The organism is Lutibaculum baratangense AMV1, assembly GCF_000496075.1.
Taxonomy (GTDB): domain Bacteria; phylum Pseudomonadota; class Alphaproteobacteria; order Rhizobiales; family Tepidamorphaceae; genus Lutibaculum; species Lutibaculum baratangense.
This window is the reverse complement of the sequence record NZ_AWXZ01000015.1, coordinates 56,580-113,285: the sequence shown is the minus strand read 5'-3', so window position 1 is coordinate 113,285 and position 56,706 is coordinate 56,580. Positions and strand designations below refer to the sequence as shown.

General features: G+C 69.3%; 51 protein-coding genes (2 of these 51 running past the window's edge). 19 read left to right on the top strand and 32 right to left on the bottom strand.

What is annotated here, in order from left to right; translation table 11 throughout:
* Positions 1-447 carry the 5' portion of an ABC transporter ATP-binding protein gene (locus N177_RS04660; protein WP_023431092.1) on the bottom strand. The gene continues 1,299 nt to the left of window position 1, outside the view, so only the first 447 of its 1,746 coding nucleotides appear in the window; the start codon lies at positions 445-447; the stop codon falls past the left edge of the window.
* Between the two features lie 313 nt (positions 448-760).
* Between N177_RS04660 and N177_RS04655 the strand changes: the two genes are divergently transcribed.
* Positions 761-1,333, top strand: a complete 573-nt coding sequence (locus N177_RS04655; protein ID WP_152527839.1) for a hypothetical protein — start codon at positions 761-763, stop codon at positions 1,331-1,333.
* 13 nt (positions 1,334-1,346) lie between these two features.
* On the opposite strand, the gene ccoS is transcribed toward N177_RS04655, so the two are convergent.
* The 9 genes from ccoS to N177_RS04615 all read right to left on the bottom strand — a co-directional run bounded on the left by ccoS (position 1,347) and on the right by N177_RS04615 (position 10,424).
* Positions 1,347-1,517: a cbb3-type cytochrome oxidase assembly protein CcoS gene (gene ccoS / locus N177_RS20915; protein ID WP_023431089.1), complete on the bottom strand. Its 171-nt coding sequence runs from the start codon at positions 1,515-1,517 to the stop codon at positions 1,347-1,349.
* Positions 1,518-1,520: 3 nt separating this feature from the next.
* A complete protein-coding gene (locus tag N177_RS04650; RefSeq protein ID WP_023431088.1) occupies positions 1,521-3,710 on the bottom strand; it encodes a heavy metal translocating P-type ATPase in 2,190 nt (729 codons plus the stop codon).
* Between the two features lie 3 nt (positions 3,711-3,713).
* Positions 3,714-4,232, bottom strand: coding sequence for a FixH family protein (locus N177_RS04645; RefSeq protein WP_051402242.1), 519 nt, complete (start codon positions 4,230-4,232; stop codon positions 3,714-3,716).
* On the bottom strand, positions 4,198-5,664 hold the full coding sequence (ccoG, locus tag N177_RS04640; protein ID WP_051402241.1) for a cytochrome c oxidase accessory protein CcoG: 1,467 nt from the start codon (positions 5,662-5,664) through the stop codon (positions 4,198-4,200). Before ccoG ends, N177_RS04645 begins: the two co-directional genes overlap by 35 nt.
* 176 nt (positions 5,665-5,840) lie before the next feature.
* Positions 5,841-6,713, bottom strand: coding sequence for a cytochrome-c oxidase, cbb3-type subunit III (ccoP, locus tag N177_RS04635; protein ID WP_023431085.1), 873 nt, complete (start codon positions 6,711-6,713; stop codon positions 5,841-5,843).
* 5 nt (positions 6,714-6,718) lie between these two features.
* Entirely contained in the window at positions 6,719-6,865 is a 147-nt protein-coding gene (locus tag N177_RS04630) for a cbb3-type cytochrome c oxidase subunit 3 (RefSeq protein WP_023431084.1), read from the bottom strand.
* A gap of 4 nt (positions 6,866-6,869) precedes the next feature.
* Positions 6,870-7,610 carry a cytochrome-c oxidase, cbb3-type subunit II gene (gene ccoO, locus N177_RS04625; protein ID WP_023431083.1) on the bottom strand — a complete coding sequence of 247 codons (741 nt, stop codon included), beginning with the start codon at positions 7,608-7,610 and terminating at the stop codon, positions 6,870-6,872.
* Between the two features lie 13 nt (positions 7,611-7,623).
* Positions 7,624-9,276, bottom strand: a complete 1,653-nt coding sequence (gene ccoN, locus N177_RS04620; protein WP_023431082.1) for a cytochrome-c oxidase, cbb3-type subunit I — start codon at positions 9,274-9,276, stop codon at positions 7,624-7,626.
* Between the two features lie 110 nt (positions 9,277-9,386).
* On the bottom strand, positions 9,387-10,424 hold the full coding sequence (locus tag N177_RS04615; RefSeq protein ID WP_023431081.1) for an AbrB family transcriptional regulator: 1,038 nt from the start codon (positions 10,422-10,424) through the stop codon (positions 9,387-9,389).
* 60 nt (positions 10,425-10,484) lie between these two features.
* Here N177_RS04615 and hemN point away from each other — a divergent pair, with 60 nt between their 5' ends.
* Positions 10,485-11,834, top strand: coding sequence for an oxygen-independent coproporphyrinogen III oxidase (gene hemN, locus N177_RS04610; protein ID WP_040485168.1), 1,350 nt, complete (start codon positions 10,485-10,487; stop codon positions 11,832-11,834).
* Positions 11,835-11,875: 41 nt separating this feature from the next.
* On the opposite strand, the gene N177_RS22350 is transcribed toward hemN, so the two are convergent.
* From N177_RS22350 to mscL, 6 genes are all read right to left on the bottom strand, one after another.
* A complete protein-coding gene (locus N177_RS22350) occupies positions 11,876-12,184 on the bottom strand; it encodes a BA14K family protein (RefSeq protein ID WP_425280790.1) in 309 nt (102 codons plus the stop codon).
* A 274-nt stretch (positions 12,185-12,458) separates the two neighbouring features.
* Complete coding sequence (locus N177_RS04600; protein ID WP_023431079.1) at positions 12,459-13,112, bottom strand: helix-turn-helix domain-containing protein; 654 nt, start codon at positions 13,110-13,112, stop codon at positions 12,459-12,461.
* 182 nt (positions 13,113-13,294) lie between these two features.
* On the bottom strand, positions 13,295-13,636 hold the full coding sequence (locus tag N177_RS04595) for a response regulator (protein ID WP_023431078.1): 342 nt from the start codon (positions 13,634-13,636) through the stop codon (positions 13,295-13,297).
* Between the two features lie 76 nt (positions 13,637-13,712).
* Positions 13,713-14,324, bottom strand: coding sequence for a response regulator transcription factor (locus N177_RS04590; protein WP_023431077.1), 612 nt, complete (start codon positions 14,322-14,324; stop codon positions 13,713-13,715).
* The gene (locus N177_RS04585; protein WP_023431076.1) at positions 14,321-15,517 is read right to left on the bottom strand and encodes a two-component system sensor histidine kinase NtrB; all 1,197 of its coding nucleotides are present in this window, start codon (positions 15,515-15,517) and stop codon (positions 14,321-14,323) included. The genes N177_RS04590 and N177_RS04585 overlap by 4 nt, the downstream gene beginning before the upstream one ends.
* Positions 15,518-15,702: 185 nt before the next feature.
* The gene (gene mscL / locus N177_RS04580) at positions 15,703-16,122 is read right to left on the bottom strand and encodes a large conductance mechanosensitive channel protein MscL (protein ID WP_152527840.1); all 420 of its coding nucleotides are present in this window, start codon (positions 16,120-16,122) and stop codon (positions 15,703-15,705) included.
* 175 nt (positions 16,123-16,297) lie between these two features.
* Here mscL and N177_RS04575 point away from each other — a divergent pair, with 175 nt between their 5' ends.
* Together N177_RS04575 and N177_RS04570 are read left to right on the top strand one after the other, a co-directional pair.
* Positions 16,298-19,810 carry a PAS domain-containing hybrid sensor histidine kinase/response regulator gene (locus tag N177_RS04575; RefSeq protein WP_023431073.1) on the top strand — a complete coding sequence of 1,171 codons (3,513 nt, stop codon included), beginning with the start codon at positions 16,298-16,300 and terminating at the stop codon, positions 19,808-19,810.
* Between the two features lie 247 nt (positions 19,811-20,057).
* Positions 20,058-20,894, top strand: a complete 837-nt coding sequence (locus tag N177_RS04570; RefSeq protein ID WP_023431072.1) for a universal stress protein — start codon at positions 20,058-20,060, stop codon at positions 20,892-20,894.
* Positions 20,895-20,917: 23 nt separating this feature from the next.
* On the opposite strand, the gene N177_RS04565 is transcribed toward N177_RS04570, so the two are convergent.
* The gene (locus N177_RS04565; protein WP_023431071.1) at positions 20,918-21,586 is read right to left on the bottom strand and encodes a response regulator transcription factor; all 669 of its coding nucleotides are present in this window, start codon (positions 21,584-21,586) and stop codon (positions 20,918-20,920) included.
* 73 nt (positions 21,587-21,659) lie between these two features.
* Entirely contained in the window at positions 21,660-22,088 is a 429-nt protein-coding gene (locus N177_RS04560) for a secondary thiamine-phosphate synthase enzyme YjbQ (protein WP_023431070.1), read from the bottom strand.
* A gap of 187 nt (positions 22,089-22,275) precedes the next feature.
* Here N177_RS04560 and N177_RS04555 point away from each other — a divergent pair, with 187 nt between their 5' ends.
* A complete protein-coding gene (locus N177_RS04555) occupies positions 22,276-23,133 on the top strand; it encodes an acyl-CoA thioesterase (protein ID WP_023431069.1) in 858 nt (285 codons plus the stop codon).
* A 77-nt stretch (positions 23,134-23,210) separates the two neighbouring features.
* On the opposite strand, the gene N177_RS20470 is transcribed toward N177_RS04555, so the two are convergent.
* Positions 23,211-23,690: an FtsB family cell division protein gene (locus N177_RS20470; protein ID WP_023431068.1), complete on the bottom strand. Its 480-nt coding sequence runs from the start codon at positions 23,688-23,690 to the stop codon at positions 23,211-23,213.
* Between the two features lie 110 nt (positions 23,691-23,800).
* Entirely contained in the window at positions 23,801-26,017 is a 2,217-nt protein-coding gene (locus N177_RS04545) for a 3-hydroxyacyl-CoA dehydrogenase NAD-binding domain-containing protein (RefSeq protein WP_023431067.1), read from the bottom strand.
* A gap of 110 nt (positions 26,018-26,127) precedes the next feature.
* On the opposite strand from N177_RS04545, the gene N177_RS04540 reads away from it, so the two are divergent.
* Positions 26,128-26,934, top strand: coding sequence for an EAL domain-containing protein (locus tag N177_RS04540; RefSeq protein WP_023431066.1), 807 nt, complete (start codon positions 26,128-26,130; stop codon positions 26,932-26,934).
* Positions 26,935-26,941: 7 nt separating this feature from the next.
* On the opposite strand, the gene N177_RS04535 is transcribed toward N177_RS04540, so the two are convergent.
* On the bottom strand, positions 26,942-28,150 hold the full coding sequence (locus tag N177_RS04535) for an acetyl-CoA C-acetyltransferase (protein WP_023431065.1): 1,209 nt from the start codon (positions 28,148-28,150) through the stop codon (positions 26,942-26,944).
* Between the two features lie 83 nt (positions 28,151-28,233).
* Entirely contained in the window at positions 28,234-28,698 is a 465-nt protein-coding gene (locus tag N177_RS04530) for a MerR family transcriptional regulator (RefSeq protein ID WP_023431064.1), read from the bottom strand.
* A 314-nt stretch (positions 28,699-29,012) separates the two neighbouring features.
* On the opposite strand from N177_RS04530, the gene N177_RS04525 reads away from it, so the two are divergent.
* The 3 genes from N177_RS04525 (at position 29,013) to N177_RS04515 (ending at position 34,667) form a co-directional block, all read left to right on the top strand.
* Positions 29,013-32,870, top strand: coding sequence for a peptidoglycan-binding protein (locus N177_RS04525; RefSeq protein ID WP_023431063.1), 3,858 nt, complete (start codon positions 29,013-29,015; stop codon positions 32,868-32,870).
* Between the two features lie 109 nt (positions 32,871-32,979).
* Entirely contained in the window at positions 32,980-33,903 is a 924-nt protein-coding gene (locus N177_RS04520) for a sulfite exporter TauE/SafE family protein (RefSeq protein ID WP_023431062.1), read from the top strand.
* Positions 33,903-34,667, top strand: a complete 765-nt coding sequence (locus N177_RS04515) for a TIGR02186 family protein (protein ID WP_040485142.1) — start codon at positions 33,903-33,905, stop codon at positions 34,665-34,667. The genes N177_RS04520 and N177_RS04515 overlap by 1 nt, the downstream gene beginning before the upstream one ends.
* A gap of 3 nt (positions 34,668-34,670) precedes the next feature.
* Here the strand turns inward: N177_RS04515 and pdeM are convergent, their stop codons facing one another.
* The gene (gene pdeM / locus N177_RS04510) at positions 34,671-35,402 is read right to left on the bottom strand and encodes a ligase-associated DNA damage response endonuclease PdeM (RefSeq protein ID WP_023431060.1); all 732 of its coding nucleotides are present in this window, start codon (positions 35,400-35,402) and stop codon (positions 34,671-34,673) included.
* Entirely contained in the window at positions 35,359-37,896 is a 2,538-nt protein-coding gene (locus N177_RS04505) for a ligase-associated DNA damage response DEXH box helicase (protein WP_023431059.1), read from the bottom strand. Before N177_RS04505 ends, pdeM begins: the two co-directional genes overlap by 44 nt.
* 252 nt (positions 37,897-38,148) lie before the next feature.
* Between N177_RS04505 and N177_RS04500 the strand changes: the two genes are divergently transcribed.
* The 6 genes from N177_RS04500 (at position 38,149) to N177_RS04475 (ending at position 42,674) form a co-directional block, all read left to right on the top strand.
* On the top strand, positions 38,149-38,502 hold the full coding sequence (locus tag N177_RS04500; protein ID WP_040485141.1) for a nucleotidyltransferase family protein: 354 nt from the start codon (positions 38,149-38,151) through the stop codon (positions 38,500-38,502).
* Positions 38,499-39,026 (top strand): ribonuclease toxin HepT-like protein, encoded by a 528-nt coding sequence (locus tag N177_RS04495; protein ID WP_040485140.1) that lies wholly within the window; start codon positions 38,499-38,501, stop codon positions 39,024-39,026. Before N177_RS04500 ends, N177_RS04495 begins: the two co-directional genes overlap by 4 nt.
* 193 nt (positions 39,027-39,219) lie before the next feature.
* The gene (locus tag N177_RS04490; protein ID WP_023431057.1) at positions 39,220-40,236 is read left to right on the top strand and encodes a ligase-associated DNA damage response exonuclease; all 1,017 of its coding nucleotides are present in this window, start codon (positions 39,220-39,222) and stop codon (positions 40,234-40,236) included.
* 10 nt (positions 40,237-40,246) lie between these two features.
* The gene (locus N177_RS04485) at positions 40,247-40,651 is read left to right on the top strand and encodes a DUF4440 domain-containing protein (RefSeq protein WP_023431056.1); all 405 of its coding nucleotides are present in this window, start codon (positions 40,247-40,249) and stop codon (positions 40,649-40,651) included.
* Positions 40,652-40,667: 16 nt separating this feature from the next.
* Positions 40,668-42,314, top strand: a complete 1,647-nt coding sequence (locus tag N177_RS04480) for a cisplatin damage response ATP-dependent DNA ligase (RefSeq protein WP_023431055.1) — start codon at positions 40,668-40,670, stop codon at positions 42,312-42,314.
* An 87-nt stretch (positions 42,315-42,401) separates the two neighbouring features.
* Complete coding sequence (locus tag N177_RS04475; RefSeq protein ID WP_023431054.1) at positions 42,402-42,674, top strand: DUF6460 domain-containing protein; 273 nt, start codon at positions 42,402-42,404, stop codon at positions 42,672-42,674.
* Between the two features lie 10 nt (positions 42,675-42,684).
* Here the strand turns inward: N177_RS04475 and N177_RS04470 are convergent, their stop codons facing one another.
* Together N177_RS04470 and N177_RS04465 are read right to left on the bottom strand one after the other, a co-directional pair.
* Positions 42,685-44,052: an MFS transporter gene (locus N177_RS04470; protein WP_040485139.1), complete on the bottom strand. Its 1,368-nt coding sequence runs from the start codon at positions 44,050-44,052 to the stop codon at positions 42,685-42,687.
* On the bottom strand, positions 44,045-48,901 hold the full coding sequence (locus N177_RS04465; protein ID WP_023431052.1) for an NAD-glutamate dehydrogenase: 4,857 nt from the start codon (positions 48,899-48,901) through the stop codon (positions 44,045-44,047). Before N177_RS04465 ends, N177_RS04470 begins: the two co-directional genes overlap by 8 nt.
* A gap of 272 nt (positions 48,902-49,173) precedes the next feature.
* On the opposite strand from N177_RS04465, the gene N177_RS04460 reads away from it, so the two are divergent.
* A complete protein-coding gene (locus N177_RS04460; protein ID WP_023431051.1) occupies positions 49,174-49,542 on the top strand; it encodes a hypothetical protein in 369 nt (122 codons plus the stop codon).
* Positions 49,543-49,552: 10 nt separating this feature from the next.
* Here the strand turns inward: N177_RS04460 and N177_RS04455 are convergent, their stop codons facing one another.
* Positions 49,553-50,074, bottom strand: coding sequence for a gamma-glutamylcyclotransferase (locus N177_RS04455; protein ID WP_040485159.1), 522 nt, complete (start codon positions 50,072-50,074; stop codon positions 49,553-49,555).
* A gap of 113 nt (positions 50,075-50,187) precedes the next feature.
* Here N177_RS04455 and N177_RS04450 point away from each other — a divergent pair, with 113 nt between their 5' ends.
* Entirely contained in the window at positions 50,188-51,258 is a 1,071-nt protein-coding gene (locus N177_RS04450; protein ID WP_040485138.1) for a DUF2125 domain-containing protein, read from the top strand.
* A 20-nt stretch (positions 51,259-51,278) separates the two neighbouring features.
* On the opposite strand, the gene N177_RS04445 is transcribed toward N177_RS04450, so the two are convergent.
* Positions 51,279-51,467, bottom strand: coding sequence for a hypothetical protein (locus tag N177_RS04445; protein WP_023431048.1), 189 nt, complete (start codon positions 51,465-51,467; stop codon positions 51,279-51,281).
* Positions 51,468-51,534: 67 nt separating this feature from the next.
* Entirely contained in the window at positions 51,535-52,926 is a 1,392-nt protein-coding gene (locus N177_RS04440; RefSeq protein WP_040485137.1) for a hypothetical protein, read from the bottom strand.
* A gap of 236 nt (positions 52,927-53,162) precedes the next feature.
* Between N177_RS04440 and N177_RS04435 the strand changes: the two genes are divergently transcribed.
* Entirely contained in the window at positions 53,163-53,669 is a 507-nt protein-coding gene (locus N177_RS04435; protein ID WP_023431046.1) for a hypothetical protein, read from the top strand.
* 65 nt (positions 53,670-53,734) lie between these two features.
* On the top strand, positions 53,735-54,127 hold the full coding sequence (gene csgH, locus N177_RS20465; protein WP_023431045.1) for a curli-like amyloid fiber formation chaperone CsgH: 393 nt from the start codon (positions 53,735-53,737) through the stop codon (positions 54,125-54,127).
* Between the two features lie 123 nt (positions 54,128-54,250).
* Here the strand turns inward: csgH and N177_RS04425 are convergent, their stop codons facing one another.
* From N177_RS04425 to N177_RS04415, 3 genes are all read right to left on the bottom strand, one after another.
* On the bottom strand, positions 54,251-55,192 hold the full coding sequence (locus tag N177_RS04425) for a prephenate/arogenate dehydrogenase family protein (RefSeq protein ID WP_023431044.1): 942 nt from the start codon (positions 55,190-55,192) through the stop codon (positions 54,251-54,253).
* The gene (gene hisC / locus N177_RS04420) at positions 55,185-56,297 is read right to left on the bottom strand and encodes a histidinol-phosphate transaminase (RefSeq protein ID WP_023431043.1); all 1,113 of its coding nucleotides are present in this window, start codon (positions 56,295-56,297) and stop codon (positions 55,185-55,187) included. The genes N177_RS04425 and hisC overlap by 8 nt, the downstream gene beginning before the upstream one ends.
* 81 nt (positions 56,298-56,378) lie before the next feature.
* A protein-coding gene (locus N177_RS04415; RefSeq protein WP_023431042.1) for a chorismate mutase crosses the window boundary here: on the bottom strand, positions 56,379-56,706 show its final stretch. Its footprint extends 476 nt past the window's final position; the window shows 328 of its 804 coding nt (coding positions 477-804); its start codon lies off the right edge, out of view; its stop codon occupies positions 56,379-56,381.

The window sequence follows — 56,706 nt, the reverse complement described above, 5'->3', positions numbered from 1 at the left end:
CATGAGCGCGAGCGCGCCGAGGAACGTCATGATCGCGACGAACGCGTCCTCCGGCCCGTGATGCGCGACCTCGCCGATCTCCTCGAGGTCCTTCGTGACGCGGGCCACGAGATGGCCCGTCTTCTGCTCGTCGTAGAAACGGAAGGAGAGCTTCTGCAGGTGGTCGAAGGCGCGCCGGCGCATCTCCGTCTCGATCGAGATGCCGAGGACGTGCCCCCAGTAGGTCACGACGGCAATCAGGCCCGTGTTCAGGACGTAGACGAGGAAGAGCCCGAGCGAGGCGAGCAGGATCAGCGACCAGTTCGCCTGCGGGAGGAGGTGGTCGACGAAGCCCGTCACGGCGAGCGGAAAGCCGAGCGACAGGATGCCCGACAGGACGGCGCAGCCGAAGTCGAGGACGAACAGCCGGCGATGAGGCCGGTAGTAGGAGAAGAAGTCGCGGAGCATCGGATGGACCTGCGGCGGGCGCGGATGGCGTCGCCCATCCTGCGCCTCAAAGTCGAGTTTCCCCTACTTCCCCCAGATCCCCACGTCGGCACAAGAGGGAATCTTCGGCTTGCGGCGCAAATCGACCCGCGAGACCGGCTGTGCCATCTCATTGCCGCCAGATCCGGAGGTTAGGAGCAAGGTGGACATGGAAACATGACGGCTCGCCGCCGTTATGCTGCAGTGCAAACGGAAGCTCCCGGTCGGCACGCAAACCGGCGCTCATGCGCACCTGCCGGTCGAGACGTCGTTCGAGATTTCGGAGAACGACCCCATGAAGGTGCGAATTCGCGAGAAACGGGCACTTGCGGCCATAGGCTGCCTCGTCGCGACCGGCGTCGTCGGCGGCTGCGCCGTGCCGCAGCGATTCTCCATGGTCGACGACGCCAAGACGATGCTCCTCGGCCTCAGCGAGCAGGACGTCACCCTGTGCGCAGGCTTCCCCGACCAGAAGCAGGCGAACGAAGGATCGGAGATCTGGAGCTACAGGTTCAAGACCACCGGCAACAATCTCGCCGTGTCGACGCCCGTGCTCTACGGGATCGCCAACACGTCGATGAACTACTCGTCGGGCGGCACCTGCAGCGTGCAGTTCCTGTTCGTCGACGGCCGCGTCAGCCGGATCGCCTATGCCGGCAACAACGACACCGCCAGCGGTCGCGACACACTGTGCGAGCCGGTCATCGACGACTGCGTGCGGTATGTCGCCGACTATCCCAGGGGCAACCGTGTCGCCGCGCTGACTGCCTCAGCCACGGCCTCGCCGAATGCGCCTCCTCAGCCTCCGCCAGCGGCAGAGGCCGGAGGAAAGCGCCCGAGCCGGGCGAACGCCTCCCCTCACCCCTGACGGATCGAGGAGCTCATCCGCCGTGGCGGCGGTGCGGCGGAGCGACGTCGTCGTCCATGATCGCCCGCCAGGCCGCACCGTCGAGGTCGTCGAACTGACGCGACTTGAGCGACCACAGGAATGCGGCGAGACCGGCGAGGCCGAGCCCCAGCGCAACCGGGATGAGGAAGAACAGGGCTTCCATGTCTCAGACCTTCCTGGCTGCGTAGCGCAGCCGCAGCGCGTTGAGCGTCACGGTGATCGACGACAGCGACATGGCCACCGCCGCCAGCAGCGGGGTCACGAAGCCGGCCACCGCCACCGGAATGGCGAACACGTTGTAGAGCGCCGAGAAGGCGAGGTTCTGGCTCATCGCGCGGCGCGCGATGCCGCTGATCCTCAGCGCGCGCAACACGGGCACGAGCCTGTCCCCGAGGAAGATCGCGTCCGCCGCGGCCTGCGACAGATGCACGGCCGAGACGGGCGACATAGACACGTGCGCCGCGGCTAGCGCCGGCGCGTCGTTCAACCCGTCACCGACCATCAGCACGTGCTGGCCCGAACGCTTCATGTCGTCGAGGAGGCCCACCTTCTCGGTCGGCGTGAGGCCCGCGAAATAGGTGTCGATCTCGAGCTCGTCCGCCACCGCCGAGACGGCCGCGTGACGGTCACCCGAAAGCACGACCACCCGCAGCCCCCGATCCTTCAGAGCCTCGATCGTCTCGACGGCGTCGGGCCGGAGCGTCTGCCCGATCCGAATCGGCCATGCCGGGCCGTCGCCCTCACGGTACCAGACGATCGAGTGCCCGCCGTCGGCCACATGCTCCACTTCGGGCTGGGGCACCCCGCAGAACGTCGCGCTGCCGAGCCGCATCGTCACGTCGGCGAGGGTCGCCTCGACGCCCTGCCCCCGGTGCTCGCGCGCACCAGCGAAGGGCTCGCCCTGATAGAGCGGCTGAAGCGCCTCGGCGAGCGGATGGCGGCTCGACCTCGCGAGCCGCGCGGCGCGCTGAATGATTTCGCCGGGAATGTCCTGGCCCTCGACCAGCGCCGGCGACGGGAGGGTGAGCGTGCCGGTCTTGTCGAAGACGACCGTGGTGACGTCGGCCAGCCGCTCGATGGCGCTGCCGTCGTTGAGGAGAACGCCGGCGCGGAACATGAGGCCGCTCGCGACCACCTGCACCGCCGGCACGGCAAGCGCCAGCGCGCACGGGCAGGTGATGATGAGGACGGCGATCGCCGTCGTCAGGGCCTCCTGCCAGCCCGCGCCGGCCAGCATCCAGCCGAGGAAGGTGAGCGCGGCGGTGGAATGCACCATCGGCGCGTAGAGCTTGGCTGCCCGGTCGGCGAGCGCGAGGCGGCTCGAGCGGGCAGCCTCGGCCTTCTCGAGGAGGCCGTTCACCTCGTCGAGCAGCGTGCCCTCGGACGCCGCCGTCACCCTGACGACGAGCGCGCCGCCGATATTCAGGGTGCCGGCATGGACCTGCCCACCCTCGGCGACCTCCTCGTAAGCCGTCTCGCCGGTGACGAGGCTGCGGTCGAACTCGGACCGGCCGCTCTCGACGGTACCGTCGACCGAGATCCGGTCGCCCGCCGCCACGAGGACCCGGTCGCCCGCGGCCAGTGCCGACAGGGGAACCCGCCGCATCTCCCCGTCGGGCAGGAGCTGCAGCGCGCTCTCGCCCTTCAGCGCGGCGAGGTTCTCCGCCTGGGCGCGGGTCCGGCGACGCATGTCGACGTCGAGCCACCGCCCGATCAGGAGGAAGAAGAGGAGCATGGTCGCCGCGTCGAAATAGGCGTGGCGGCCGCCGGTGAAGGTCTCGAACAGCGACAGCGACAGCGCGAGGATCACGCCGATCGAGATCGGCACGTCCATGTTCACCCGGCCCGCCTTCAGCGCGGCGGCCGCCGAGCGGAAGAAGGTCTGGCCGGCGTAGCCGACCGTGGGAATGGCGATCAACGCCGAGACCCAGTGGAAGAGGTCGCGCGTCTCAGGCTCGATGTCGGTCGCGTTGCCGGACCAGACCGACACCGACAGCAGCATGATGTTGGCGGCGGCGAAGCCCGAAACCGCGACGGCCTTCAGGAGCCGGCGGGATTCCTCCGCCTCCGCCTCGCGGCGTGCGCCGGGATCGAACGGATAGGCCGAGAACCCCAGCGCCTCGAGCCTGTCGAGGATGTCGCCCGGCGCCACCTCGCCGGCCCGCCAGTCGACGGCGAGCCGCTTGGAGGAGAAGTTCAGCCGTGCCCGCTCGATGCCCGGCACCTCGCCGAGGCCCTTCTCGATCTTCGCCATGCAGCCCGCGCAGCGGACGCCCTCGACGGCGAGGTCGAGATGGGCGAGGCCGCCCGGCAGGGGCGTGACGAAATTGTCGAGGTCGCGTTGGTGCTTGCCCATTGCCTACTCCAGGCTCAGCCGGTTGAGCGAGCGGTAGAGCCGCTCCTCGCCGCGTCCGGCATCGAGCCTCAGATGCCACTTGCCGCTCTCGAGAGCGGCGAACCGGCCGACATACCGACCCGCCTCCGTCTCGGACAGGACGAGGCTCGTATCGGCGCGGTCGTGCGACGGCCGCTCGAGCCGGGCCGTCACGGTCAGGCCCGGCAGGGGCCGGCCGTCGCGATCGCGCAGGCTGACGTCGATCGTCGCTCCGTCGCCGCTGCGGGCGAGGTCGGCGGCGACGTGCCAGCCGCGTTCGGCCTGCGCCTCCGCCGCGGCGATCTCCTTCGGGAAGTGGGCGCCGTCCTTGTAGGCGCTGCCGGTCTCGACGCCGTTCCAACTCGCCATCGCGAGATAGACGAGCGCGCCGTTGGCCAAGAAGATGACGGCGAAGAACCCCACGAGGGAGAGGACGACGGTGCGGCCGGTGACGCGGCCGCGGCCGCCCTTATTCGGCTCCGCCAGGTGCGCGGAAGAAGTCATGTGCGACATCCGTGTTTCCGGTAGCGAGATCTGTGATGGTGAAGGTGACACTGGTCGAGCCGGACAGCGCGGCCGCGTCGGGAGCCACGACCAGGACGCGCACCTCGCGGGTGGTATCGGGCCCGACGGTGACGACGGGGAGGTTCCCCTCCGTCCTGGCGATCCCGATCGCGTCGATGCTGGCGCCGGGCAACCCGTCGACACCGACGGTGAAGTCGCGCGGCTCGCGCTCCTTGTTGATGAGCCGGATCGTGTAGCCGTTGCGGATTCCGCCGTCCGAGAGCTCGACGAAGAGCGGGTTGCGGTCGTGCAGCACGCTGATCCCGGCCGTCTCGCGGTTCCATAGCGAGATTCCCATGAGGGCGGCGACGCCGACGATGATGACGGCATAGATGATCGTGCGCGCGCGGACGAAGCGGTAGACGGGCTCCTTGCCTTCCTGGCGGCGGGCGATGTTGATGTCCGTATCGTAGGCGATCAGGCCGCGCGGCCGGCCGATCTTTTCCATGACGGTGTCGCAGGCGTCGATGCAGAGGCCGCACTGGATGCACTCGAGCTGCAGGCCGTCGCGGATGTCGATGCCCGTCGGACACACCGCCACGCACTGATAGCAGTCGATGCAGTCGCCGGCCGGTTGGCCCACGCCCCTCGCCCGCTCCGCCTCCTTCACCGACATGCGCGGCTCGCCGCGGTCGTGGCGATAGGTGACGTTGAGCGCCCACTCGTCGGTCAGGGCCGCCTGGATGCGGGGCCAGGGGCACATGTATGTACACACCTGCTCCCGCGCGAAACCCGCAAGGAGGTAGGTCGTGCCGGTCAGGATGCCGATCCAGAGATAGGCCGTCCAGGAGGCCTGGAAGGTCGCGAGATCGCGGACGAGTGTGGGGGCGTCGGCGAAGTAGAGGACCCACGCGCCGCCCGTCCACCACGCGATCAGGAGCCAGAGCGTGTGCTTGGCGACCTTCTCGCCCACGAGCTTCGGTGTCCAGCCGCCCTTGTCGGCCTTCATGCGCTCGCGCCTGTCGCCTTCCACGAGGCGCTCCACGGCGTAGAACAGGTCGGTCCACACGGTCTGCGGGCACAGATAGCCGCACCAGACCCGGCCCGCCACGGCGTTCATGAGGAACAGCGCCATCGCGGCGAGGATCAGGAGGCCCGTCAGGTAGTAGACCTCCTGCGGCCAGATCTCGACAAAGAAGAAGTAGAAGCGCCGGCTCGGGAAATCGATCAGCACCGCCTGGTCCGGCGCGTTCGGGCCCCGGTCCCAGCGCACGAAGGGCAGGAAGTAGTAGACGCCCAGCGCGAACACCATCACGGACCACTTGATGGTCCGCAGGCGTCCGGAGACCTTCTGGGGGTAGACCTTCTTGCGGGGCGCGTAGAGCTGGGCGTCACCGCCACCCGCACCGCCGGTCGTGGTGTCGGCGCGCATCGTCTTGTCCCTTGTCGTGTTGCCCCCCATCGGGGAGGACCGTGGGACCCTAGCGCTGCCGGAGGCGCATGTGATTGATCGCCGTCAACGGATGAAGGCGCAGCACCTCGTCGGTGCTGCGCCATGCTGTCGGGCGAGAGCCGGCGTTTCGCCCTCCCGCTATGCCGACCCGAGCTTCACTCGCCGCCGCCAAGCGCGTGGACGTAGACGGCGAGCGACTTGATGGTGACGGGGTCGAGGCGCGCGTCCCAGGCCGGCATCACGCCTGCCCGCCCCTGGTCGATCGAGGCCATGACCGCCTGGAGGCTGCCGCCGTAGAGCCACTCGTGGTCCGCGAGGTTGGCGGAGCCGAGCTCCCTCATGCCCTCGCCGCTCTCGCCGTGACAGGCCGCGCAGTTGTTCACGAACAGCTCTTCGCCGAGCGCCAGGTCCGCCCCCTCCTCCGGCTCCTGCCCCGAGAGCGTCAGGACATGGTTGGCGGTCGCCCTGATCTCCTGGCGGTTCAGGATACCGTCGCGGCCGAAGGCGGGCATGTCCCCCATACGCGTCTCGTCGTGTTCGGCCCGGATGCCGTAGAGGAGCGTCTGGTGGATCTCGTCGAGCGTTCCGCCCCAGAGCCAGACGTCGTCGTTGAGGTTCGGGTAGCCGGTCGCGCCCTGGCCGCCGGAGCCGTGGCAGGCGGCGCAGTTGTCGCCGAAGGCGGCGGCGCCGTTCGCCATGGCGAACTGCAGGAGATCGGGCGTCTGCTGGATCTCCTCCAGCGAGACCTCCTGAAGGCCCGCCCCCGCCGTCGCGCGCTGCGCCTGGAGGGCTGCGACCTCCTCCATCACGACGGCGCGCTGCGAGTGCCCCCGTACGCCGCGAAGATAATCGTCGAGGAGCGGCCACGAGGGCATGAGAACCCAGTAGACGACCGCCCAGGCGCAGGTGACGTAGAAGGTCCAGAGCCACCAGCGCGGCAGCGGGTTGTTCAGTTCGCGAAGCCCGTCCCACTCGTGGCCGGTCATCTCGACGCCGGAGACGTCGTCGACTTGCTTGTCGTGTGCCATTTGACTCACTCCTCCCGCAGCGGGATCTCGGCCGCGGCGTCGAACCTTTTCCGGTTCGACGGCCACAGCGCGTAGACGACGGCGGCGGCGAAGATCAGGAAGAAATAGACGAGGCCGAAGGTCTGCGCGAACTGCGCCATGCTCTCGTACATCGCGTCACCTCAGGTTCACGTCGGCCTGGTTGTCATAGAGCGAGAAGTCGACGAGCGTGCCCAGCATCTGGAGATAGGCGATGAGCGCGTCGAGCTCGGTCGCCCGGCTGGGGTCGCCGTCGAAATCACGCATCGCCACGTCGCCGTAGCGCTCCCTCAGCCCGTCCGCGCCGGCGCTGAAGGGATCGAGCTGGGCGAGAAGATCGGCCCGCGCATTCTCGATCATCTGGTCGTCATAGGGTACGCCGATCGCAGCGTTCGCCTTCAGGTCCGAGGCGACGAGGCGCAGGTCCAGCTCCTTCTCCGCGAGGAAGGGATAGGCCGGCATGATCGAAGCGGGCACCACCGAGCGCGGGTCGATCAGGTGGTCGCGGTGCCAGTCGTCGGAGTACTTGCCGCCGACGCGGGCGAGGTCGGGCCCCGTCCGCTTGGAGCCCCACTGGAACGGATGGTCGTACATCGACTCCGCGGCGAGGCTGTAGTGGCCGTAGCGCTCCACCTCGTCGCGCAGGGTGCGGATCTGCTGGGAATGGCAGGTGTAGCAACCCTCGCGGATGTAGACGTTGCGGCCGGCGAGCTCGAGCGGGGTGTAGGGCCGCATGCCTTCCACCTCCTCGATCGTCGACTTCAGGTAGAAATTCGGTACCAGCTCGACGATACCGCCGATCGCCACCGCGATCAGGATCGCCACCGTCAGGAGGATCGAGTGTCGCTCCAGGACGGCGTGCTTGTTCAACACGGACATCTTCCGATGCTCCTTACTCGGCGGGCTGCAGCGCGGGCGTGGCGGCGGGTTCCTCCGCCTCCTCGCCGACGCGCACCGTCATCCAGAGGTTGTAGGCCATGATCAGCGCGCCGATCAGGAACAGGGCGCCGCCCAGGGCGCGGATCACGTAGAAGGGCTCCATCGCCTCGACGGTCTCGATGAACGAGTACTCGAGGAAGCCGAGCCTCGTGTAGGCGCGCCACATCAGGCCCTGCATGATGCCGGAGACCCACATCGAGGTGATGTACAGCACGATGCCGATCGTCGAGATCCAGAAGTGCCAGGCGACGAGCTTGAGCGAGTAGAGCTCGCGCTTGTTCCAGAGCCAGGGCACGAGGCAGTAGAGCGCGCCGAAGGAGATGTAGCCGACCCAGCCGAGAGCGCCGGAATGCACGTGACCGATCGTCCAGTCGGTGTAGTGCGACAGCGAGTTCACCGCCCGCACCGACATCAGCGGGCCTTCGAAGGTCGACATGCCGTAGAAGGCGACCGAGACGACGAGCATGCGCAGGACGGGGTCGGTGCGCAGCTTGTCCCATGCCCCCGACAGCGTCATCAGGCCGTTGATCATGCCGCCCCACGAGGGCATCCACAGCATGATCGAGAAGGTCATGCCGAGCGTCTGCGCCCATTGCGGCACGGCCGTGTAGTGCAGATGGTGCGGGCCGGCCCAGATGTAGATGAAGATGAGCGACCAGAAGTGGACGATCGACAGCCGGTAGGAATAAACCGGCCGCTCCGCCCGCTTCGGGATGAAGTAATACATGATGGCGAGGAAGCCGGCGGTCAGGAAGAAGCCGACGGCGTTGTGGCCGTACCACCACTGCGTCATCGCGTCCTGCACGCCCGACCAGACGATGTACGACTTCGGCTCGGTGAGCGAGATCGGCAACGTCAGGTTGTTCACGATGTGCAGCATCGCGATCGTGACGATGAAGGCGAGATAGAACCAGTTCGCCACGTAGATGTGCGGCTCCTTGCGCTTCCAGATCGTGCCGAGGAAGACGAGGAGGTAGGCGACCCAGACGACGGTCAGCCACAGATCGGCGTACCACTCGGGCTCGGCATATTCCTTCGACTGGGTGATGCCGAGCAGGTAGCCGGTCGCCGCGATGACGATGAAGAAGTTGTAGCCCCAGACGACGAACCACGGCCACAGGCCGCCGGCCGTGCGGGCACGGCAGGTGCGCTGCACCACGTAGAGGGAGGTCGCGATGAGCACGTTGCCGCCGAACGCGAAGATCACCGCGGAGGTGTGCAGCGGGCGCAGGCGGCCGAATGTCGTCCAGGGAAGGTCGAGGTTCAGCGCAGGGAAGGCGAGCTGGAGCGCGATGTAGAGCCCGGCGGCAAAGCCGGCGATGCCCCAGAACACCGAGAAGAAGGTTCCGAGCTTGACCGGCCCCATCTGGTAGTTGGGGAGGCCGCCGACCTCCTCGGGCTGCTCGCCCTTGCGGTTCTGATAGCCGTTCACGACGGCGAAGATGCCGCCGATCGAGGCGATCAGGCCGAGCCAGCCATGGAAGGCGAAGGCGCTGTCATGCGTCTTAGCGACGATGAAGAGACAGAATAGGGTCGTGAGCCCGAGGAGCGCGATGATCCCGCCCTCGTCCCACGAGAATCTTTTCGCAGCCTGAGCGTGCGTCATGTTGCCGAACCTCGTGAAACTGTTCACGTGGACGGAACTGCGGCGGGCGGTTCGCCGCATTGATGTCGATCAAGTTCCTCCTCGCCCGGGCCACATGTGCCCGGCGGGCATCAGTCCCTGCGGCGGGGAAAGATCAGGGGGATGAGGATCGCGATGCCGAGGAAACGCACGACGTGGTGTGCGGCGACATAGGCTGGGTCGAAGCCGAGCGCGAACGCCATGATCGTCATCACGTCGAAGCCGCCCGGCGCGAAGGCGAGCGCCGTCTGCCCCACCGGGAAGCGCAACAGCTCCGCGGCAATGGCCGCCGCGAGCAGCGCGAGGCCGAGCGTCGCCACGAAGGTCAACACGCCGTCGACCGCCGAGCGGCGCAAGACCGCCCATCCGATGCCGCGAAAGCGGGAGCCGACAATTGCGCCGATGGCGATCAGCGCCGGGATCAGGATGAACCTCGGGACCGCGATGTCGATATTGCCCGTTCCGTGCAGCATGGCGCTGCCGAGCAGCGAGCCGAGCAGGATCGGGCTCTGCATGCGGATGAGGTAGCAGACCACCGAGCCGGCGACCCCGCCCGCGGCCAGGATCAGGAACTGCCCGACGTCGAACTCGGTCGCCGGCGCGCCTAGCTCGATCTCGACGCCGGCAGGCGCGATCAGCCGGAGCATCGGAGGCAGCGCCAGCACGAGAAGGGCCACGCGCAGAGACTGCACGAGGGTGATGCGGCCCACGTCTGCCTTGAGCGACTCCGAGAGGCTGACGATCAGCGACAATGCGCCGGGCGCGCTCGCGAGGAACGCGTCGCGGCGATCCCAGCCACCCCGCCAGCGCAGGATCGCGAAGGACGTGAAGGTGATCAGGACGACCGTCGCGACCATGCCGACGATAGAGGCCGGCCACGTGCCGATGCCCCTCAGGCTCTCGGGCGTGACGGCACTGCCGATCGAGAGCCCCATCACGAAGAAGACGAGATTGCGGAGCATCGCCGGCACCACGACCGGCACGCCGACGAGCCCGGCGACCGCGACAGCGATCATGCCGCCGGACAGCCACGAGACCGGGATGTCGAGGACCTCGAAAACCAGCCCGCCGGCCGCCGAAATCAGCATCGTGCCGCAGACGGCGAGGGTCAGCTTCAGGAGACCAGACATCGTTCCCCGGATTTGATGGAGGTCAAGGCGGAGGGGCGCCGGAGATCCCATGCTCGCGGCATGGACAACAGGCTTCTTCCCTACGCCCTCCGGCAGGTGCCGCGCTACACCTCTTACCCCACAGCGCCGCATTTCTGCGCTGCAGTGGACGCAGGCGTCTACGCGGGATGGCTCTCCGAACTTCCCCGGCGCGAGCCGGTGTCGGTCTATCTCCACGTCCCGTACTGCCGGACGATCTGCCACTATTGCGGCTGCCACACTAAGGCGATCCGCCGCGACGGGCCGATCTTCGAGTATGCCGAGACCCTCGGGCGCGAAATCGACCTCGTGAGGCAGAAAGCGGGGGAGAGGTTTCCGGTCTCCCACCTGCACTGGGGTGGCGGGACGCCGAGCATCCTGCCGCGACAGGCCTTCCTGGACCTGGCCGCGCGGCTGGCGGAGGCCTTCGACCTCCAGCCGGGGGCCGAGCACGCGATCGAGCTCGATCCGCGAACGGTCACGAGAGAGCTCGCGCGGACATTGAGCGAGATCGGGGTGACCCGCGCGAGCCTCGGCGTTCAGGACTTCGGCGAGCACGTCCAGAAGGCGATCGGTCGGATCCAGCCTTTCCCCCAGGTGAGCGCGGCCGTCGACGCGCTGCGCGAGACCGGAATCGAGGCGCTGAACTTCGACCTGATGTACGGCCTGCCGCAGCAGCGCGCCCAGGACGTCGCCCGCAGCGTCGAGCTCGCCCTCTCGCTCCGGCCCGACCGCGTGGCCCTCTTCGGCTACGCGCACGTGCCGTGGATGAAGAGCCACCAGAAGCTGATCCGGACAGAGGAGCTGCCGGGCGCGATGGAGCGCCTGGAGCAGGCCGATCTCGCAGCGGACCTACTCGTCGCCGAAGGCTATGTGCGGGTCGGTCTCGACCATTTCGCGCGGCCGGACGACCCGATGTCGACGATGCTCCGGTCGGGCACGTTGCGTCGCAACTTCCAGGGCTACACGACCGATTCGGCGACGACGCTGATCGGTCTGGGGGTCTCCTCGATCGGCCGCATGCCCCAAGGCTACGTGCAGAACGCGCCGGACATCGGCGGCTGGCGTCGCGCCGTCGAGGCAGGCGTTCTGCCGAGTGCGCGGGGGCGGGCGCTCGAGCCCGAGGACGTCGCGCGGGCCGCCGTCATCGAGCGGCTGATGTGCGACCTCGAGGCAGATCATGGCGAGGTCGCCCTCGCGCACGGTCTGCCCGTCGATCTCATGGACGACGCGGAGCCGGCGCTCAGGGAGCTCGAGGAGGCGGGCATCGTCGAGCTTCGCGGCCGCCACCTCCGGGTGCCCGAAGCGATGCGCAGCTTCGCGAGGCTCCCGGCGGCCGCGTTCGACGCGTACCTCGCGCCGCAGGCCGCGCGGCACTCGCTGGCCGTGTGACCCGAAGTCTCGCTCTCACTCATCTGCGACGCTGAGATGCCTCAGAGGCACGGAACCCACCGGCCGGAATACGTGCGGTACATCCCGGTCGCGGGGTCGTAGCTCCGATACCTGTCCCGGCAGTACTCGTCCCGGCTCTTCGCGCGGTAACCCCAGGCCGGGGCGTGGTCAGGGGGACCCCGCCTGGCCTGCCGGGGCTCGCCCCATCGGCTGACCGTCGGCCCTTTGTGTGATTTGTACCGGGCCTTGTTTCCACGTGCGTGCGCGGGCGGGCCCTTGACGAGTTCGACGGTGGAAGCCGTGTCGTCGACGACGGCAAGGACCGGCACCGCGTGCGCCGACACCGACATGCCCAGAGTGATGGCCAGAGCCAAGGCGGTTTTTTGGAAGATCACGGCAGCTCTCCGAACCTGCAGTCTGGTCTAGATCCTTGGAGACAACGCATCCGGCCGGCGTCGGATCCATCGTCCGGACATCCTCCCCTCGGACGAAGCGGTGCCGCCACCAGTTCGGAGAGGGTCGAAGACTTCGAGAGGGCCGACAGAAGGAGGGGCGGGTTTGCGAACCCGCCCCACAAGTTCACCCCCTGGCGAAAGAGGAGGCGGACGCCCGGCTCCGCCGGCGTCAGAAATTGCCCGCTATTTCACCCAGCGCGCCCCGGTCGGTCAGGCGCACCGTGTCCTGGCGGTCGAGGGCGATGGCGCCGCGCTTGCGCAGCTCGGTGAAGGAGCGGGACACCGTCTCGATCGTGAGGCCGAGATAGTCCGCGATCTCCTGCCGGCTCAGGTTCAGCCGGATGACCTCGCCGCCGGTCAGGCCGAGGAGGAAGCTGGCCACCCGCTCGACGGCGGATTTGCGGCCGAGCAGGACGGTGTGCTCGTGCAGCGCGTGGACGCGCCGGCGCACCTGCGCCATCAGCCGCGTCTGGAACGCGGTGCAGTTCTCGGAAGAGCGCCGGTCGTGGCACTGGATGCGCGCGCCCGTCAGCGTCTCGGCGCTGCAGTCGACGATGTCCTCGGCGCCGAAGCCGAAGAAGTCGCCGGGGCCCAGCAGCTCCACCACCTGGCGGCGGCCGTCCGGCAGGAGCTTGTAGAGCATCACGGCGCCCTCGATGATCTCCCAGATGGAGTTGGCGGGGTCGCCCTCGGAGAAGATCTCGGCGTGCGGCGCAAAGGAGAGGAGACGTGACCACTTGGGAGCGGAAGCAGCCTGCCCGGCGCCCCGATGCCGCTGGGGCAGGTTGATCTCGCGCAAGGCGTGCTGGGTGGCGGTGTGCATTATACTGGCGCCCCGTGTCTCTCGTTCCTGCGCTCGCTGTCGAGCACGAGACATAGCTACCAAGGGGCCGGAAGCGCCGGAATTCGGTGCACTTCGTACGGAGATACACTTAGGTGCGTGCGCCACCGCCGATGGCGGGCGGCCACGCGCGGGAACGGAGGGCTCGGCCGAGGGGTCGTCCCTCAGAGAAGCGCCTCCACCGCGGACGCATCGAACGGCTTGCGGATCAGCCGCTTCACCGGGAGCCCTTCGAGCTCGCTGCGCAGGTTCAGCTCAGATTTCCCGGAGATCACGATGATCGAGGGCTCGTCGCGCAGCTTGCTGACCCAGCGGATGAGCTGGCTGCCGCTCATGCCCGGCAGGCCGATGTCGACGATCAGCGTGTCGCCGGCGACGGGCACGACCTCGCGGAAGAAGCTCTCCGCATCGCCGTACCGGACGGCATCGTGGCCGTGGCTGGACAGAAAGACGGCCAGCGAATCACCGACGGCCGAGTCGTCTTCGACGATGTAGAAGCGCGGCACGCTTCGTCTCCCGCATGGAACTCAAGCGTGCAACATCCTCCTTGCGGGGGCTCGCCGCCTTGATCGGCATCAACTCTCAGCGCTTGTTGCCAAGCGCGATCCGTACCAGGTCGGCCGCGTTCTTCGCGCCGAGCTTCTCCATGATGCGCGCCCGGTGCACCTCGATCGTCCGGGGGCTTATGCCGAGCGTGCGCCCTGCCTCCTTGTTGGAAGCTCCCCCGGTGATCTCGACCAAGACCTCGCGCTCGCGCGGCGTCAGCAGTTCGGCCGCCTCGGCCGATATCATCGAGGCGGGATCGGCATCTCCGCTGCGTTCCGCATATCTGACGATCGCCTCGGCGACACGTTCCACAACGGTGTCGGCGTCGAACGGTTTCTCGATGAAGTCGAACGCCCCCTGTTTCACCGCCCCGACGGCCATCGGGATGTCGCCCTGACCGGAGATGATGAAGATCGGGGCGGGATAGTCCTGCGCATTGAGCTCCGACAGGACGTCGAGGCCGGACTTCCCCGGCATGTGGACATCGAGCAGGACGCAGTGCGGCGGGTCCGACTTCGCGATGCGGAGAAAGTCGCTCCCACTGCCGAAGCCGCGGGACTCGTAGCCCTCGAGCCTGAAGACGAGCTCGAGCGCATCGCGCACCGAGGGGTCGTCGTCGACGATATAGACTTTCTGAGGCTCGCTCATTCTCCGGTCCGTCCTGTCGGGTGCCGAGGGGCAAGAGGCCGTTCGATCGGCAGGGCGAGCGTGAAGGTCGCCCCGCGTCCGCCACCTCCGGGATCGACGGTCAGGTCGCCGCCGTGGCTCTGGGCGATGGTGCGCGAGATCGCAAGCCCGAGTCCCACGCCGCCCTTCGTCCGGCTGGAGAAGGCACGGAACAGGTCCGGCACGAGCTCGGGAGGAACGCCAGCCCCACTGTCGGTCACGCTCACCTTCTCCCACTGTTCGTCGCGGAAGGTCTCGACGAGGATCCGCTTCACCACCGCCACCCTCACCGCCTCTAGCGCATTGCGCATGAGATTGACCAGAACCTGCTGGATCTGGACCTGGTCTATCTCGACAGGCACGAGCCCGTCCTCGTGGCGGCGCACGATCTCGACGTCGTGGCCGCGCGCCCCGACGATCGCGAACTCGATCGTCTCGTCGACGAGGTCGGGCAGGAGTACCTTCTGCCTCTCCGTCTCCCGCTTCTCGATGAAGCGCCGCATCCGCTGGATGATCTTGCCGGCGCGGTCAGCCTCGTTGACCGCCTTGCCCAGGATCTCCGTGATCTCAGGCGCGAGGGATCCCTTCTCCACCTGCTTCTTCGCAGCGCGGTTCACGGCCTGCAGGTAGAGCATCACGGCGGTCAGCGGCTGGTTGAGCTCGTGGGCGAGCGCCGCTCCCATCTCGTCCATCGCGTTGATCCGGGCAAACCTGATGAGCTCGGTCTGGAGCGCGTTCGCCCGCTCGTCCGCTTCGACCTCCGCCCTGAGGTCGCGCATGATGCCGATGAACTGCCGGCCGTCCGGCGTCATCGCCTCGCCGACGGCGAGCTCGACGGGAATGACGGTGCCGTCGCGATGGGCGCCCCGGACGCGACGGCCGATGCCGATGATCTTCTTTTCCCCGGTCGCGTAGTAGTTCAGCAGGTACTGGTCGTGGCGGTTCGCCTCCTCCGGCGGCATGATCATCTTCACGTTGCGGCCGATCGCCTCCTCGGCGGAATAGCCGAAGGTGCGCTCGCACGCCTTGTTGAAGATCAGCATCCGCGCCTGCTCGTCCATGACGATGATCGGAAACACCGCCGTGTCGAGAACCGCCGCGAGGCGCGATTCCGAAAGTGTCTGTTCCTGAAGTTCCTGGGCGAGCCTTGAGCTCTGCCCCACGGGATCAGACATGCCGGTCACTTCTCTGCTGTGGTCGCTGCGAAGGCTCTGCCAAGCCGGAGAATCAACTGCTAGCCTCCCATACGCGTGGTTTCCAGTCATTTCCGGGAGCAGCGCCTGCAAGCTGCCCGCAAGCGGGCGCGCCCAATCGCCACAGTCGCCAGTGCTGGAGCCGGCCGGGCCGCACCCGGCAGCCGCTAGCGCTTGGCGAGGAGGTCGCGGATCTCCTCGAGGAGGACGACCTCGCGCGGGGGCTCCGGAGCGGCGGCCGGCTCGACCTGCTGCTTCACGAAGAGCCGGTTCATCGTCCGCACGAGGAGGAAGACCGCCCACGCGACGATCAGGAACTTGATCACGGCGTTGATGAACAGCCCGATGTTCCAGGTCACCGCGCCGGCCGCCCTCGCCTCGGCGATCGTGTTGAAGTTGCCCTCGCCGTTCAGCACGACGAAGAGCTGCGAGAAGTCGACGCCGCCGAGGAGCAGCCCGATCGGCGGCATGATGATGTCGTCGACGAGCGACGACACGATCGCCCCGAAGGCGGCGCCGATGATGATGCCGGCCGCCATGTCGACCATGTTGCCCTTGACGGCGAACTTCCGGAACTCGGCGATGATGCTCATGTGCCCTCTCCTTCTCCTCGCGCGGTCTAGCGCGCCGCGTCGAGGCTAGCGCGTTTCCGGCCCGGCCGCAGCAGCAGCGGGAGCGGGGCTGGTGGTGTGGCCGTGGCAGGGCTTCATGATGTAGTTTCGTGCGTCAAAGGCCGGCGACAGGACCGGCGCGGGAGGAAGCATGGACGGCTGGGTCGTCGTCTCGACGGCGGTCTTCTACATCGCACTTCTGTTCGCCGTGGCGAGCTACGGCGACCGCGTGGCGCGATCCGCGCGCTGGCGGCGGGCGCGGCCGCTCATCTATGCGCTCTCCCTGTCCGTCTACTGCACGTCGTGGACGTTCTTCGGCTCCGTCGGCCTCGCAGTGACGAGCGGGCTCGACTTCCTGCCCGTCTATGTCGGGCCGGCGGTGATGCTGCTCATCGGCCTGCCGCTTCTCCGGCGCATCGTCCGGCTGGCCAAGGCCCAGAACATCACGTCGGTCGCCGACTTCGTGGCCGCCAGGTACGGCAAGAGCCAGGCCGTGGCGGCCATCGTGACCATCATCGCGGTGGTCGCCGCGGTGCCCTATATCGCGCTGCAGCTGAAGGCGATCTCGGCGTCGGTCACGACGATGGCCGGCTACATCTACCAGATCGGCGCCGTGCCCGACGCGCCGATCCTGTCGGACAGCGCGCTCCTCATCGCGGTCGCGCTCGCCGTGTTCTCGATCCTGTTCGGCACGCGCCACATCGACGCGACGGAGCACCAGCACGGACTGATGCTCGCGATCGCGACCGAATCCATCGTCAAGCTCGGCGCCTTCCTGGCCGTCGGGCTCTTCGTCACCTTCGGCATCTATGGCGGCCCGGGCGAACTGTGGTCCGCCATGGCGCAGGCCCGGGCGACCGAGCCGGGCTTCATGGCGGTGAACCTCGAATCGTGGCTCACGATCACGCTCCTCAGCTTCGGCGCGATCGTGCTCCTGCCCCGGCAGTTCCACGTGATGGTCGTCGAGAACCACTCCGAGCGCGACCTCGCCTGGGCGCGCTGGGCGTTCCCGGCCTATCTCGTGCTCATCAACCTGTTCGTCATCCCGATCGCCGCCGCGGGGCTTCAGACCCTCGGCCGGGTCGGCGCATCGCCCGACATGTACGTCCTCTCGCTGCCGATGAGCGCGGGCGCGAACCTCGTCAGCCTTATCGCCTTCATCGGCGGCCTGTCCGCGGCCACCGCCATGGTCATCGTGGCGAGCGTCGCGGTCTCGATCATGGTCTGCAACGACCTCGTGATGCCGTTCCTGCTGCGCCGCGACGACGAGCGCGGCACCGTGCGCGAGGACATGGGGCGCACGCTCCTGACGATCCGGCGGATCGCGATCTTCGCGGTCCTCCTCCTCGCCTACGCCTACTACCGCACGGCCGGCAATTCGGCGGCGCTCGCCTCGATCGGCCTCATGTCTTTCGCCGCCATCGCCCAGCTCGCGCCGGCCTTCTTCGGCGGGCTGTTCTGGAGACGCGCCACGGCACGCGGCGCCATCTGGGGGACACTGGCGGGCTTCGCGGTCTGGGCCTACACGCTTCTCCTCCCGACCTTCGCGGCTTCGGGCCTCCTGTCGATGGACTTCGTGACGCAAGGGCCCTTCGGCATCGCGGCCCTGCGTCCCCACGATCTCGTCTTCCTCGACCTGACCCCGCTGACCCACGGCACGCTCGTGAGCCTCGCCGTTAACGTCGCGACCTACGTGGTCCTGTCGCTCACGCGCGAGCCGCGCGCGATCGAGCGCTCGCAGGCGAGCGTCTTCGTCGACAGCCAGATGAAGCCCCTGCCCGGCCCCGGCTTCTGGCGAAGCGAGGCGACGGTCGGCGAGCTGACGGCGCTCATCTCCCGCTATCTCGGCCGGGAGCGCACCGAGCGCGCCCTGCAGAGCTTCGCCGACGAGAACGGCGTGACGCTCGATCCGGGCCGCGAGGTCGACCTCCGGCTGCTGCGCTACTCCGAGCATCTTCTGGCGAGCGCGATCGGAGCGCCGTCCTCCCGCCTCGTGCTGGCGCTGCTGCTCGGCCGCCACGGCATGACGAGCCGGCAGGCCCTGCGGCTGCTCGACGAGGCGTCCGCGGCGATCGTCCACAACCGCGACCTCCTCCAGTCGGCCATCGACCATGTCGACCAGGGCATCATCGTGCTCGATTCCGAGCTTCGCCTGAGCTGCTGGAACAGGCGGTTCAGGGAGCTCCTCGACCTGCCGCCGGAGCTCGGCCGGGTCGGCATACCGCTGCGCGACATCGCCCGCTTCCGGGCCGAGCGGGGCGACTTCGGCGAGGGGGACGTCGAGGATCTCGTGGATGCGCGCGTCGAGCGGCTCTGCGGCCAGGACCACGCCTATCACGAGCATCTCCTGCCGTCGGGCCGCGTGCTGGAGGTGCACGGCACCTCTATTCCGGACGGCGGCTGGGTGGCGACCTACACCGACATCACCGACCGGGTGCGGACGGCGAAGGCGCTCGAGCGGTCGAACGAGACGCTGGAGCGGCGGGTGCGGGAGCGCACGGAGGAGCTGATGCGGCTCAACCGCGAGCTCGAGGTCGCCCGGGCCGCGGCCGAGGCCGCCAATCTCGGCAAGACCCGCTTCCTCGCCGCCGCGAGCCACGACATCCTGCAGCCGCTCAACGCGGCCCGGCTCTACGCCTCCTCCCTCACGGAGCGCACCCTCGCCAAGGACGAGCGCTCGCTCGCCCAGAATGTGGACGCCTCGCTCGACGCCGTCGAGGAGATCCTGAGCGCGATCCTGGACATCTCGCGCCTCGACACCGGCGCGCTGCGCCCGGAGCTCACGAGCTTCGACCTGGGCGAGCTCCTGCAGCAGCTCAAGATCGAGTTCGAGCCGCTCGCCAGGGAGCGGGGGCTCGAGCTCAGGGTGGTCGGCACCTCGCTCGCCGTGCGGTCGGACCGGCGGCTCCTGCGCCGGCTGCTGCGCAACCTGATCTCGAACGCCCTCAAATACACCGAGCGCGGCACCGTCCTCGTGGGATGCCGCCGGGCCGGCGACACGGTGCGGGTCGAGATCCACGACACGGGTTCGGGCATTCCGCTCGACAAGCAGGCGATCATCTTCGACGAGTTCCAGCGGCTCGAGGACGGGGCGAGGCGCGCCCGCGGCCTGGGGCTCGGCCTGTCGATCGTCGAGCGGATCGGCCGGGTGCTCGACCATCCCGTGGGACTGCGGTCGACGCCGGGACAGGGCTCGGTGTTCCACGTCGAGATCTCGCGCGCCGCCGCCCTGGCGGAGGCTCCGGCCGTGTCCGGCGCCGCGCCGGCGCCGGCCGGTCCCTTGGGTTCCCTAACCGCCCTCTGCATCGACAACGAGAAGAGGATCCTCGACGGCATGGCGACGCTGCTGGCCGGCTGGGGCTCTCAAGCGGTGTGCGCGACCTCCGCGGAAGGTGCGCTGGCGGCGATGGAGGGCAAGGCCGCGCCCGACGTCGTTCTCGCCGACTACCACCTCGATGACGGGACGGGGCTTCAGGCCATCGCGAGGCTGCGGGGGCTGTTCGGACAAGAGCTCCCGGCCGTGCTCGTGACCGCCGACCGCTCCGAGGAGTTGCGTGCCGCAGCGCAGAAGGAGAACGTCGCGATCCTCTTCAAGCCGCTGAAGGCGGCGGCGCTGCGCTCGCTCCTCGCGCAGCATGTGCGGCGGGCGGAGGCGGCCGAATAGCCCTCGGACCGGAGACCGGCGAGCCTGCCCGGTCGACCGCCGCGAGCCTCCGCGAGTTTTTCCGGCGTGCGTTGACAGCGATCAAGTCTCCCCCAGGTTTCGTGTGCTCGGATCGGATCGAGACGCCGACGGGCGAAGATTCGCGGGCACAGCCGCCTGTTTTCCCGTCGGCTCCGCTTTCGCCGACGAAACGAACCGAGTGCGCCGCACGAGCATCGCGGCGCGACGAATGAGGGAGAAAACGACAATGATCCGCGACATCGTGGTGCAACTGAACGGCGGCGACGCCGACAAGACGAGGCTCGCCCAGGCTGACGGCCTGGCCGGACTCTTCGAAGCCCACGTGACCGGGGCCTTCCTCAACGTCGTGCCCGACTACGCGACGCTGATCGACGGCGGAGTCGCCGCCCCGGGCATCCGCCGGGAGTCGGAGACGATCGCCCACGAGTTCGGCGATGCCGCCGAAGCCCGGCTGAAGTCGGAGCTGTCGCACCTGAAGGCGCCGGCCATGCTGCGCCGCTACGACGTTCCCCGGCGCGAGCTTGCCCGCGTGGCGGCCGAGGCGGCCCGAGCGGCCGACGTGTTCGTCCTGTCACGCCCGTACGATTCCGGCGACGACAGCGCGGCGGACACGGCCGAGGCCGCGCTCTTCGAGGGCGGCCGCAGTGTCTGCGTCGTCCCGCCGGGAGCGAGCACGATCGGCGCCATCGACACCGTCCTCGTCGGCTGGAGCAACACGCGCGAGTGCGGCCGCGCCGTCGCCGAGGCGATGCCGATCCTGCGTCAGGCGAAGACGGTCGTGCTCGCCAGCGTCGCCAGACACGGCGAGCGCGACGCGGAGCTGAAGGCCGCGGCGGACGACATGGTGCGTCACCTCGGCCATCACGGCGTGCCGGTCGAGTTCCGCTTCCTCGAGCGCAAGGACGACGTGGCCGACACGCTGGTGAGGGAAGCACAGGCGATCGGCGCGCAGCTCATCGTCACGGGAGCCTACGGCCATTCGCGCCTGAGAGAGGCCGTGGTCGGCGGCGTCACGCGCGACCTCCTGCGAAAGTGCCCGCTGCCGCTGCTCATGGCGCACTGACGGCATAGGAAGGCGGCCGGGATCTACCCCGCCGCCTCGTCGATCCAGCCGCTCGTCTCGATGCGGCTGGCGGCGATGACGGCCTGCGTGCGGCTGTCGACGCCGAGCTTCTGCAGGATCGCGGAGACGTGCGCCTTGACGGTCGCCTCGGAGACGTTGAGCTGGTGGGCGATCTGCTTGTTGAGGAGCCCGTCGGACAGCATCATCAGGACCCGCACCTGCTGCGGCGTCAGCGTCGCGAGCCGCGCCGACAGTGAGCTCGTCGGCGGCGGCGCCTCCGCTCCCGCGAAGTCGGGCGGCGTCCATGTGCGCCCCTGCATCACCGTCTCGACGGCCTGCCGGATCGTACCCATGCCGGCCGATTTCGGGATGAAGCCGAGCGCGCCGAACTCGAGGCTGCGCCTGACGACATTCGGTTCGTCGTGCGCCGAGACCACGATCACCGGCACCTCCGGGAACTGCGCCCGCAGGAAGAGGAGGCCCGAGAATCCACGCACCCCCGGCATCGCCAGGTCGAGGAGCACGAGGTCGACCTCCCGCCACGCCTCGATCCGGGCCGCCAGCTCGTCGAGGGAGCCCGCCTCCGCGATCTCGACACCCGGCCACAGGACCGTGAGCGCGTTGCGCAAGGCATCGCGAAACAGCGGATGATCGTCTGCGATCAGGATCCTGTAGTGATCTGCCTCTGCCACGCCTACTCCCCTGGCCGCCACAGGCTCCACGGGCGGCCGAGCCCATGCAAACCGGTTCGTCCTCCACCTCTTATCACCGAGCGAGGCTCCCGAGGAAATGCAGCACGACCTGCCGGTCGTGCGGCCGGTCCCGATGCTCCACGAGGTAGAGGCCCTGCCACGTGCCGAGGCACATCCGGCCGTCGAGGACGGGGATCGACAGCGAGACGTCGGTCAGCATCGACCGGATGTGGGCCGGCATGTCGTCGGGCCCCTCGATGGAATGATGATACCGCCGATCGCGCGGCGCCAGCCTGTCGAGCACCTCGGCAAGGTCGCGGCGCACGGGAGGGCTGGCGCTCTCCTGGATCGTCAGCGATGCCGAGGTGTGGCGGATGAAGACGGTGAGCAGGCCCGAGAGCGCCCCCTCTCCGCTCAACCAGGCGTCGACCTCCGAGGAGATGTCGTGGAAGCCCGGACCGGGCGTGCGCCGCGTCAGCGTGTGGAGCCTCTGCTCGAGCATGTCCCCGCGTTCCCGTCCTTCGTGTCCGCCCCAGTGGACCTGCCGCTGATCCGCCACAGCCGGACTTGCGACAGGCCCGCGCCGAACGCAAGGGCAATGCGTCAAACAAGCGGCGCGATCGTTTGCCTTTTCGACGTCGCCCGGGCCATTTTCTCCACCCGACCTCCGTCCGTGATGAAGGAGAGCCATGAGACCGGCCGAGACGCTGCGCGCCTACGTCAACACGTGGGAATGCGACGAAAACGACCACCTGAACGTCCAGTTCTACTTCCGCCATTTCGAGGATGCGGCGGCCCACCTCTTCGCCTTCGCCGGAGTGGAAGCTGCCGCACGGCCGCTTCCGCGTGTCCGACATGTGCGTTACCACCGCGAGCTTCGGGTCGACCAGTCGGTCGTCGGCCACAGCCACGCCGCCGAGGACGGTTCGCCGCGCCTCGTGCACGTGCTTCGCAACACCGCCGACGGCGGGATCGCGGCGACCGCGCTCGACAGCTACGAATCGCTTCCCGAGGCGGTCGCCAGGACCGCTGCCGCGGGAGTGCCGGAGGCGGCCCTTCCGCGCAGCCTGGGTGCGGAGCCGGCGCAGACGAACGGCGGCGATGCGTTCGACGGCGGGTTCGCGACCTATCGCGGGCGCCTCCGCGCCGGCGAGTGCGACCGCCACGGGCGCCCCTATGACAGCGCGATCATCGGCCGTGTGAGCGACGCAGCCACGCAGTTCTGGACCGGCATCGGCGTCACGCCCGCCTGGCTCGCCGAGCAGGCGGCCGGTCGCGTGGCGGTCGAGATGAAGCTGACGCGGGGAGAGGGCGGCGGGCCGGACGGGCTCGTCGACGTCCACTCGCGGCTCGAGGTGGTGTCGCGATCCACCGTCAGCTTCGCGCACCGACTGGTCGCCATCGAAACCGGCCAGGTGGTCGCGACGGTCGAAACGACGGCGCTGACGATGGATCTCGCCACGAGACGGGCGAACCGCTTCCCGGAAGAGGTCAGGGAGAGGCTCGAGGCCCGCATCCGCGCCGGGCGCATGGAGGGCGCGTGGTGAGGGGCGCGCGGTCCGTCGGCCTGCCCGCGGCGCTCAGTTGCCGCCCGGCTGGTCCTGCGGCTGCTCAAGATCGCTCTTCAGCGAGCGCAGCATCTCGACAAACCGGCGCATGACGACCTCGAACGTCTCCGACAGCCGGTCGAGATCCTCCTCGCTCGGCAGCTGGAGGACGAGTTCGTCGTTGCGACGCTGGACGGGCGGGGACGTTTCCCCTCCCCTGCCTCGCCGCCGGTCGTCGCGTCTCCGCCACGCAGCCTCGCGACCTCGTCGCGCAGGCTCGCCACACGGTCGGCGAGTTCGGCGTTCTCCGCGGCGAGCCGCTCGAGCTCGTCCTCGTAGGCCCTGCGGTCGTCGGCGACGAGCGTGCAGGTCCACCCGGCTCCCGATCCGCGGCAGATCGAGGTGTCGCCCGTGTCCCTGTCGACGCGGAGATAGCCTCCGTCGACCTCGCGCAGCATGTACCGCCCGCCCTCGGTGTCCGGCTGCGCCTCCTGGGCGAGGACGGCCGGGGCGACGAGCAGCGCCAGGAACGCGGACAAAGCGACCAGTGATCTCATGACAGGCTCCTTCCGCACCGTGACGTACGGCAAACATATGGTCGGAGCCGCCGCCATGGTAGCCCCGCCTACGGGCAACGCGCCGGCGCCGGACCCGGTTCTGCGCGCCCTCAGGCCGCGCGCTGCGGCGCCACGTCGGTCGGGGGGAAGCGGCCGTAGAATGTCTCGCCGTTCTCCGCCATCGCGATCAGGAGGTCGTTCGGCGCGAAGCGAGGTCCGTGCCGCGCCTCGAGCGCGCGGCAGAGGTCGACGAAGGCCTTCGTGCCCATGCCGTCGACATAGCTCAGAGTCCCCCCGGTGAAGGGCGCGAAGCCGAAGCCGAGGATCGAGCCCACATCGGCCTCGCGCACGTCCGTCAGCACGCCCTCCTCGAAGCAGCGCGCCGTCTCCAGGGCCTGCATGACGAGGAAGCGCCGCTTCAACTCGCCCACGTCGACCGTGTCCGGGTCGAGACGTATCTCCTGCAGGTCCTGAAGCCCCGGCCAGAGGCGCTTCTTGCCCGCGTCGGGATAGTCGTAGAAGCCCTGCCCGTTCTTGCGGCCGAGCCGGCCGCGTTTGACGACCATCTCCTCGAGCAGGTGCTCCTGGCGTGGCTCGACCGCGCTCTCGCCGAGGTCCTTCTTCGTCGCCTGCAGGATCTTCCAGGCGAGGTCGACCGCCACCTCGTCGTTGAGCGCGAGCGGGCCGACCGGCATCCCGGCCATGCGCCCGACATTCTCGATCATCGCGGCCGGCACGCCTTCCGCCAGCATCAGGTGGCCCTCGCGGATATAGGTGCCGACGACGCGGGAGGTGTAGAAGCCCCGGCTGTCGTTCACGACGATCGGCGTCTTGCGGATCGCGCGGCAGTAGTCGAGCGCGACGGCGAGCGCCTCCGGCCCCGTCGCCTCGCCCATGATCACCTCGACGAGCATCATCTTCTCGACCGGCGAGAAGAAGTGGATGCCGATGAAGCGCTCCGGCCGGACGCTCGCCTTCGCGAGGGAGCTGATGGGAAAGGTCGACGTGTTCGATCCGATCACCGCGGTCTCCGGAACGACGGCCTCCGCACGCTGGATCACGTCCGCCTTGACGTCGCGGTCCTCGAAGACGGCCTCGATCACGAGGTCGCAACCCTCGAGGCGCTGGTAATCGGCGGTCGCGTCGATGCGGGCGAGGAGCTCCTCCTTCGCCTCATGCGTCGCCTTGCCGCGCGAGACGTCCTTGGAGACGAGCGTGTCGGCATAGGCCTTGCCCCGCTCGGCGCTCTCCACGTCGCGATCGATCAGGACCACTTCGATGCCGGCCTTCGCGCTGACATAGGCGACGGCCGCACCCATGAAGCCCGCGCCCAGAACGCCGACCTTGCGTGCCTTCGACGCCGGTACGTCGGCCGGACGGCGGGCGAGCTTGTTCAGCTCCTGCATCGAGACGAAGAGCGAGCGGATCATCGCCGCCGCCTCCTTCGTCTGCAGGACGTGGGCGAAGTACCGCGACTCGACGCGCAGCGCCGCGTCCATGGGAAGCTGCAGCCCCTCGTAGACGGCGGACATGATCGCGCGGGCGCCGGGATAGTTGTTCTGCGTCTCCCGCCGGTAGATGGCGTTCGCGGCCGGGAAGACCTGGAAGCCCGTGGCGGAGTAGACGGGGCCGCCCGGCAGGCGGAACTTCTCCTCGTCCCACGGCTTCACCGCGCTGCCGCCCCCGAGGATCCAAGCCTTCGCCGCCTCGACGAGGCGCTCGGCCGGCACGATCTCGTCGACGAGCCCCATCTTCCGCGCCGTCGCGAAGTCGAGGTCGCGCCCCTGGAGCAGGTACTGCAGGGCGTCCGCGGCCGGCATCATGCGCGCGACGCGCTGCGTGCCGCCGGCGCCGGGGAAGAGGCCGACCTTCACCTCCGGCAGGCCGAACTTCGCCTTCGGGTTCTCTGCCGCCACGCGGTGATGGCAGGCGAGCGCGAGCTCGACCGCGCCGCCCATCGCGGTGCCGTTGATGGCGCAGACCCAGGGCTTGCCCGACGTCTCGAGCCGGCGATAGATCTGCGACAGCCTTCGGCTCTCGTCGAAGAGGCGTTGCGTGGCGGCCGTCTGGTCGCGCTCGCGCTCCGTGTGGAAGGCCTCGAGCATGCCGCCCAGCATCTTCAGGTCGGCGCCGCCTGAGAACGCGTCCTTGCCCGAGGCGATCACCGCACCCTTGATGCTCTCCTCGCCCGACACCCGGTCGATGATCGTCTCGAGCTCGTCCATCACAGCGAGGTCGATGACGTTCATCGAGCGCCCGGCCGTGTCCCAGATGACGAGCGCGATTCCATCGGCGTCGATCTCGATGCGGAAGTGCTTCTCGGCCATTGCCGCTCTCCCTTCTTAGAACTGCAGTCTCCGGCGGTAATGCTCTCGAAAGCAAATGCCTCTTACGGTCGGGCCGGTTCAGTTCCGCCAGAAACGCGCGAGTTACCCCGATGTCCAAGTCCGTGTCCTGCCAGGCATGCCGCGACGGCGCGGAACTGCCATTCGCCTTCTCGATGGCCTTCCAGCCGATCGTCGACATCGAGCGCGGGCGGCCATGGGCCTACGAGGCGCTGGTGCGCGGGCCGGAGGGGCAGTCGGCGATGTCGATCCTCGACCAGGTGACCGCCGAGACGCGCTACCGGTTCGACCAGGCGGCCCGCGTCAAGGCGATCGAGCTGGCCGGCCGGCTGTTCGGCACGGACGAGGCGAAGCTCTCCATCAACTTCATGCCCAACGCCGTCTACGAGCCGGCCGCCTGCATCAGAGCGTCGCTCGTGGCCGCCGCGAAGGTCGGCTTCGCCCGCGACCGGCTGGTCTTCGAGTTCACCGAGAACGAGCGCGTCGACGCCGCGCATGTGAACCGGATCATCGAGGAGTACCGGCGCCAGGGCTTCCTGACGGCGATCGACGATTTCGGCTCCGGCTATTCCGGCCTGAACCTCCTCGCGCAGTATCAGCCCGACATCATCAAGCTCGACATGGAGCTGATCCGCGGCATCGCGGAGAGCCGGGCCCGCCGCGCGATCGTGTCGGGCGTGCTCGCCACCGCCGAGGCTCTCGAGCTCACCGTGATCGCCGAGGGCATCGAGACGCACGAGGAGCTTTCGACGCTGCGCGAGGCGGGCATCACGCTCTTCCAGGGCTACTACCTGGCGCGGCCCGCCTTCGAGGCGCTGCCCGAGCTCACGCTTCCCGTCGTCACGCCCCTGCCCACCGCGGGCGTGGCGCGCCAGAGGCTCCTCGCCGTCACCCGGTAGCACCGCCTCAGACCCGCTCGATGATCGTCGCCGTGCCCATGCCGGCGCCGATGCAGAGCGTGACGAGGGCTGTGGAGAGATCGCGCCGCTCGAGTTCGTCGAGGACGGTGCCGAGGAGCATCGTGCCGGTCGCGCCGAGCGGATGGCCCATCGCGATCGCGCCGCCATTGACGTTCACCTTCTCCGGGTCGGCGTCGAAATGCTGCAGGAAGCGCAGCACCACGGCGGCGAAGGCCTCGTTGACCTCGATGAGGTCGATGTCGTCGAGCGACATGCCGGCCTTCTTCAGCGCCTTCTCGGTGACCGCCATCGGCCCCGTCAGCATGATGCCCGGCTCGGAGCCGATATTGGCGTAGGCGCGGATTCTCGCCCGGGGGGCGAGCCCAGCGGCGGCGCCCGCCTCCTTCGAGCCCATCAGCACGGCCGCCGCGCCGTCGACGATGCCCGACGAGTTGCCGGCATGGTGGACGTGGCGCACCTCCTCGACCTCCGGATAGCGCTGGAGGGCCACGGCGTCGAAGCCCGCCATGTCGCCCATCTGCGCGAAGGACGGCTTCAGGCTTCCGAGCGACTGCATGGTCGTGTCGGGCCGCATGTGCTCGTCGCGGTCGAGGATCGTCAGCCCGTTGATGTCCTTGACGGGCACCACGGAGTTCGCGAACCGGCCGTCCTGCCACGCGGCGGCGGCGCGCTTCTGGCTCTCCACGGCGTACTGGTCGACGTCGTCCCGGGAGAAGCCGTATTTCGTCGCGATGAGGTCGGCCGAGATGCCCTGCGGCATGAAGTAGGCCTTGACCGCGAGCCTGGGGTCCATCGGCCAGGCGCCGCCCGAGGCGCCGAGGCCGACGCGGCTCATCGATTCCACGCCGCCGCCGACCGTCATCTCGTGCTGGCCGGACATGATCTCGGCCGCGGCGAAGTTCACGGCGTCGAGGCCTGAGGCGCAGAAGCGATTGATCTGCACGCCCGCCACCGTCTCGGCATAGTCGGCGTTGAGGACACAGCCGCGCGCGATGTCGCCGCCCGCCTCGCCCACAGGGTCGACGCAGCCATAGACGACGTCGTCGACGAGCGAGGTGTCGAGGCCGTTGCGGTCGCGCAGCGCCCGCAGCACCTGCGTGCCGAGCTCGAGCGCCGTCACCTCGTGCAGCGCCCCGTCCTTCTTGCCGCGTCCACGAGGGGTGCGGACATGATCGTAGATGAAGGCCTCAGCCATGCCACTCCTCTCCGCCTCGAAGGAGAGGTCGGGGAGGCCGTGCCGCCGCCCCGACCATCGCTTGCCCGTCCGGCGCCGGACGATCAGTGATCGGCCTTGGCGCGCTCCTTGAGCATGCCCTCGACGACCTTGTGCGTGCGACGCAGCTCGCTGAGGGCCTGGTCGATCTCGCTGCGCTGCTCTTCGAGCAGGGAGATCTGCGCTCCGAACTTGTCGAGGGCGACGCGCAGTTGCGTGACCTGCCCGTCCTTGAGGTCGTAGAGGTCGAGCATCTCCTTGATCTCCGTCAGGGAGAAGCCGACCCGCTTGCCCATCAGTATGAGCTTCAGCCGGGCCCGGTCACGGCGGCTGTACAGCCGCTGCAGGCCCTGGCGCCGCGGGTTCAGAAGCCCCTTGTCCTCGTAGAACCGCAGGGCACGCAGCGTGATGTCGAACTCGCGCGCGAGGTCCCCGATCGTGAAGACGGTCTTCTTCTGCCCTCCGGCCTCGCCCTCGACGAGAAGCTCGTCCTTCTCGTCGGGCTCGTATCTGCGGAAGTCACCTTCCATGGAATCACTCTTCTCACTCATAGCCAGTCTTGAAGCTGCCTTAGCCTTACGTTTGCGTAAGCGTCAATCGGTTAGTTCGTCGCATGGCCGCGCCGAGCGCGCGTGCCGATTCGGAGCAGATCTCAGCAAGACTTAACCAGCTGTTTACCTTACCGGGAGAAACATCGCTCAGATTGAACGACGATGCGGATGCACTGCACCGCAATACGCCACGCCAGCAGATCGGGCAAGAAATGGCACTTGCGAGCTCTTACGGAATGGACCCCGAAAGCGACCCGCTTGCGGAAGCCCGGCGGGCGGCTCGGCGAGCGGGCATGAGCCTCGGCGAATGGCTCGATGCGGTGATGCGGGAGCCGGAAGCGGGGGCGGCGCCGACGCAGGACAGCGGTCCGGAACGTGCCGGAAGCGAGCAAATGCAAGCTCCCGAGGCACTTCGCGCTATCGCGCGGCGCCTCGACAAGCTCGGCGGGCGCATCCCCGGAGACACCGGCAGCGCCGAAGCCGCACGCGCCACGGTCGGCGAGCTCGAGCAGCAGCTGGAGACGATGGCGCAGGCCGTGAACGCCTCTCGGCCCGAAACCGCACCGAACAGATCACAGCTTCGCGAAGGCGAGAGCGCCGCCGGCAAGAAGTCGATCGACGGCCTGCGCCGGGCCATCGACGAGATCGCAGCCCGCCAGAAGGTGCTCGACCGGCAGGGCTCCGGCGACACCGAGCCGCGCGGCAACCGAATGCAGGATCTCGAGGCGAAGATCCGCGCCCTGTCCGGCCGGCTGGACCGCCACCAGGGCCTTGCCGCCGAGATGCGCAGCGAGTTCTCGCGCTTCGGCGAACGCCTCGACACCGCCTCCGAGACGGTCGCGGCGCGCGTCACCGATCAGCTGCGCGAGGATCTGCGCAGCCGCGGCAGGGAAACCCAGGCCGAGTTCGACACCGTGCGCGCGGAGATGCGGGAGGTCGCCCGCGATCTCAATCAGGCGCGCAGCAAGGATGCCGAGCGGCTGGAGGCCGACCTCGCGCGAATCGGCAAGCGCATCGAGGAGCTGCAGGTTTCATCCCCCGGCATCGAGCAGTGGATGGAGGATTTCGCGGCGCGGCTGGAGCGGGCGACGCAGGAGCAGCTGAGCGCGCTGCGTTCCGAGATGGGAGAGGCCGACCGGCTGGTCGAAAGCCTCGTCAAGACCGAGTTCGAGAAGCTGCGCGCCGAGTTCCGCCAACTGTCCGAGCGGATCGACGAGGCGGGAGAGAAGACCCCCGATCTCGACGCGCGGCTCGACGATCTCGCGCTGCGCCTCGACACGGCGACCCGAAGCGAGGTCGCTGCGCTGCGCAACGAGATCCAGGAGATGGGCCGCAGCATCGAGCGCGGCGCACGAGCCGAGGTCCAGAAGCTTCAGAGCGAGTTCGCCGCCCTCAGCGAGCGCCTCGGCGAGGCCGGGCAGCCCGACCCTGCGATGGAGCAGCGCCTCGGCGACCTCGCCGACCGTCTCGGCACCGCGACCCGCGGCGAGATGACGGCACTCCGGGAGGAGATGCAGGAGATCGGCCGTGCGGTCGAACGGTCCTCGCGCGCCGATCTGACTCAGCTCGAGGGGCAGTTCACGAAGCTCTCTGGACAGATCGAGGAGATGGGCCGGCGCGACCCCGACCTCGAGTCGCGCATCGAGGATCTCGCGGTCCGGCTCGACACCGCCACGAAGCGCGAGATCGGCGAGCTCCGCGAGGAGATCAGGGCTCTGGCCGGCCAGGTCGACGGCGGCACGAAGGGCGAGCTCTCCTCCCTGAAGGGCGAGATCTCGAAGATCGCCGATCTTCTCCAGATCGGAGCCGGCGGCGACAGCGCCGAGGGGCGGGAGGCCGCGGTGGCCGGGCTCAACGCGATCCGCGAGGAGATTCGCGGCCTTCAGGATCGCCTCGACGGAAATCAGGAGGGATACGCCACGCTCCGCGAGGAGGTCCGTTCCCTCAGTGAGCGCCTCTCGAACCAGGCGCCGAACCGGCTCGACGAGATGGAGCGGCGGCTCAACGAGCTGGCCGACCGCATCGAGGCGAACTCGGGCGCGATCGATCTCAGCGCCCTCGGCCGCCTGGAGACCGAAGTCGCGGGCCTGACGAAGGCCCTCGGTGAAGCGAGCGACCGACCCGCCGACATCTCCGGCGTCGAGAACGCGATCAACGAACTGTTCGACCGGATCGAGGAGGACCGCGAGACGGCCGTCGCCGCCGCGCGCGACGCAGCCGAGGAGGCCGTGCGGCGCGCCCTCGAGACGCTCGAGGCACGAAGTGCGGAGGGGTCGATCTCGGAGGCGCTGCGCGAGGAACTCGTGTCGCTGCGCCAGCATGGGGATGCCTCGGAGGAGCGCACCCGCAGCACCCTCACGGCCGTCCACGACACGCTGCAGAAGATCGTCGAGCGGCTGACGCGCCTCGAGGCCGAGGTCGAGGAAGCCGACCTCGCTCGAGGTTCCGTCCTCGCCCCGCCTTCGGAGCCCGAGGCGCGGCCTGCTTCGCAGGGCGCGGCGTCCTCGCTCTACGAGCCGGACCAGGCAGCAGACGCTGCGACCGACGACGAGATCGTCGGACGGATCGCCTCCGTCACCCGCAGCTTCAAGAACGAGATCGACGACAACACCCCGCTGGCCCCGGGCAGCGGACGCCCCGTGGCGGCAAGCGAGGACGGCGCATCGGAAGCTGCGCCTCAGGCGACCACGGCTGCCGCACCGTCGCCGTCGGCGGAGCCCCGGCACACGGATCCTGCCGCCAAGCCCAACGACTTCATCGCCGCAGCCCGGCGCGCTGCCCAGACTTCGACCGTGGAAACGCGCGGAGCCCGGCTCGTCCCGGATGCCGACGAGGACGAGGCGCGGGGCGCCCGGCCGCTCGATCTCCTGAAGAAATACAAGCGGCCGCTGATGATCGCGACGGCCATCATCGTCATCGCCGTCGGCGCGGTGCAGGTGGTCGGCTTCCTTCGGGGCGGCGACCTGGATCTGGGCGCGACGACGGACGACCGCCCGGCCCTCGCCACGCTGCCCCCGGCCGCGGAAGGCGCGGACGTCGAGGCGCAGGTTGCGGGAACCGAGGACGCTTCGAGCTTCGCCACTCGCGCCGCCGAGCGCACGGACCCGTCGGAACAGGCGCCGGAGGGCATCGGCGCCGAGACGGTGGAGCGCGGCGCGGAGCTGCCCGGAGTAGCGGCTGTCGATCCGATCGAGACGGGCTCGATCGCAGCGCCGGAGGAGCAGGCTTCCATGCGGCCGGGCCCGGAGGCGGACATGGCGGCCCCGGCGGCCTCGAAGCAGATGGAAATCGAGCTGCCCGACCCAGCCGTCGGTCCCACGGCCCTGCGTCTCGCCGCGGCCCAGGGCGACGCGGCCGCGCAGTACGAGATCGGCGTTCGCTACACCGACGGGATCGGCGTCGCGCGCGACGCCTCCGAGGCCGCGAAGTGGTATCGCCTCGCCGCCGCGCAGGGTCTCGCGCCCGCGCAGTACCGCCTCGGCAGCCTCCACGAGAAGGGCGAGGGTGTCGAACAGGACCCCGACCTCGCGCGCATGTGGTATCAGCGGGCCGCCGAGCAGGGCAACAGCAAGGCGATGCACAACCTCGCCGTCCTCTATGCCGACGGCATCAAGGGCACGCCCGACTACGAGCGGGCCGCCATCTGGTTCCGTCAGGCGGCGGAGTACGGCCTGTCCGACAGCCAGTACAACCTCGCGATCCTCTACGCCCGCGGCATGGGGGTGACGCAGGACCTGGCCGAATCCTACAAGTGGTTCGGCATCGCCAGCGCCGGCGGCGACGGCGAGGCCGCCGACCGTCAGCGCGACGTCGCGAAGAGGCTCGAGCCCGAGACGGTGGCGGAACTCGACAGGGCCGTCTCCGAGTTCAAGCCGAAGCCGCTCCTCGCGAGCGCGAACGAGGTGCCGACCCCCGCCGGCGGCTGGGGCGAGGCGGAGCCGAGCGAACGGACCGCGCTCGACGGCGCGACCTTGATCCGCATGGCCCAGGCGAAGCTCGCCGAGCTCGGCTACGACATCGGCACCGTGGACGGCAGGATCGGACCGCGCACCCGGGAGGCGGTGCGTGCCTTCCAGACCGCCAACGGCATGGAGGCGACCGGCGAGATCGACAGCCGGCTCGTCGCCCGCCTTCAGGAGCGAACGAGCTGAAACTTTGAGGTAAGATCGCTCCCTTAGGCTGGCGACGGCGACGGTATCGCGCTATCCACGATAGTTGCGTCCCGTCGTCGTTCCGCCAGACAGGCCGGTAGGCCGAGCCATGCAGATCTACCTCCCCGTCGCCGAACTCGCGGTGAACATGTTCATGATTCTGGGCATGGGCGCCGCCGTGGGGTTCCTGTCCGGCATGTTCGGCGTGGGCGGCGGGTTCCTCCTGACGCCGCTGCTGATCTTCTCCGGCATCCCGCCCGCGGTCGCGGTGGCGACCCAGGCCAACCAGACCGTCGCGACCTCCGTCTCCGGAGCGCTCGCCCATTGGCGCAGGCGGTCCCTCGACGTCCGGCTCGGCCTCGTCCTCGTCGCCGGGGGCGCCGTCGGCTCGTTCATCGGCGCCTGGCTGTTCCGGCTCCTGCAGGCGCTCGGCCAGCTCGATCTCGCCGTCTCGCTCCTCTACGTCATCTTCCTCGGCCTGATCGGCGGGCTGATGATGCTCGAGAGCGCGCGCGCGATGTGGCTCAGGCGGCGGGGGCGGCCGGTGCCGGCCCGTCGCCCCGGGCAGCACCGCTGGATCCACGGCCTGCCGCTCAAGGTGCGCTTCAAGCAGTCGCGGCTCTACATCAGCGCCATTCCCGTCGTGCTGCTCGGCGTGTTCATCGGCCTTCTCGTCGCGATCATGGGCGTGGGCGGCGGCTTCATCATGGTCCCGGCGCTGATCTACCTGCTGCGCGTGCCGACGAACGTCGTCATCGGCACCTCCCTCTTCCAGATCGTCTTCGTCACGGCGCTGACGACCGTCCTGCACGCGACCGTGACGGGGACGGTCGACGTCGTCCTCGCGCTCCTCCTGATGGCCGGGGGCGTGATCGGCGCCCAGTTCGGCGCCTATGCCGGGCAGAAGCTGCGCGGCGAGCAGCTGCGGGCACTGCTCGGCCTGCTCGTCCTCTCGGTCTGCGTGCGACTGATGATCGACCTCGTGGTGACGCCCGACGACCTCTACAACGTGTCGGGCGTGGTGGGCGGGTGATGCTGCGGCGGCTGGCCCTCCTTCTCCTGATGCTGGCGGCGGCTGCGGTGCCCGCGCGGGCCGAGAGGGTCGTCGCGGGCCTCTCCGACACCGTCGTCAACATCCAGTCGAACTTCGTGGGCACCGAGCTCACGCTGTTCGGCGTCATCCAGCGCGACGCGAACACGGTCGGCCGGGCGCATGGCTACACGGTCGTCGTGACGGTGCGGGGCCCCACCGAGAATCTCGTCACCCGCCGCAAGGACCGGGTCGCCGGGATCTGGATGAACACCGAGTCGGCGACGTTCATGAACGTGCCATCCTACTACGCCGCACTGTCGAGCCACCCGATCAGCCGGCTGCCGCAGACCGGCACGCTGAAGCGCCTCCAGATCGGGCTCGCCAATCTCGATCTCGAGCCCGAGGAGGCCACGCGGCCGGCGGACCCGGCAGCCTTCCGCGAGGCGCTCGTGCGCCGGAAGGCGGCGCAGAACCTCTATATCGAGAAGGCCCGCGCGGTCGCGATGGTGGAGCCGACGGTCTTCATGACGCGCATCCCGCTACCCGCCAACATCGACACGGGCGGGTATCGGGCGAACGTCTACATCTTCGCCGACGGCGCGCTCGTGGGCGAGGAGCAACTGGGCTTCTGGGTCATGAAGACCGGATTCGAGGCGGCGGTGTTCGACCTCGCCCTCGACCAGCCGCTGCTCTACGGCATCGCGGCCGTCATACTCGCCGTGTTCGCGGGCTGGTTCGCGGGCGTCGTGTTCCGGCGCGACTGATCCTCACGCCGCGTCCGGCAGGAGCAGGCGCGCGGGAAAGCCGTAGACCCCTCGGCCGCCGAGCAACCACGCCGCGAAGCCGCGCGGCGGGAAGAGCGGGCTCCATGCGGCGTCGAGCACGTTCAAGCCCCCCGTGTAGGCGCCGAAGGACGGCATGACGAGGCGCGCGCCGTCCGTCACGAAGCAGCGCCGCCGGAGGCCGCGGCCGCGCAGGCGAAGCTTGGCGGCCGGGTGGAGATGACCCGCCACCTCGCCCCGGCAGTCGCCGGCGCGAGGCTCGTGCCGGAAGGCGAGGCCGTTCAGGTTCAGCTCCGCCATGGCCTCGCCGCCGAGCCCGGCGGGCGCGTCGCGGTCGTGATTGCCGGCGATCCAGATCCAGTCCCGGCCGCGCTGGAGAGCACGAACCGTGTCGCGCGCCGCGGGCGCGAGCCGCTCGGCGGCGCGACGGTCGTGGAAGGAATCGCCGAGGCAGACGACGCGGGCGGGCAGATAGGTCTCCACCAGTGCCGCGAGGCGCCGAAGCGTCGCCGCCGTGTCGTAGGGCGGCAGGAGCTGACCGCGGCGGGCGAGCGAGGAGCCCTTCTCGAGATGGAGGTCGGAGACGACGAGCGTGCGCTCGGCCGCCCACCACAGGGCGCCGGCCGGATCGAGCGCGACCTCGTGGCCGCAGAGCCCGACGGTCCTCACCGTCTCAGCCTCCGCCTCCACGCGCTCCGGAACCGCCGTAGCCCGCACCCATCGCCTCCTCGATCAGATCCTCGGCCGCGTCCGCGAGCAGCCCCTCCTCGGCGTCGCCGCCGACCCGCTCGCGCCCGATCTCGAGCATGACGGGCACGGCGAGAGGCGAGACGCGGTCGAGATCCATATGCCTGATTCGGCCCCGGATCCGCTTCAGCATGTCACCGAGGCGACGGATGTCGAGGAGACCGGTCGCCGCATCCTCCCGCGTCGCCTGGAGGAGGATGTGATCCGGCTCGTGCTCGCGCAGCACATCGTAGACGAGATCGGAGGAGACGGTGACCTGTCGGCCCGACTTCTCCTTGCCGGGCGAGCGTCGCTCGATCATGCCGGAGATGACCGCGCAGTTGCGGAAGGTGCGCTTCAGGAGCATCGACTCGTCGAGCCACGCCTCGAGGTCGTCGCCGAGCATGTCCTCGTCGAAGAGGTCCGCGATCGACAGGCGGCCCTTCCTTACCATCGCGCCCATGTCGGCGAGGCCCCAGATCGCGAGCGCGTATTCGCTGGCGACGAAGCCGAGGGGCCGCGCGCGGGCGCGCTCGAGCCGGCGGGTCAGGAGCATGCCGAGCGTCTGGTGCGCGAGCCGCCCCTCGAAGGGATAGGCGACCATGTAGAAGCGCGTCGCGCGGGCAAAGGTCTCGACCAGAAGCTCGCCCGCTTCGGGGACCACCGAGCGCGCCTTCTGGATCCCGAGCCACTCGCCGACCTCGCCCGGCAAGCCCCGCCACTGCGCCTCGTCGTGCAGCATGTGGCGCACGCGGTCGGCGAGATAGGTCGAGAGCGGGAACTTGCCGCCCTGGTAGGAGGGGATCTTCGGGTCCTCGGTGCGTGAGCGCGAGACATAGGCCTCGGCTTCCCGCAGGCCCTCGAAGCGCAGCACCTGGCCCGCGAAGACGAAGGTGTCGCCGACCGAGAGCTGCTCGATGAACCATTCCTCGATCTCGCCCAGCACCCGGCCTCCGGCGAGCGCCTTCGAGCGGCCCGCCCGGACGAGCCTCACCTTCAGCATCGGCGCCTCGACGATCGTGCCGACATTCAGCCGGTAGGCTTGCGCGATCGAGGGATGGGAGAGCCGCCACTTTCCATCGGGCCGCCTGCGGATCTTCGCGTAGCGCTCGTAGGCCCTGAGCGCGTAGCCGCCGGTGGCGACGAAGTCGACGACCTTCTCGAAGGTGAAATGATCGAGATCGGCATAGGGCTCGGCCGTGACGATCTCGTCGTAGAGCGCTTCGGCGTCGAAGGCTTCCGCGCAGGCCGTGCCGAGGACGTGCTGGGCGAGGACGTCGAGCCCGCCGCGCCGCGGCGGCGGTGTGTCCTGCGCGCCGTCCCGCAGCGCCTCGATCGCCGCCTGGCACTCCATCACCTCGAACCGGTTGGCGGACACGAGGAGCGCGCGGGACGGCTCGTCGAAGCGATGGTTTGAGCGGCCAATGCGCTGGGCGAGCCGGCTCGCCCCCTTCGGCGCACCGAGATGGATCACGAGGTCGACGTCGCCCCAGTCGATGCCGAGGTCGAGGGTCGAGGTGCAGACCACCGCGCGAAGCACGCCCGCCGCCATCGCGGCCTCGACCTTGCGGCGCTGCTGCACGTCGAGCGAGCCGTGATGGAGGGCGATCGGCAGGCCGTCGTCGTTCATGTGCCACAGTGCCTGGAAGACCATCTCCGCCTGGCTGCGGGTGTTGACGAAGACGAGGCTCGTGCCGGTCTGCCGGATCGCCTCGTAGACCGAAGCGAAGGCATGGCGGCCGGAATGACCGGCCCAGGGCACGCGCGCCTCCGGTTCGAGGATCCTCACGTCGGGCGCGACCCCGCCCTTCACGGTGATCAGGTCGGCCTTGTCCTCCGGCGTGCCCTGCGGCATCGGCCAGCGGGCGAGCGCATCCGGATCCGCGACGGTCGCCGACAGGCCGACGACGCGGAGCCCCGGCGCATAGGACCTCAGGCGCGCGAGACCGAGGGCGAGGAGGTCGCCGCGCTTCGAGGTGACGAGGGCGTGGAGCTCGTCGAGGATGACGACCTTCAGGTTCTGGAAGAGCTTCGGCGCCTCCTTCGACGCGATCAGGAGCGCGATCTGCTCGGGCGTCGTCATCAGGATCTCGGGCGGATCGGTGCGCTGCCTCGTTCGCTTGACCTGCGGCGTGTCCCCCGTCCGCGTCTCGACGCGGACGCCGAGCCCCATCTGCGCGAGCGGCATCTCGACGTTGCGGGCGACGTCGACGGCGAGCGCCTTCAGCGGCGAGACGTAGAGCGTGTGGAGCTTCGAGCCCTTCCGGTCGCGCGGCATCCCGGAGAGCTCGACGAGGCTCGGCAGGAAGCCCGCGAGCGTCTTGCCGGCGCCGGTCGGGGCGATGAGGAGCGAGGAGCGCCCGGCGCGCGCCCTGGCCAGAAGGTCGAGCTGGTGCGCGCGCGGCGTCCAGCCTTTCTCCGCGAACCACGACGCGAAAGGCTCGGGGAGGAGGCCGGCCTCCGGATCGGTCACGAGATCATCCATTGGAGGAAAAGGTAGTGCCTGTGGAGGGATCGCGCCATTGCGTCGGGTGCCGCGGCGGGAGCGCGCTCGAACCGGGCACGCCAAGAACGGCCAGGCGCTCGGTGGCAAATGCCACCACCACTGCGTCTCCGGACCTTGATGGCTGAAGTCTGGACGTGTTTCGGCTACATTCGAAGCCTCGATTGCGTGACCGTCGCAGGTCACCTTCGAGTCAGGTGCTGGGCGTGTCATGGCCCCGCGTGGAGGACTTCGATGGCCGGCAGCGATGCACCCTCGCCCCGGGTTACGACCTTGGCCGAACGGAAACGCAATGAAGCCACGCGGCGAAAGCTGGCCGCCGACGCCGCCGTTCGCGAGCTTCGCAGATACGCCAGTGAGCATGGGGGGAGATACGTCATCTTCGGTTCCTATGCCGAAGGGACGCTTCGCTTCGATAGCGATCTCGACGTCTTGATCGACTTCCCTGCGGGCCAGACGACGGACGCGTGGTTGTTTGCGGAAGACGTCTGCGCGCGGCATCAGGTGCCGCTGGACATCCACGACGCGCGAACCACCACGGCCGCATTCGCGGAACGGGTCGTGAGCAGGGGCCTCATCCTCTCATGACGGATGCTCGATGGATCGAGGTCGAGGACGATCTCGACTCCGCGTGCCGACATTTCGGCAATGCTGCGCGGCTGGCCGACGAGGGCGGGTTCGACGACGGGGGCATCTCGGGTTACCGCGCGCGGATGGCGCTCCTCCACGCGATGCAATCCGCGCATACGTCGCTTGAAGGTGCCTTGAGGCGGATCTTGCAGATCCTGGGTGAAGAGGCTCCGGTCGGTGGGCATACCCATGCGGACCTCGTCAGGCGCGTTTCTCGGGCCGTGTCCACGCCTGGTCGCGTTCGTCCGGCCATTCTCGAGCCTGATGTTGCGCGCGACGTGGATGAATCTCGGCGCTTCAGGCACAGAGCGACGCACGATTACGACAATTTCGACCCCACATTGGCGGGTCCTTCAATCGAAGCTGCGCGCCGCCTGGCCTCGAGCTTGAGGCCGTGCATCGCGGCCTTCCGGGATCGCGTCGACCCGCCGTCTGCCACCCGCGACGACGGGCCGGCTGATCCGGGAGGTGCTTTGGACTGATGGCCGGCAGGCGCGCAGACCGTGGCGGGTGCGTCTCTCCCGTTCGAATTGCGTCGCCTCGAGTGGAAGCTGGGATTGATGCAGCCGTTGCCGCGGGACAGAGCTGACGGGCTGTCCTCCGGGGCCAGCCATACAAGTTCCCGGGCTCCCGACCTAGATTAGGACTCCCGACGACAGACCCCGCGAGCCGTCCTTGCGCCCCGAAGATCTTCTCTGCCCGACCTCCGAAGGCCTGTGCTGCCCGATGGGCGGCTTCTTCATCGATCCGCTGAAGCCGGTCGACCGGGCGCTGATCACGCATGGACATTCCGATCACGCGCGCGCCGGACACGCGCATGTGCTGGCGACGCGGGAGACGCTCGACATCATGCGGGCACGGCTGGGCTTGGGCTCAGGCGACGAGCAGCAGGAGGCGAGGCTCGGCGAGCCGATCCGGATCGGCGACGTGACGGTGACGTTCCACCCCGCCGGGCACTGCCTGGGCTCCGCCCAGATCTCTGTCGAGGCGAACGGCATGCGGATCGTCGCGACCGGCGACTACAAGCGCGAGGCCGACCCGACCTGCCGCGGCTTCGAGTTCGTGCCCTGCGACGTGCTGATCACCGAGGCGACGTTCGGGCTTCCCGTCTTCCGGCACCCGCCGGCCAGCCGCGAGGTGCAGGGGCTGCTCGATTCCCTGAAGCTCTTCCCCGACCGCACCCACCTCGTCGGTGCCTACGCGCTCGGAAAGGCGCAGCGCGTGATCGCGCTCCTGCGGCAGGCGGGCCACGACCGGACGATCTACCTGCATGGGGCGCTCGAATCCCTGTGCGCGCTCTACGAGCGCCACGGCGTCGACCTCGGGCCGCTCGAACCGGCGACGGGACAGGAGAAGAAGGGGGGCGACAAGCTGCCGGGCGAAATCGTGATGTGCCCGCCTTCGGCGCTGCAGGACCGCTGGTCGCGCCGCTTCGCCGACCCGATCACCGCCTTCGCGTCTGGCTGGATGCGCGTGCGCGCCCGGGCCAGGCAGCGCGGCGTGGAGCTGCCGCTCGTGATATCGGACCATGCGGACTGGGACGATCTCTGCCGCACCGTCGTCGAGACCGGGTGCTCCGAGCTCTGGGTGACGCACGGCCAGGAGGACGCCCTCGTTCACTGGGCGGAGACGAACGGCGTGCGCGCCAGACCGTTACGCATCGTCGGTTACGACGAGAGCGAGATCGAATAGGAGGAAGGCCATGAGCACGAGCGATCCAGGCGCGGAGCACGAAGCGGAGGTTCCCTCGCTGTCCGACCTCTTCGACGACTACGCCACCGCCTATGACGACTACGAGCCGCAGGCGCTGGCCGACTGCTTCGCTTACCCCTGCACGATCTGGCAGTTCGGCAAGGGCAACGTCTTCGCCGACGAGGAGGAGCTCTTGGAGAACATCGAGGCGCTGTTCGGCGTGCTCGAGCGCGAGGAGGTGGTGCACACCCGCTACGAGATCCTCCACCAGGCGATCTCGGGCGACACAGCGCACGCGACCCTTCACTGGACGCACGAGCGCGAGGGCGGCGAGGAGGCGATGTCGTTTGCCTGCCATTACCTCCTGATCCGCGACGACGACCAGTGGCTCGTGGCCTCGATCGTGAACGAGTGAGGCGGAAGACGAGCGGATGAACCGCTTCGCCCACCTTCTCGACAGGCTGAGCTACGAGCCGCGCCGGAACGGCAAGCTCGCGCTGATGGCGGAGTATTTCCGCGAGGTGCCGGATCCCGCGCGCGGCTACGCACTGGCGGCGCTCACGGGCGACATGGGGTTCCGATACGCCAAGCCCGCGCTCATCCGCGCGCTCGTCGAGGAGCGCACGGACCCGATCCTCTTCCGCATGTCCTACGACTATGTTGGCGACCTCTCCGAAACAGTGGCGCTGCTCTGGCCGGCCCTCGCCGCGCGGGCGGGCGAGCACGGCACCGCCCCGACGCTGCCGGAGATCGTCGAGGCTCTGCACGTCGCCGGCAGGAGCGAGATCCCGAGCCTCCTGTCGAACTGGCTCGACCGGCTCGACGAGACCGGCCGCTGGGCGCTCCTGAAGCTCATCACGGGATCCTTGCGCGTCGGCGTGTCGGCCAGGCTCGCGAAGACCGCGGTGGCGGAGCTCGGCGATCTGGAGCCGGCGGACGTCGAGGAGATCTGGCACGGGCTCGAGGCGCCATACGAAGAGCTCTTCGCCTGGGCCGAAGGGCGCGGCGAGCGGCCCGACGTGTCGGACCCCGTGCCGTTCCGTCCGGCCATGCTCAGTCATGCGATCGAGGACGGCGACTTTCAGAAGATGGAGGCGGGCGACTTCTCCGCCGAATGGAAGTGGGACGGCATCCGCATCCAGGCCGTGTGCGGGCGCGACGCGCATGGGGCTCTCGCGAAGCGGCTCTACAGCCGGACGGGCGACGACATCTCCGGCGCCTTCCCCGACCTCGTCGAGGCGCTCGACTTCGAGGGCGCGATCGACGGCGAGCTTCTCGTCATGCGCGAGGGGCTCGTCCAGTCCTTCAACGAGCTGCAGCAGCGCCTGAACCGGAAGAATGTGACCGCGAGGATGCTGAAGGACTATCCCGCGCATCTGCGCGCATACGACCTTCTCTCGGAGGACGGGGAGGACCTGCGCCCCCTACCCTTCGCCGAGCGGCGGACACGGCTCGAGGCGCTGGTGGGTCGGCTCGGTGGCGACCGCGTCGACCTCTCGCCGATCGTGACATTCGACGGCTGGGAGGCCCTGGCCGCAGCGCGCGCCGACCCTGCGGGGCACGGCGCCGGCGAGGACGCGGCGGCCGTCGAGGGCGTGATGATCAAGCGGCTCGACAGCCCCTATCTCGCGGGGCGCCCGAAGGGCCACTGGTACAAGTGGAAGCGCGACCCGCACACGGTCGACGCCGTCCTGATGTACGCGCAGCGCGGCCACGGCAAGCGCTCGTCCTTCTATTCCGACTACACGTTCGGCGTGTGGCGGCAGGGCGAGGGTGGGGCCGACGAGCTGGTGCCGGTGGGCAAGGCCTATTTCGGCTTCACCGACGAGGAGTTGAGGCGCATCGACCGCTTCGTGCGCCAGAACACGGTGAACCGCTTCGGCCCGGTGCGCGAGGTCGTGCACGAGCTCGACCAGGGGCTCGTGCTGGAGGTCGCGTTCGAGGGGCTTGCCCGCTCGGGCCGCCACAAGTCGGGCCTCGCGATGCGGTTTCCCCGCGTGGCGCGCCTCAGATGGGACAAGCCGCCGCGCGAGGCCGACCGGATCGAGGCGCTGGAGGCGCTGGTGGATCCCTCGTGAGGAATCCCGAAGGGCTCGACAGGGGCGCATGAAACACCCATGTCATGAGCCAGCTTCGTCGCGACAGATCAGGGAGATGCTTGGCCCATGGGCCCGATTTACCGCTTCTTCGGCGGCCCGCCGCTCTGGGTGATGCTGCGCCTGCTCGTCCTCTCGCTCGTCGTGGGGATCGTGCTGTCGTTCCTCGGCATCCATCCCTTCGACGTCTGGTACCTGGCGCGCGACCTCGCGGAGACCGTCTGGTACATGGGCTTCGACGCGCTGGGCGAGCTCGGGCAGTACCTCGTGATCGGCGCGATCATCGTGATCCCGATCTGGATCGTGATGCGCATCCTGCGGATGGGCAGCGGCCGCCCGTGACAGCCGGGCTCTAGTCGATCGACCGCGGCACCCTCACCGTCGCGAGGACCGCGAGGCCGGCGACGAGAAACACGACGACGACCGAGATGCCGACCCGCTGGCTGCCGGAGGCAGCCGTGAGGAGCCCCACCGCGAGTGGGCCGAGGAAGGCGGTGAGCTTGCCGGTCAGCGCGTAGAGGCCGAAGAACTCTGTCATGCTCTCGCGCGGCGCCAGGCGGACGAGGATCGTGCGGCTCGCCGCCTGCGCCGGGCCGAAGAACAGCCCCACGAAGATGCCGAGAAGGAGATAGAGCCGCTCCGGCGTCGAGGCGAAGAGCCCCTCCCCGCCACCGCCGGCCGGAATCACGAACAGCACGGTCTCGGCATCGACCGATAGAAGCCCCACCGACACGATCGCGAGCCCGGCGACGGAGACGGCCACCACCCTCTTCGGCCCGAAGCGGTCGTCGGCGCGGCCGCCGGCCCACGCGCCGATCCCGCCGCAGGCCGCGAGCAGGATGCCGAACACGCCGACCTCCGCCGTCGTCCAGCCGAACGTTCCCGTCGCGTAGATGCCGCCGAACAGGACGAGCGCGTTGAGCCCGTCCTGGTAGAGCATGCGCGCGACGAAGAACTTGAGCACCTGCCGGTGGGACGGCAGGCGGGCGAGCGTGCGGCGCAGTTCCCGCAAGCCGGAGCGGACGGCCGGCGCGAGGCGAGACCGGCTCGGCACGTCGGGGCAGAAGAGGAAGAGCGGAACGACGAAGACGACGTACCAGAGGGCCGAAAGCGGCCCCGTCAGGCGCTCGCCGGCGGCCGGTGCGAGGTGCGACACGAGCGGCTGCACCCCCAGCATCGTCAGGTCGCTGCCGGGCATCGGCGTCATCAGGCCGAGCACCAGGACGAGCGCCACGAGGCCTCCGGCATAGCCGAGGCCCCAGGCGGAGCCCGAGAGGCGGCCGATCATCTGCCGGGGCGCGACGTCGGGCAGCATGGCGTTGTTGAAGACGGTGGCGAACTCGATGCCGATCGTCGCCACGACATAGGCCGCGAGCACCATGACGACGGGCGCGAGCCCACCGGGTGCCGCGAACCACAGGCCCGTCGCGCCGACGACGAAGAGCACGGAGAAGGCGGCGAGCCACGCCTTGCGCCGGCCCGTCTCGTCGGCGATCGCGCCGAGCACCGGGCTCGACAGGGCGACCGCGAGGCCCGCGACGGCCGAGGCGAGGCCCCACCAGCTCTGCCCCGTGGCCGGGTCGGGGGCGACCTGGGCCGCGAAATACGGTGCGAAGATGAAGGTCGTGACGACGGTGTAGAAGGGCTGGCCGGCCCAGTCGAAGAGCATCCAGGAGAGGCGGGCGGGCCGGCCCGCCCCTCCGGCCGCGGCCTCAGCCACCGATGAGGTCGCGCAGGAGGCTCGCCCCGACGGTCAGCCGCGACAGGCTCATCGTGCCGCGCGCGATCTCGGAGAGCTGACGCCTCGTGCGGACGACATCCTCGCCCTTGCGCTCGGCCCAGGCCTCGAGCGCTTCCTGTCCCGTCAGGCCGTTCGCGAGAAGCTCCGCCGTCAACTGGCGTTGCGCGTCGCCGATCAGGTCGATCGTGCGGTTGAGGGCGAGGCCGTCATAGTAGTCCACGGTCTTCAGCTCGCGGGCGGAGCGGATCATCTCGGGCAGGTGGAACCAGGCCTCGAGTGCGAAGAACGTCCGCGCGACGTCGGCCAGCTCCTTGCCCGTGCGGTCGGACACGAGGATGACGTCGGGCGCCCGCGACAGCCATGGCAGGTGGCAGAACGTCCGCGACAGCTCGTCCGGCACACCACCCTCGTAGAGGCGCGTGCGGCGCACCGCCATCTCCTCGACCTGGCTCGCCGGCACGGCCTCCTCGAGCGACGCCGCGACCTCGTCGACGCAGGAGCGGTAGTGCTCGATGACCTCGACGAGGCCGTGCGAGAGGTCGGCGTTGCGGATGAACCAGGCGGTGGCGCCGAGCAGGAGATCCTGCAGCTCGCGGTACATGGCGAGCTGCAGGTCGCCGCCGATCCGCCCGTCGAGCGCGTCGACCGTCTCGTTGAGCTGGGTCAGCGAGAATGCGTTGCGGCCGGCGGCGAAGGCGGCCGCGATCTCCGGCACCTCGGCCCCCGTCTCGGCGGCGATCCGCACCACCATCGTCGGGCCGCCGCGGTTGATCATCGAGTTCGCGAGCATCGTCGAGATGATCTCGCGGCGGAGCTTGTGCCCCTGGATCGCCTGCGGGTAGCGCTGCTGGAGCTCCTGCGGGAAGTAGCGCTCGAGCTCTCGCGACAGATACGGATCGTCCGGCACGGAGCTCTCGAGAAGCTGGTCGAAAAGGTCGATCTTCGCGTAGGCGAGGAGCACCGCGATCTCGGGCCGTGCCAGCGCCTCGCCACGCGCCTCGCGCGCCTCGACCTCGGAATCCGTCGGCAGCTGCTCGACCTTGCGGTCCAGGAGACCCTTGTCCTCGAGGGAGCGCATCAGGCGCTGCTCGTAGCCGAGCTCCTCGAGGCCCCGGTGCTCGGCCAGCGAGAGCGCGAGCGTCTGTAGGTAGTTGTTCCTGAGGACGAGCCGCGCCACCTCCTCCGTCATCTCCGCGAGCAGGCGGTTGCGCTGCGGCAGCGGCAGCTCGCCGGAGCTCACGAGCGGCTGCAGGGCGATCTTGATGTTCACCTCGAGGTCGGAGGAGTTCACGCCGCCGGAATTGTCGATCGCGTCGGTGTTGATGCGGCCGCCGCGCCGGGCGAACTCGATGCGGCCGAGCTGCGTCACACCGAGATTGGCGCCCTCCCCCACGACCTTCGCGCGGAGCTCGGCGCCGGCGATGCGCACGGGATCGTTCGCGCGGTCGCCCACCTGCTCGTCCGTTTCGCCCGAGGAGCGGACATAGGTGCCGATGCCGCCGAACCAGAGCAGGTCGGCCTCGGCCTTCAGGATCGCCTTGATGATCTCGGTCGGCGCGGCGGACGCCCTGCCGATGCCGGTGATCGCCTGCATCTCCGGCGACAGCGGGATCGACTTCGCCTGGCGGGAGAAGACGCCGCCGCCCTTCGAGATCAGCGACTTGTCGTAGTCCTGCCAGCTCGAGCGCTGCAGCTCGAAGAGCCGCTTGCGCTCCTCGAAGCTCGTGGCCGGGTCGGGATCCGGATCGAAGAAGATGTCGCGGTGGTCGAACGCCGCGATCAGCTTGATCTGCCGCGACAGGAGCATGCCGTTGCCGAAGACGTCGCCCGACATGTCGCCGCAGCCGATCACGGTGAAGGGCGTCGTCTGGATGTCGATGTCCATCTCGCGGAAGTGGCGCTTCACGGCCTCCCAGCCGCCGCGCGCCGTGATGCCCATCTTCTTGTGGTCGTAGCCGGCCGAGCCGCCGCTGGCGAAGGCGTCGCTCAGCCAGAAGTCCCGCGAGGTCGAGATCTCGTTCGCGATGTCGGAGAAGGTCGCCGTGCCCTTGTCGGCGGCGACGACGAGGTAGGGGTCGTCGTCGTCGCGGCGGACGACATCCGGCGGTACGACGAGATCGGTGCCGTCTATGTCATCCGTTACGTCGAGGAGGCTCGAGACGAAGAGCTTGTAGCAGGCGACGCCCTCCTGCAGCACCTCGTCGCGGCTGGCGCCGGCGGGCATCTGCTTCGGCACGAAGCCGCCCTTCGCACCGACAGGCACGATGACCGCGTTCTTCACGTTCTGCGCCTTGGCGAGGCCCAGCACCTCGGTGCGGAAATCCTGCTGCCGGTCCGACCACCTGAGGCCGCCGCGAGCGATCTTGCCGCCCCGCAGGTGCACGCCCTCGACGCGCGGGCTGTAGACGAAGATCTCCGCGAAGGGCTTGGGATCCGGCAGCTCCTCGATCTCCCGGCTCCTGAGCTTCAGCGCGATCGTCGGGCGCGGCCGGTCGTGGATGTCGGTCTGGTAGAAATTCGTCCGCAGGATCGCCGTGAGGAGGTTCGCGAAGCGGCGCAGGATACGGTCCTCGTCGAGGCTCGAGACCTCGTCGAGCTTCGCCTCGATCTCGGCCAGGATCTCCGACGAGCGGGCCTGGCGCTCCTCGTCGCTCTCCCCGCCGGGCCGGAAACGGACGTGGAAGAGCGAGACGAGCAGGCGGGCGACGTCGGGATGCCGCTGCAGCGTCGCCCACATATAGTCCTGCGAATAGGGGATCCGGGCCTGCCGGAGATAGCGGCTCAGAGCGCGCAGCACGGCGATCTCGCGCCATTCTAGGCCCGCGAGGACGACCAGGCTGTTATAGCCGTCGCTTTCGGCCGCACCGCCGGCCACCGCCAGGAAGGCCGCCTCGAGGGGAGCGTCGAGCGCATCGAGATCGACGGGCTGCCCGTCCGCCCGCTCGATGACCATGTCGTGCAGCCAGAAATGCTCCAGCGCATCGTCGGCCGGGCAGTCGATGCGGAAGGAGCGCTCGTTGATGACCCGGAAGCCCATATTCTCCAGGATCGGCACACGCTCGGAGAGCGGCACCGGCTCCTCGATGCGGAAGAGCTTCAGCGCCACGCGCTCCGGGCGGCCCGGCGTCGGCCGCTGGAAATCGATCGCGAGCGGGCGCGCGCGGCCGATCCGGCCGACGATCCAGATGTCGCGCACCGCCGCGTCGGCGGAGTAGGCGTCGCGGTAGCCGGCCGAGAAGGCGTTCTTGAAGCGCTGGTAGAGCTCGGCGGCCACGGCCGGCGGATGCGCCTGGGCGAGCGCCTCCTTCAGGTTGTCGGCCCAGTTGCGCGCGAGCTCGCCGATCCTGTGCTCGAGCTCGCCGATATCCGGCGTCGGCGTGTCGCCCTCGTAGCGGCCGATGATGAAATGGACCCGCACGAGAGGCCCTTCCGGGAAGAAGGGATAGAAGGCGGACACGCGGCCGTCATAGACCTCCGCCAGCACCTGCCCCACCCGCATGCGCAGGTCCGTCGTGAACCTGTCGCGGGGCATGTAGACGATCGCCGAGACGAAGCGATCGAACTTGTCGGCGCGCGCCAGGACGCGGACCCGCGGGCGCTCGTTGAGCTGCAGGATCGTCAGCGCCCATTCAAGCAGCGTCTCCTCGTCGATCTGGAAGAGCTCGTCGCGCGGGAACGTCTCGAGGATGTTCTGCAGCCGCTTGCCGCTGTGGCTGTCCGGATCGAAACCCGCTTTCGCGAAGACGTACTCCGCCTTGCGGCGCAGATACGGGATGTCCCTCACCGTCCGGTTGTAGGCGGTGGAGGTGAACAGGCCGACGATCCTGAGCTCCCCCGTCAGCTGTCCCCGCTCGTCGAAGGTCTTCACGCCGACATAGTCGAGATGGGCGCGGCGGTGGACGACCGACTTCACGTTCGCCTTCGTGACGATGAGCGGCACCGGCCGCTGCAGAAATTCCCGGAGCTCGGGGGTGGTCGCGACGAACTCGCGCCCCCGTCGCAGCACCATGACCTCGGGGTCGCGCAGCATGCCGAGACCGGAGGACTGGCCCCTGTCGACCCGCCGCAGCTGGCCCTCGGCCTGGCTGCCCACGAACTCGTACTCGCGCATCCCGACGAAGGTGAAGTTGTTGTCGCCGATCCAGCGCAGGAAGGCCTTCGCCTCGTCGAGGTCGCTCGGGTTCAGCGGCGGCGGCGTCTCCTCGAGGTCGCGGATCACCGTGGCGAGGCGGTCGCGCATCGGGCGCCAGTCCTCCACGACGGCGCGCACCCGCTCGTAGATGAGCTGAAGCGCGGCGGCGGTCTCGCGGCGGGCGGCGTCACTGTCGATCCGGCCGACATGGATGTGGATGACGCTCTCGCGGATCACACCGTCTTCGCCGTCGGGCGCCGTGCTCCCATGGAAGCGGCGGCGCTCGCCGTCGGAGGAGCGCGAGACGAAGACGATCGGGTGGAGAACGAGGCGGACCTCGTAGCCGCGTTCCTGCAGCTCGGCCATAGCCGAGTCCACGAGGAAGGCCATGTTGTCGTTCACCACCTCGATGATCGACACCGTCTCGAGCACGGAGGCCTTGTCGGGATCCAGCGGCTCTGGATTGATGACCCTCACCTTCGCGGTGTGGGGCTGGCGGGCGGCGGCGAAACGCCAGGCCTCCTCCGCGAGCCTCGCAAGCTCCGCGGGACGGTAGACGGCGAGATCCTCGAGCGTGCCCTGCTCGAAGAGGGACTGCGCGAAATCGGCGACGCCTTCCTCCGGGCCCCGCTCGTCCAGCGCCTTCAGCGTCAGGGCGATCAGGTTCTTGCGCCGGTCGTCGTCTCGCTTGAGCATCGTGCTTCCCGTCCCTCGGTCCCGCCCCGCGGGGCGGACGTCTTCTTCGCCATTGTCCGTGCCGGACCTTCGCCCAGACGCCCCCGCGGAGCAAGGTGGGCGAGCAGAGCCTGGCGCCTGTCGGCTGCACGGGTGTGACGGGACAATGAGCGAGCGGGAGAGGGGTTTCGCCCCCGCGTTCTCCGCACGCGTTTCCGTCGAGTTAGGAAAGCGGGAACCTGGGAGTCGTAGGATCGTTGACTTGACAGGCAATAAGTTCTAGTTTTGTTCTCATGAAGCGAGCTGATAGTTGCGATCTGCCGCTTGCACTCGCGGGAACGCCCCTGGCGGGCCAGTTCCGCTACTGGAGCGGCGCGAGCGGGAAACGCTACCTTCACAAGATCCTGCCGATCGAGCTCGCGCCCGATTTCCGGCACTGCGCCCTGCTCCTCGTCAGCGTGCGCGGAGACGGGGAGGCGGAGGTCGTCTGGGCCGGCGCCGCCGGCGCGGGTGCCGCGCAGGCGATCGCGGCCGCCCGGGCCGCCGGCGCGAGCGAGGCGCATGTTCATCTCCTGACGGAGACGCCGGAGGACGCGAAGGCGGTCGCCAACGACATCAGGTCGGCGATCGAGGGCGAGACGGGTCACGTCGCGGCGGCCTGAGCGCCGCTGCTCAGCTGCCGGCGCCGAGCCCCATGCTCAGCCTCTCGAGCGAGGGATCGTGGATCTCCATCTGCCGCAGATGCGCGATGGTGCTGAGCACGTATTCGGCGTTCGGCCCCGACTGCCCCCGGCTGCGGCGCACGAGCTCGATCTGGGTCTCCATCGGCAGGACCCCCGCATACTGGCCGTGGGCGCGGTCGACGACGTAGCAGAGGGCGCGCACGGCTCGACGGCTCCCGTCGAGCAGAAGCACCTTCCGCCGGACCTCCTTGTACACCATCGTCGGCTGCTCCCGCGCCCTGAGATAGGCGAGCGTGTTCTCCTCCTCCTCGCGCGGCACGCGGAACGCGAGGCCGCGGCACGAGCCGCCGCGGTCGAGGCCGAGCACGAGACCGGGCGCCTCGGGGGTCCCGCGATGGACATGCGAAAGCACGCAGAGCGACCTGTGCAGGCCGTTCAGGCGCGCCGGCGCCTCCTCGACATGCACGAAGCCCGGCCGCCACATCAGCGAACCGTAGCCGAACACCCACATCTGCCCGTCGTCGGGAGCTTCCACGTCAAGCCCTCGTCACGCCATGAAAACCGTCTATGTTGCGGTCACCTAGCACCGCATCGGCGCGAACTCCAGAGAGCCCGGACAGATCCATGAGCATGACCGACGACAGGAAGAGAGGGCTCGGCCGGCCGCCGATGGCGCTCGTCGTCCTCGTCCTCCTGATCCTCGCCGCCATCGGCGCGTGGAGCTACTTCTGGTCGGTGGCGAGCCGCCGGGCGGAGGCGGCCCTCGAGTCCTGGCTGGCGGTCGAGGCGACGCAGGGCCGCGTCCATTCCTGCAGCGAGCGCAGCACCGGCGGCTTCCCGTTCCGCTTCGAATTCGTCTGCGAGAGCCCGAGCTTCACCCTGTCGGTGCAGCCGGAAGTGGTGGCGACCGGACAGGAGCTGCGGGCGGTGCTGCAGGTCTGGCGCCCGGAGCACGTCATCGTGGAGCTGGACGGCCCGCTGCAGGTCGCGAGCGGGCCGGATCTCCTCGGCGGCAGCCGGCCGCTCGTCGCGAGCTGGGACCTGATGCAGGCGTCGCTCCACATGCCGCTCGGGCGTCTGAGGGCGATCGACGTCGCCGCCGACAACCTGGCGGTCGCGCCGGAGGGGCGGCAGGCGGCCGAGGATTTCGCACTCGAGGCGCGCCGTCTCGAGTTTCACCAGCGTGAAGGTGCGGCCGGCCCGTCGGGCGACGACCAGGGTATGGATCTCGCGGTCTCGGCGAAGGACCTGATGATCACCTATCCCGGGGCGACCCGGGTGGAGCCGGTCGACGTCAACCTGGTCGGCAGCGCGGTGGCGCTGACGCCGGAGCTCGTGGCACGTCCGCGCGAATTCCTGCCCCGCTGGCAGGAGGCGGGCGGCCGGTTCGACATCCAGTCGCTCGTCGCGCGGCAACAGGACACCCGCTTCATCGCCCAGGGCAACCTGCAGCCCGAGGCGGACGGGCGCCTGAACGGCCTGCTGTCCCTGGCCCTCGCCGGCCCCGACGTCACGAGCCCCGGCGCCACGAACGCCTTCGGCGGCGTCGCCCCGTTCGTCGCCACGGCACTGCGCTTCATCGGCGAGAGGACGGAGATCGAGGGGGAGCCCGCGGTGCGGGGCGAGCTGCGGCTGCGCAACGGCAAGGCCTATATAGGCAACTTCCCGGTCGCCGACCTGCCACGGTTGTTCTGAAGCAGCGGCGGCCTGGCCGGCTACGGGGTCCAGAGGTACTCGACGGCGCCTGTGGACATGCCGGCCCCACCGAGCAGGATCTCCCGGACAAACGCCTCGCCGCCTTCCTCTTCCATGAAGAGGAAGGCCCGCACACCGAAGGCATCGGGATCGACGGCATGGATGACCGAAGCGACGCTCTCGCATCGTCCCAAAGGCTCGACCGGCATGTCGCGACACCCGTGCCATTCGACGCCCGCACGACCATGCTACGTTGGCCGGGCCGTCGCGGCCGCATCAAAAGCTCGCGGCGTATCCGACCTTCAGGCCGAAATTCGTCATGTCGTCGAAGGCGAGGCGCCGCTCGGGGGTGCCGGTGACGAGGCTGCCGGCCGATCCCGCACTGCCGCCCGGTGCGCTGGCGAGGGCGGAAGCCCCGCCATCGGCCGCGACCGAAGGCACGTCGCTTAGATACTCGATCGAACCGCCGAGACTGAGCTTTCCCGGGCCGATTCGATATGCGAGCCCCAACTCGAGGGCGACGGCGAAGGCTGCCCGCCCCTCGTCCTCGGCGAGACGCGGCCCGCTGACCGCGAATGAGCCTGCAGGCAGGCCGGTGTCGAGAATGCCGCGCTGGCCGCCCCGGTAGTCGGCATGGAGGTAGAAGACGGAGCCCGCGATTCCGGCCTCGAGGGAGAGGCGGTCGGTGAGCGGCGCCGCCATCTCGGCGCCGAGGCTGCCGCCGTAGTAGCGGCCCCTCACGCGCTCGTCGAGTTCGATCGTCGCCGACTGGGCCGGCAGTGCCGGCGCGCCGTCCGCGGCCGGCGGAGGCACGAAGCCGAGGCTCGTCGAGGTCAGGGCTTCGTGGCGGTAGCCGCGCCATGCGATACCGGCGAAGGGCGAGACGGAGGCCGCGCCGACCGGCTGGCGGTCTAGGCCGACGCGCAACTCGCCGCCGAGATACGTCACGTCGCTCTCGTACTCGCTGACGACCTGGACTCGGGACAGGTCCCCGACGGCAGCCAAGGCTAAGCCTCGATCGGTGAAGGAGGCCCCGATCGCCGTCGCGACGGGAGTGGCGCGGCCGTCGACGAGGACGAGCGAGTTCAGCACCCCGCCGTCGAGCAGCGTCGTGGAGACGTTGGCGCTGAAATCTTCCACCGTGCTGACGGTCGAGTCGATGCTGCCGGCGTCGCCCGAGGCGCCGACACCGCGGATGGAGGCCGCCGCGAGCGAGGCGGCCGGCGCGGAGCTCGCGGCGAGGTCGACGAAGGCGCCGCCGGTGGTCGGACCGGTCGCGCCGACGAAGCGCGTGCCGGTCGGGCGCATGCTGACCGTGTCTTCGACCGACACGCCGGCGAGGAAGCCCCTGGCTTCGAGGAAGATTGGCCACCGGGCCGCCGGCACCGCACGGCGCAGGCTGAACTCGAAGGAAGGCCCCCAGCCGCCGAGATCGCCCGACATGTCGGCGAGGCCGCCGCCACCGCCGACCCGGCCGAGCGAGCGGCCGGGCAGGTCGAAATAAGTCGCCCCGACCGAGAACTCGACCTCCATCCATGCGATGTCCGCGACGGGAGGCGCGCCTTGAAGATCCGCCGCTGCCGCGGTGCATGGCGCGAGGGCGAGCACGAGAGCGAGCGGCACGCCGAGACCGCGGGAATTCCTTCGCTTCATCATCTGGCGCGACATGTCTCCGCTGCTCCGATCGGGACCACCATGCCACAGGCGACGGTCCCGCGTCTGTGGCACGAAGACCATGATCGTCCCCGCTCTGGCGGCAGGTTCGGTGGCCGGGCCGCGACCTGAAGAGCCGATGAACGGCCGCTTCACCACGAGTTCAAGGCGCCGTCGCTAAACCTGCACCCAACACGGCGAGAGCAGTTGTCCTCCCGCCGGAAGCTGGAACCAGGGAAAGGAACGACCCGATGAAGCGCATCATCCTCGCCGCGAGCGCCCTCGCCATGCTGTCCGTCACCGGCATCGCCGACGCCAATGCCGGCGGAAACGAGAGCAGCGTCCACCAGCGCGGCTGGTACAACGGCCAGGCCGCCGGACAGGTCGGCACCCGCAACGAAATCTACACCCGCCAGTCGGGTCGCAGGAACGAGGCCCGCACGATCCAGAACGGCGACCGCAACTACGCCCACACGCAGCAGGAGCGCTTCCGCAACCGCTCTCTGATCGACCAGTACGGCGATCGCAACTTCGCCGTCACCGGCCAGTCCGGCCGTCGCAACGACTCTGCGACCTACCAGACCGGTCGCGGCAACATCGCGGGCACCACCCAGATCGGCACCGGCCATCAGGCCACGATCGATCAGGTCGGCCGTGACAACGCTTCGAGCATGCAGCAGGTCGGCAACGGCAACCAGGCCGAGACCCGCCAGGTCGGTCGCGGGAACATGTCGCTGACGATCCAGAGCAGCCGCTGACGGAAGTCGACGGGGCGCCGAGCGCGGCGCTCCGTCCCCGCTCCCGGACAACCAAGGAGGATTCGATGTTCAGGTACCCCACCCTGGCGCTCGCTGTCGTTCCCGCGTTGCTCGCTGCTTCGTTCGCGACGACCGCGCGGGAGAGCCAGGCGCCGTCAGTACGCGGCGAGAGCGAGGTCACCTGCGAGATACGCCCGATTGCGGATGGGCACGGCACGACCCTGCAGGCGGTCCTGCAGAGCGCGAAGCCGCTGTCCGGCACTTACGACTTCTCCGTCGCGAAGCGTGGCGGAGGAGGCTCCTCGACCTCAGCCCAGAGCGGCGAATTCGTCGCGATGTCGGGCGGCGAGGAGGTTCTAGGCGCTGTGACTCTCGGCCTCGACGGTGGCGCCTCCTATTCGGCGGAGCTCATGCTCGATTGGGCCGGCGGCACGACGTCGTGCAGAGCCGGCAACTGAGCAGCCTCGCCCCACGGACGGGCAGTTCCGTCCACCGCCGGCGTCGCAACTCCGGCGGCAGCGAGCGAAGGGCAATCTCGATGCCCGGCGATGGAGCCACGCCGGGCAGATCGACGAGAGGCGCTACTCGCCCGGCTCCTGCGCCCTGGCGTGCGGGCTGCGCCCGAAGTCCGGGGCGGCGGTCTCCTGCCCGGCCTCGATGATGCCGCGGCGGATGGCCCGCGTCTTCGTGAAGAGGTCGAAGAGCGTGTCGCCGTCGCCGAAGCGGATGGCGCGCTGCAGCGCCGTCAGGTCCTCGGTGAAGCGGCCGAGCATCTCCAGCACCGCCTCCTTGTTGTGCAGGAAGACGTCCCGCCACATCGTGGGATCGGAGGCCGCGATGCGGGTGAAGTCGCGGAAGCCGCCGGCGGAGAACTTCATCACCTCGGAGCTCGTGACCTCCTCGAGATGGGCGGCCGTTCCGACGATGTTGTAGGCGATGAGATGCGGCACGTGGCTGGTGATCGCGAGCACCATGTCGTGATGCTCGGGCGCCATGATCTCGACATTCGCGCCGCACGCCGTCCAGAAGGCCGACAGCCGCCCCACGGCGTCGGGATCGGTGCCGGCCGGTGGCGTGAGGATGCACCAGCGATTGTCGAACAGCTCAGCGAACCCCGCGGCGGGGCCCGAATGCTCCGTGCCGGCGACAGGGTGGCCCGGCACGAAGTGCACGCTCTCCGGCAGGTGCGGCTGCATCTGGCGCACCACCGATGTCTTCACCGAGCCGACGTCGGAGACGACCGCCCCCGGTTTCAGCGCCGGCGCGATCGCCTGCGCGATGCCCTCGCACGCACCCACCGGCACGCAGAGGATCACGAGGTCGGCTCCGGCGACGGCCTCGGCGGGATCGGTCGTGTAGCTGTCGCCCAGCCCGAGCCCGTGCGCTTCCGCCAGCGTCTCCTCCCGCCGCGTCTGCACGGCGATGTGGCGGGCGAGCCCGCCGCGCCGGACGGCATGGGCGATGGACGAGCCGATCAGGCCGATGCCGATCAGCGCGACGCGGTCGAAGAGCGGCTCAGGCACGACGTCCGTCCAGGAGACGCGCGAGGATCTCCACGACGAGCCGGTTCGCCTCCTCCTGGCCGATCGTGATGCGCAACGCGTCCGGCAGGCCATAGGCCTCCATGCGGCGCACGAAGACGCCGCCGGCCTGCAGCGCCGCGTCGGCCTCCGGCGCGGTCACGCCCGCGCTCTCGGGGAATCGGACGAGAACGAAGTTCGCGACGCTGGGCTCGACCTCGAGGCCGAGTTCGCGGAGCTCTGTCGCGAGCCACGGCAGCCAGCACTCGTTGTGCTCGACGGCACCGTCGGTGTGCGCGGGATCGGCGAGCGAGGCGACGCCCGCCGCGATCGCCGGGGCGGAGACGTTGAACGGCCCGCGCACCCGGTTCAGCACGTCGGCGATGCCGGCGGGGCAATAGGCCCAGCCGAGCCGCAGCGCGGCGAGCCCGTGGATCTTCGAGAAGGTGCGCATCATCACGACGTTCTCGTTCGTCGCGACGAGCTCGTAGCCGGCCTCGTAGTCGTTCCGGCGCACATATTCGGCATAGGCCGCGTCGAGGACGAGGATGACGTTCTTCGGCAGCCCCGCATGCAGGCGCTTGACCTCCTCCTGCGTGAGATAGCTGCCCGTGGGGTTGTTCGGGTTCGCGAGGAAGACGAGCCGCGTGCGCGGCGTGACCCTCGCAAGGATGGCGTCGACGTCGGCCTTGAGGCCGGTCTCCGGCGCGACGACCGGCACGCCGCCGGAGGCGAGCGTCGCGATCTTGTACATGAGGAAGCCGTACTGCGAGTAGACGACCTCGTCGCCCGGTTCGATATAGGCATGGCAGAGGAGCGAGATCAGCTCGTCTGATCCCGCGCTGCACACGATGCGGTCGGCGTTGAGGCCGAAGCGGCGGGCGACGGCCTGGCGCAGCGCGGTGGCGCCGCCGTCGGGATAGTAGTGCAGCTCGCCCGCGCACGCCCTGAAGGCCTCGATCGCACGCGGACTGGGGCCCAGCGGCGTCTCGTTCGAGGACAGCTTGTAGACCCTTCCGCCGGGATTGGCCTTGCCCTCGCCCGGCTTGTAGGCGGCGATGTCGAGCACGCCCGGCTTCGGCTGCGGTCTGTCGAGGATTTCGCTCATATCGTGTCTGTCTGTCGTCTTGGGGCGGCCGCTCCGGGTGGAGATGCGCAGAACGGCCGGGCCGGTGCTGACCGGAGAGTGCTAGAGCTTCGGCAGGGCGTAGAGCCGGCCGACGGGAGCGGCGTTCGTCAGGAGGTCGTGGAGCGCCGAACCGGTCGCGGAATCCCGCAGAGCCCCGGCGTCCTCATAGGCGACGAGGCTGCGGTCGCCCGCCCGGCACAACGGATGGATGCCTGCCGCGTCGGTCGGCGCCGCCACGGCGTAGACGCCGAAGGGCGCGTCGTCGATCTCGATGCCGCTCGAGCCCAGAACGAGCGCGGGCGCCACACCGAGCTCGCCGGCGGGCACGAGGAGCGGCAGCGCCGTCACGACCTTGATCGGCGCACCGGGCTCCGCGAGCGGGCGCCAC

Bases quoted from the DNA above. Each gene is read 5' to 3' on its own strand.
- N177_RS04655 (WP_152527839.1), top strand. From the start codon at position 761: ATGAAGGTGCGAATTCGCGAGAAACGGGCACTTGCGGCCATAGGCTGC.
- ccoS (WP_023431089.1), bottom strand. From the start codon at position 1,517: ATGGAAGCCCTGTTCTTCCTCATCCCGGTTGCGCTGGGGCTCGGCCTC.
- N177_RS04650 (WP_023431088.1), bottom strand. From the start codon at position 3,710: ATGGGCAAGCACCAACGCGACCTCGACAATTTCGTCACGCCCCTGCCG.
- N177_RS04645 (WP_051402242.1), bottom strand. From the start codon at position 4,232: ATGACTTCTTCCGCGCACCTGGCGGAGCCGAATAAGGGCGGCCGCGGC.
- ccoG (WP_051402241.1), bottom strand. From the start codon at position 5,664: ATGCGCGCCGACACCACGACCGGCGGTGCGGGTGGCGGTGACGCCCAG.
- ccoP (WP_023431085.1), bottom strand. From the start codon at position 6,713: ATGGCACACGACAAGCAAGTCGACGACGTCTCCGGCGTCGAGATGACC.
- N177_RS04630 (WP_023431084.1), bottom strand. From the start codon at position 6,865: ATGTACGAGAGCATGGCGCAGTTCGCGCAGACCTTCGGCCTCGTCTAT.
- ccoO (WP_023431083.1), bottom strand. From the start codon at position 7,610: ATGTCCGTGTTGAACAAGCACGCCGTCCTGGAGCGACACTCGATCCTC.
- ccoN (WP_023431082.1), bottom strand. From the start codon at position 9,276: ATGACGCACGCTCAGGCTGCGAAAAGATTCTCGTGGGACGAGGGCGGG.
- N177_RS04615 (WP_023431081.1), bottom strand. From the start codon at position 10,424: ATGTCTGGTCTCCTGAAGCTGACCCTCGCCGTCTGCGGCACGATGCTG.
- hemN (WP_040485168.1), top strand. From the start codon at position 10,485: ATGGACAACAGGCTTCTTCCCTACGCCCTCCGGCAGGTGCCGCGCTAC.
- N177_RS22350 (WP_425280790.1), bottom strand. From the start codon at position 12,184: ATGTCGGTGTCGGCGCACGCGGTGCCGGTCCTTGCCGTCGTCGACGAC.
- N177_RS04600 (WP_023431079.1), bottom strand. From the start codon at position 13,112: ATGCACACCGCCACCCAGCACGCCTTGCGCGAGATCAACCTGCCCCAG.
- N177_RS04590 (WP_023431077.1), bottom strand. From the start codon at position 14,324: ATGAGCGAGCCTCAGAAAGTCTATATCGTCGACGACGACCCCTCGGTG.
- N177_RS04585 (WP_023431076.1), bottom strand. From the start codon at position 15,517: ATGTCTGATCCCGTGGGGCAGAGCTCAAGGCTCGCCCAGGAACTTCAG.
- N177_RS04575 (WP_023431073.1), top strand. From the start codon at position 16,298: ATGGACGGCTGGGTCGTCGTCTCGACGGCGGTCTTCTACATCGCACTT.
- N177_RS04570 (WP_023431072.1), top strand. From the start codon at position 20,058: ATGATCCGCGACATCGTGGTGCAACTGAACGGCGGCGACGCCGACAAG.
- N177_RS04560 (WP_023431070.1), bottom strand. From the start codon at position 22,088: ATGCTCGAGCAGAGGCTCCACACGCTGACGCGGCGCACGCCCGGTCCG.
- N177_RS04555 (WP_023431069.1), top strand. From the start codon at position 22,276: ATGAGACCGGCCGAGACGCTGCGCGCCTACGTCAACACGTGGGAATGC.
- N177_RS20470 (WP_023431068.1), bottom strand. From the start codon at position 23,690: ATGAGATCACTGGTCGCTTTGTCCGCGTTCCTGGCGCTGCTCGTCGCC.
- N177_RS04545 (WP_023431067.1), bottom strand. From the start codon at position 26,017: ATGGCCGAGAAGCACTTCCGCATCGAGATCGACGCCGATGGAATCGCG.
- N177_RS04540 (WP_023431066.1), top strand. From the start codon at position 26,128: ATGTCCAAGTCCGTGTCCTGCCAGGCATGCCGCGACGGCGCGGAACTG.
- N177_RS04535 (WP_023431065.1), bottom strand. From the start codon at position 28,150: ATGGCTGAGGCCTTCATCTACGATCATGTCCGCACCCCTCGTGGACGC.
- N177_RS04530 (WP_023431064.1), bottom strand. From the start codon at position 28,698: ATGGAAGGTGACTTCCGCAGATACGAGCCCGACGAGAAGGACGAGCTT.
- N177_RS04525 (WP_023431063.1), top strand. From the start codon at position 29,013: ATGAGCCTCGGCGAATGGCTCGATGCGGTGATGCGGGAGCCGGAAGCG.
- N177_RS04520 (WP_023431062.1), top strand. From the start codon at position 32,980: ATGCAGATCTACCTCCCCGTCGCCGAACTCGCGGTGAACATGTTCATG.
- N177_RS04515 (WP_040485142.1), top strand. From the start codon at position 33,903: ATGCTGCGGCGGCTGGCCCTCCTTCTCCTGATGCTGGCGGCGGCTGCG.
- N177_RS04505 (WP_023431059.1), bottom strand. From the start codon at position 37,896: ATGGATGATCTCGTGACCGATCCGGAGGCCGGCCTCCTCCCCGAGCCT.
- N177_RS04500 (WP_040485141.1), top strand. From the start codon at position 38,149: ATGGCCGGCAGCGATGCACCCTCGCCCCGGGTTACGACCTTGGCCGAA.
- N177_RS04495 (WP_040485140.1), top strand. From the start codon at position 38,499: ATGACGGATGCTCGATGGATCGAGGTCGAGGACGATCTCGACTCCGCG.
- N177_RS04485 (WP_023431056.1), top strand. From the start codon at position 40,247: ATGAGCACGAGCGATCCAGGCGCGGAGCACGAAGCGGAGGTTCCCTCG.
- N177_RS04480 (WP_023431055.1), top strand. From the start codon at position 40,668: ATGAACCGCTTCGCCCACCTTCTCGACAGGCTGAGCTACGAGCCGCGC.
- N177_RS04475 (WP_023431054.1), top strand. From the start codon at position 42,402: ATGGGCCCGATTTACCGCTTCTTCGGCGGCCCGCCGCTCTGGGTGATG.
- N177_RS04465 (WP_023431052.1), bottom strand. From the start codon at position 48,901: ATGCTCAAGCGAGACGACGACCGGCGCAAGAACCTGATCGCCCTGACG.
- N177_RS04460 (WP_023431051.1), top strand. From the start codon at position 49,174: ATGAAGCGAGCTGATAGTTGCGATCTGCCGCTTGCACTCGCGGGAACG.
- N177_RS04455 (WP_040485159.1), bottom strand. From the start codon at position 50,074: ATGTGGGTGTTCGGCTACGGTTCGCTGATGTGGCGGCCGGGCTTCGTG.
- N177_RS04450 (WP_040485138.1), top strand. From the start codon at position 50,188: ATGAGCATGACCGACGACAGGAAGAGAGGGCTCGGCCGGCCGCCGATG.
- N177_RS04445 (WP_023431048.1), bottom strand. From the start codon at position 51,467: ATGCCGGTCGAGCCTTTGGGACGATGCGAGAGCGTCGCTTCGGTCATC.
- N177_RS04440 (WP_040485137.1), bottom strand. From the start codon at position 52,926: ATGTCGCGCCAGATGATGAAGCGAAGGAATTCCCGCGGTCTCGGCGTG.
- N177_RS04435 (WP_023431046.1), top strand. From the start codon at position 53,163: ATGAAGCGCATCATCCTCGCCGCGAGCGCCCTCGCCATGCTGTCCGTC.
- csgH (WP_023431045.1), top strand. From the start codon at position 53,735: ATGTTCAGGTACCCCACCCTGGCGCTCGCTGTCGTTCCCGCGTTGCTC.
- hisC (WP_023431043.1), bottom strand. From the start codon at position 56,297: ATGAGCGAAATCCTCGACAGACCGCAGCCGAAGCCGGGCGTGCTCGAC.